Source organism: Neobacillus sp. plas4 (assembly GCF_057221695.1).
The window spans coordinates 755,001-811,882 of record NZ_CM170152.1 but is presented as its reverse complement, the minus strand read 5'-3'; the positions used below and the strand labels follow the sequence as shown (position 1 = coordinate 811,882).

The 56,882-nt window shown below is 37.0% G+C and carries 61 protein-coding genes, 7 tRNA genes, 3 rRNA genes, 1 pseudogene and 1 riboswitch (2 of these 73 cut by a window edge); of the genes and pseudogenes, 24 read left to right on the top strand and 48 right to left on the bottom strand.

The window, feature by feature from the left end:
• From AC2TFD_RS03960 to AC2TFD_RS03935, 6 genes are all read right to left on the bottom strand, one after another.
• Positions 1-173, bottom strand: the start of a protein-coding gene (locus AC2TFD_RS03960; protein WP_335568163.1) for a DEAD/DEAH box helicase. Its footprint begins 2,641 nt before the window's first position; the window shows 173 of its 2,814 coding nt (coding positions 1-173); it begins with the start codon at positions 171-173; the stop codon falls past the left edge of the window.
• 160 nt (positions 174-333) lie between these two features.
• Positions 334-1,008, bottom strand: coding sequence for a uracil-DNA glycosylase (locus AC2TFD_RS03955; RefSeq protein ID WP_335568162.1), 675 nt, complete (start codon positions 1,006-1,008; stop codon positions 334-336).
• Between the two features lie 337 nt (positions 1,009-1,345).
• Entirely contained in the window at positions 1,346-1,573 is a 228-nt protein-coding gene (locus AC2TFD_RS03950; protein ID WP_484675018.1) for a hypothetical protein, read from the bottom strand.
• 47 nt (positions 1,574-1,620) lie between these two features.
• Positions 1,621-2,757, bottom strand: coding sequence for a Ger(x)C family spore germination protein (locus tag AC2TFD_RS03945; RefSeq protein ID WP_484675017.1), 1,137 nt, complete (start codon positions 2,755-2,757; stop codon positions 1,621-1,623).
• Entirely contained in the window at positions 2,754-3,881 is a 1,128-nt protein-coding gene (locus AC2TFD_RS03940; protein WP_484675016.1) for a GerAB/ArcD/ProY family transporter, read from the bottom strand. The genes AC2TFD_RS03945 and AC2TFD_RS03940 overlap by 4 nt, the downstream gene beginning before the upstream one ends.
• A complete protein-coding gene (locus AC2TFD_RS03935; RefSeq protein ID WP_335568160.1) occupies positions 3,835-5,328 on the bottom strand; it encodes a spore germination protein in 1,494 nt (497 codons plus the stop codon). The genes AC2TFD_RS03940 and AC2TFD_RS03935 overlap by 47 nt, the downstream gene beginning before the upstream one ends.
• A 108-nt stretch (positions 5,329-5,436) precedes the next feature.
• On the opposite strand from AC2TFD_RS03935, the gene AC2TFD_RS03930 reads away from it, so the two are divergent.
• Genes AC2TFD_RS03930 through AC2TFD_RS03920 form a run of 3 tightly spaced genes read left to right on the top strand, consistent with a single transcriptional unit; the run spans position 5,437 to position 5,961 of the window.
• The gene (locus AC2TFD_RS03930) at positions 5,437-5,724 is read left to right on the top strand and encodes a recombinase family protein (RefSeq protein ID WP_484676264.1); all 288 of its coding nucleotides are present in this window, start codon (positions 5,437-5,439) and stop codon (positions 5,722-5,724) included.
• Entirely contained in the window at positions 5,696-5,812 is a 117-nt protein-coding gene (locus tag AC2TFD_RS03925) for a hypothetical protein (protein WP_484676263.1), read from the top strand. Before AC2TFD_RS03930 ends, AC2TFD_RS03925 begins: the two co-directional genes overlap by 29 nt.
• Entirely contained in the window at positions 5,809-5,961 is a 153-nt protein-coding gene (locus AC2TFD_RS03920; protein WP_484675015.1) for a hypothetical protein, read from the top strand. The genes AC2TFD_RS03925 and AC2TFD_RS03920 overlap by 4 nt, the downstream gene beginning before the upstream one ends.
• Positions 5,962-6,636: 675 nt before the next feature.
• On the opposite strand, the gene AC2TFD_RS03915 is transcribed toward AC2TFD_RS03920, so the two are convergent.
• The 6 genes and pseudogenes from AC2TFD_RS03915 to AC2TFD_RS03890 all read right to left on the bottom strand — a co-directional run bounded on the left by AC2TFD_RS03915 (position 6,637) and on the right by AC2TFD_RS03890 (position 12,170).
• Complete coding sequence (locus AC2TFD_RS03915; RefSeq protein WP_484675014.1) at positions 6,637-6,825, bottom strand: hypothetical protein; 189 nt, start codon at positions 6,823-6,825, stop codon at positions 6,637-6,639.
• 163 nt (positions 6,826-6,988) lie between these two features.
• On the bottom strand, positions 6,989-7,948 hold the full coding sequence (locus tag AC2TFD_RS03910) for a LacI family DNA-binding transcriptional regulator (RefSeq protein WP_335568159.1): 960 nt from the start codon (positions 7,946-7,948) through the stop codon (positions 6,989-6,991).
• 386 nt (positions 7,949-8,334) lie between these two features.
• Positions 8,335-9,203: pseudogene (locus AC2TFD_RS03905) on the bottom strand (AraC family transcriptional regulator).
• 495 nt (positions 9,204-9,698) lie between these two features.
• Positions 9,699-10,205 (bottom strand): hypothetical protein, encoded by a 507-nt coding sequence (locus AC2TFD_RS03900; RefSeq protein WP_484675013.1) that lies wholly within the window; start codon positions 10,203-10,205, stop codon positions 9,699-9,701.
• A complete protein-coding gene (locus tag AC2TFD_RS03895) occupies positions 10,206-10,670 on the bottom strand; it encodes a hypothetical protein (protein WP_335517082.1) in 465 nt (154 codons plus the stop codon).
• Between the two features lie 264 nt (positions 10,671-10,934).
• Positions 10,935-12,170 carry an IS110 family RNA-guided transposase gene (locus AC2TFD_RS03890; RefSeq protein WP_335517079.1) on the bottom strand — a complete coding sequence of 412 codons (1,236 nt, stop codon included), beginning with the start codon at positions 12,168-12,170 and terminating at the stop codon, positions 10,935-10,937.
• A gap of 367 nt (positions 12,171-12,537) precedes the next feature.
• Here AC2TFD_RS03890 and AC2TFD_RS03885 point away from each other — a divergent pair, with 367 nt between their 5' ends.
• Positions 12,538-13,047 (top strand): MepB family protein, encoded by a 510-nt coding sequence (locus AC2TFD_RS03885; protein ID WP_335517076.1) that lies wholly within the window; start codon positions 12,538-12,540, stop codon positions 13,045-13,047.
• A 227-nt stretch (positions 13,048-13,274) separates the two neighbouring features.
• Here AC2TFD_RS03885 and AC2TFD_RS03880 read toward each other — a convergent pair whose 3' ends face one another.
• Positions 13,275-13,424 (bottom strand): aspartyl-phosphate phosphatase Spo0E family protein, encoded by a 150-nt coding sequence (locus AC2TFD_RS03880; RefSeq protein WP_335517074.1) that lies wholly within the window; start codon positions 13,422-13,424, stop codon positions 13,275-13,277.
• A gap of 369 nt (positions 13,425-13,793) precedes the next feature.
• On the opposite strand from AC2TFD_RS03880, the gene AC2TFD_RS03875 reads away from it, so the two are divergent.
• The 3 genes from AC2TFD_RS03875 to AC2TFD_RS03865 all read left to right on the top strand — a co-directional run bounded on the left by AC2TFD_RS03875 (position 13,794) and on the right by AC2TFD_RS03865 (position 16,145).
• Positions 13,794-14,195: a CDI toxin immunity protein gene (locus tag AC2TFD_RS03875; protein WP_484675012.1), complete on the top strand. Its 402-nt coding sequence runs from the start codon at positions 13,794-13,796 to the stop codon at positions 14,193-14,195.
• 143 nt (positions 14,196-14,338) lie between these two features.
• A complete protein-coding gene (locus tag AC2TFD_RS03870) occupies positions 14,339-14,677 on the top strand; it encodes a DUF5655 domain-containing protein (RefSeq protein ID WP_335517071.1) in 339 nt (112 codons plus the stop codon).
• A gap of 370 nt (positions 14,678-15,047) precedes the next feature.
• On the top strand, positions 15,048-16,145 hold the full coding sequence (locus AC2TFD_RS03865) for an L-dopachrome tautomerase-related protein (protein ID WP_335517068.1): 1,098 nt from the start codon (positions 15,048-15,050) through the stop codon (positions 16,143-16,145).
• A gap of 148 nt (positions 16,146-16,293) precedes the next feature.
• Here the strand turns inward: AC2TFD_RS03865 and AC2TFD_RS03860 are convergent, their stop codons facing one another.
• The 5 genes from AC2TFD_RS03860 to AC2TFD_RS03840 are packed head-to-tail and all read right to left on the bottom strand — an operon-like array spanning position 16,294 to position 18,609.
• Entirely contained in the window at positions 16,294-16,593 is a 300-nt protein-coding gene (locus tag AC2TFD_RS03860; protein ID WP_484675011.1) for a spore coat protein, read from the bottom strand.
• Between the two features lie 18 nt (positions 16,594-16,611).
• Entirely contained in the window at positions 16,612-16,806 is a 195-nt protein-coding gene (locus AC2TFD_RS03855; RefSeq protein ID WP_328028978.1) for a hypothetical protein, read from the bottom strand.
• A 17-nt stretch (positions 16,807-16,823) separates the two neighbouring features.
• Positions 16,824-17,960 carry a zinc-dependent alcohol dehydrogenase gene (locus AC2TFD_RS03850; RefSeq protein WP_484675010.1) on the bottom strand — a complete coding sequence of 379 codons (1,137 nt, stop codon included), beginning with the start codon at positions 17,958-17,960 and terminating at the stop codon, positions 16,824-16,826.
• An 18-nt stretch (positions 17,961-17,978) separates the two neighbouring features.
• The gene (locus AC2TFD_RS03845; RefSeq protein WP_101648872.1) at positions 17,979-18,347 is read right to left on the bottom strand and encodes a spore coat protein; all 369 of its coding nucleotides are present in this window, start codon (positions 18,345-18,347) and stop codon (positions 17,979-17,981) included.
• Positions 18,348-18,363: 16 nt separating this feature from the next.
• Positions 18,364-18,609 (bottom strand): spore gernimation protein GerQ, encoded by a 246-nt coding sequence (locus tag AC2TFD_RS03840; protein WP_066255762.1) that lies wholly within the window; start codon positions 18,607-18,609, stop codon positions 18,364-18,366.
• Between the two features lie 588 nt (positions 18,610-19,197).
• Here AC2TFD_RS03840 and AC2TFD_RS03835 point away from each other — a divergent pair.
• Positions 19,198-19,695, top strand: a complete 498-nt coding sequence (locus tag AC2TFD_RS03835; RefSeq protein ID WP_027323047.1) for a P-loop nucleotide/nucleoside kinase family protein — start codon at positions 19,198-19,200, stop codon at positions 19,693-19,695.
• Positions 19,696-20,512: 817 nt separating this feature from the next.
• Complete coding sequence (locus AC2TFD_RS03830) at positions 20,513-22,090, top strand: ATP-binding protein (RefSeq protein WP_484675009.1); 1,578 nt, start codon at positions 20,513-20,515, stop codon at positions 22,088-22,090.
• A gap of 330 nt (positions 22,091-22,420) precedes the next feature.
• Here AC2TFD_RS03830 and AC2TFD_RS03825 read toward each other — a convergent pair whose 3' ends face one another.
• From AC2TFD_RS03825 to AC2TFD_RS03815, 3 genes are all read right to left on the bottom strand, one after another.
• Positions 22,421-23,608: a M20 family metallopeptidase gene (locus AC2TFD_RS03825; protein WP_335568155.1), complete on the bottom strand. Its 1,188-nt coding sequence runs from the start codon at positions 23,606-23,608 to the stop codon at positions 22,421-22,423.
• 372 nt (positions 23,609-23,980) lie between these two features.
• A complete protein-coding gene (locus tag AC2TFD_RS03820; protein ID WP_335568154.1) occupies positions 23,981-24,865 on the bottom strand; it encodes a DMT family transporter in 885 nt (294 codons plus the stop codon).
• Between the two features lie 537 nt (positions 24,866-25,402).
• Positions 25,403-25,996, bottom strand: coding sequence for a lysozyme inhibitor LprI family protein (locus AC2TFD_RS03815; protein WP_484675008.1), 594 nt, complete (start codon positions 25,994-25,996; stop codon positions 25,403-25,405).
• 279 nt (positions 25,997-26,275) lie between these two features.
• Here AC2TFD_RS03815 and AC2TFD_RS03810 point away from each other — a divergent pair, with 279 nt between their 5' ends.
• Positions 26,276-26,593: a TIGR04104 family putative zinc finger protein gene (locus tag AC2TFD_RS03810; protein ID WP_420489091.1), complete on the top strand. Its 318-nt coding sequence runs from the start codon at positions 26,276-26,278 to the stop codon at positions 26,591-26,593.
• A 5-nt stretch (positions 26,594-26,598) separates the two neighbouring features.
• Positions 26,599-26,937 (top strand): DsrE family protein, encoded by a 339-nt coding sequence (locus tag AC2TFD_RS03805; RefSeq protein WP_335517041.1) that lies wholly within the window; start codon positions 26,599-26,601, stop codon positions 26,935-26,937.
• A gap of 105 nt (positions 26,938-27,042) precedes the next feature.
• On the opposite strand, the gene AC2TFD_RS03800 is transcribed toward AC2TFD_RS03805, so the two are convergent.
• The 3 genes from AC2TFD_RS03800 to AC2TFD_RS03790 all read right to left on the bottom strand — a co-directional run bounded on the left by AC2TFD_RS03800 (position 27,043) and on the right by AC2TFD_RS03790 (position 30,020).
• Positions 27,043-28,329 (bottom strand): DUF4179 domain-containing protein, encoded by a 1,287-nt coding sequence (locus tag AC2TFD_RS03800; RefSeq protein ID WP_484675007.1) that lies wholly within the window; start codon positions 28,327-28,329, stop codon positions 27,043-27,045.
• Positions 28,322-28,861, bottom strand: coding sequence for a sigma-70 family RNA polymerase sigma factor (locus AC2TFD_RS03795; RefSeq protein ID WP_484675006.1), 540 nt, complete (start codon positions 28,859-28,861; stop codon positions 28,322-28,324). Before AC2TFD_RS03795 ends, AC2TFD_RS03800 begins: the two co-directional genes overlap by 8 nt.
• A gap of 268 nt (positions 28,862-29,129) precedes the next feature.
• Positions 29,130-30,020, bottom strand: a complete 891-nt coding sequence (locus tag AC2TFD_RS03790) for a LysR family transcriptional regulator (RefSeq protein WP_335568153.1) — start codon at positions 30,018-30,020, stop codon at positions 29,130-29,132.
• A gap of 118 nt (positions 30,021-30,138) precedes the next feature.
• Here AC2TFD_RS03790 and AC2TFD_RS03785 point away from each other — a divergent pair, with 118 nt between their 5' ends.
• The 3 genes from AC2TFD_RS03785 (at position 30,139) to AC2TFD_RS03775 (ending at position 32,675) form a co-directional block, all read left to right on the top strand.
• Complete coding sequence (locus tag AC2TFD_RS03785; protein WP_335568152.1) at positions 30,139-31,329, top strand: coenzyme F420-0:L-glutamate ligase; 1,191 nt, start codon at positions 30,139-30,141, stop codon at positions 31,327-31,329.
• A 145-nt stretch (positions 31,330-31,474) separates the two neighbouring features.
• Positions 31,475-32,476, top strand: coding sequence for a DUF4085 family protein (locus AC2TFD_RS03780; protein WP_335568151.1), 1,002 nt, complete (start codon positions 31,475-31,477; stop codon positions 32,474-32,476).
• Position 32,477: 1 nt separating this feature from the next.
• Positions 32,478-32,675 (top strand): hypothetical protein, encoded by a 198-nt coding sequence (locus tag AC2TFD_RS03775; protein WP_335568150.1) that lies wholly within the window; start codon positions 32,478-32,480, stop codon positions 32,673-32,675.
• 317 nt (positions 32,676-32,992) lie between these two features.
• Here the strand turns inward: AC2TFD_RS03775 and AC2TFD_RS03770 are convergent, their stop codons facing one another.
• A complete protein-coding gene (locus tag AC2TFD_RS03770) occupies positions 32,993-33,955 on the bottom strand; it encodes a helix-turn-helix transcriptional regulator (protein ID WP_335568149.1) in 963 nt (320 codons plus the stop codon).
• A gap of 116 nt (positions 33,956-34,071) precedes the next feature.
• Here AC2TFD_RS03770 and AC2TFD_RS03765 point away from each other — a divergent pair, with 116 nt between their 5' ends.
• Together AC2TFD_RS03765 and AC2TFD_RS03760 are read left to right on the top strand one after the other, a co-directional pair.
• Complete coding sequence (locus AC2TFD_RS03765) at positions 34,072-34,551, top strand: GyrI-like domain-containing protein (protein ID WP_335568148.1); 480 nt, start codon at positions 34,072-34,074, stop codon at positions 34,549-34,551.
• Positions 34,552-34,574: 23 nt separating this feature from the next.
• Complete coding sequence (locus tag AC2TFD_RS03760) at positions 34,575-35,042, top strand: phage tail protein (protein ID WP_335568147.1); 468 nt, start codon at positions 34,575-34,577, stop codon at positions 35,040-35,042.
• Positions 35,043-35,205: 163 nt separating this feature from the next.
• Here AC2TFD_RS03760 and AC2TFD_RS03755 read toward each other — a convergent pair whose 3' ends face one another.
• The 3 genes from AC2TFD_RS03755 to AC2TFD_RS03745 form a co-directional block, all read right to left on the bottom strand.
• Complete coding sequence (locus tag AC2TFD_RS03755; protein WP_484675005.1) at positions 35,206-36,321, bottom strand: M20 metallopeptidase family protein; 1,116 nt, start codon at positions 36,319-36,321, stop codon at positions 35,206-35,208.
• 402 nt (positions 36,322-36,723) lie between these two features.
• Complete coding sequence (locus tag AC2TFD_RS03750) at positions 36,724-36,948, bottom strand: hypothetical protein (protein WP_484675004.1); 225 nt, start codon at positions 36,946-36,948, stop codon at positions 36,724-36,726.
• A 154-nt stretch (positions 36,949-37,102) separates the two neighbouring features.
• A complete protein-coding gene (locus tag AC2TFD_RS03745) occupies positions 37,103-37,963 on the bottom strand; it encodes an EamA family transporter (protein WP_484675003.1) in 861 nt (286 codons plus the stop codon).
• Between the two features lie 219 nt (positions 37,964-38,182).
• Here AC2TFD_RS03745 and AC2TFD_RS03740 point away from each other — a divergent pair, with 219 nt between their 5' ends.
• Positions 38,183-38,668 carry a pyridoxamine 5'-phosphate oxidase family protein gene (locus AC2TFD_RS03740; protein WP_484675002.1) on the top strand — a complete coding sequence of 162 codons (486 nt, stop codon included), beginning with the start codon at positions 38,183-38,185 and terminating at the stop codon, positions 38,666-38,668.
• Between the two features lie 218 nt (positions 38,669-38,886).
• Here AC2TFD_RS03740 and AC2TFD_RS03735 read toward each other — a convergent pair whose 3' ends face one another.
• Positions 38,887-39,429 carry a YhcN/YlaJ family sporulation lipoprotein gene (locus AC2TFD_RS03735; protein WP_484675001.1) on the bottom strand — a complete coding sequence of 181 codons (543 nt, stop codon included), beginning with the start codon at positions 39,427-39,429 and terminating at the stop codon, positions 38,887-38,889.
• A 282-nt stretch (positions 39,430-39,711) separates the two neighbouring features.
• On the opposite strand from AC2TFD_RS03735, the gene AC2TFD_RS03730 reads away from it, so the two are divergent.
• The gene (locus AC2TFD_RS03730) at positions 39,712-40,794 is read left to right on the top strand and encodes a branched-chain amino acid aminotransferase (protein WP_484675000.1); all 1,083 of its coding nucleotides are present in this window, start codon (positions 39,712-39,714) and stop codon (positions 40,792-40,794) included.
• 252 nt (positions 40,795-41,046) lie between these two features.
• Here the strand turns inward: AC2TFD_RS03730 and AC2TFD_RS03725 are convergent, their stop codons facing one another.
• The 3 genes from AC2TFD_RS03725 to AC2TFD_RS03715 form a co-directional block, all read right to left on the bottom strand.
• Positions 41,047-41,247 (bottom strand): cold-shock protein, encoded by a 201-nt coding sequence (locus tag AC2TFD_RS03725; RefSeq protein WP_251572413.1) that lies wholly within the window; start codon positions 41,245-41,247, stop codon positions 41,047-41,049.
• 291 nt (positions 41,248-41,538) lie between these two features.
• Positions 41,539-41,790: a hypothetical protein gene (locus AC2TFD_RS03720; protein ID WP_484674999.1), complete on the bottom strand. Its 252-nt coding sequence runs from the start codon at positions 41,788-41,790 to the stop codon at positions 41,539-41,541.
• Positions 41,791-42,299: 509 nt separating this feature from the next.
• Positions 42,300-43,151, bottom strand: a complete 852-nt coding sequence (locus tag AC2TFD_RS03715; RefSeq protein ID WP_484674998.1) for a DegV family protein — start codon at positions 43,149-43,151, stop codon at positions 42,300-42,302.
• A 347-nt stretch (positions 43,152-43,498) separates the two neighbouring features.
• Between AC2TFD_RS03715 and AC2TFD_RS03710 the strand changes: the two genes are divergently transcribed.
• The 3 genes from AC2TFD_RS03710 (at position 43,499) to dapA (ending at position 46,868) form a co-directional block, all read left to right on the top strand.
• Complete coding sequence (locus AC2TFD_RS03710; protein ID WP_484676262.1) at positions 43,499-44,002, top strand: M15 family metallopeptidase; 504 nt, start codon at positions 43,499-43,501, stop codon at positions 44,000-44,002.
• Between the two features lie 280 nt (positions 44,003-44,282).
• Entirely contained in the window at positions 44,283-45,479 is a 1,197-nt protein-coding gene (locus AC2TFD_RS03705; protein WP_484674997.1) for a class I SAM-dependent rRNA methyltransferase, read from the top strand.
• 194 nt (positions 45,480-45,673) lie between these two features.
• Positions 45,674-45,853: riboswitch (Lysine riboswitch) on the top strand.
• Positions 45,854-45,980: 127 nt separating this feature from the next.
• Entirely contained in the window at positions 45,981-46,868 is an 888-nt protein-coding gene (dapA, locus tag AC2TFD_RS03700; protein WP_335512830.1) for a 4-hydroxy-tetrahydrodipicolinate synthase, read from the top strand.
• Between the two features lie 131 nt (positions 46,869-46,999).
• Here the strand turns inward: dapA and AC2TFD_RS03695 are convergent, their stop codons facing one another.
• Positions 47,000-47,281, bottom strand: coding sequence for a spermine/spermidine synthase domain-containing protein (locus tag AC2TFD_RS03695; protein WP_335512832.1), 282 nt, complete (start codon positions 47,279-47,281; stop codon positions 47,000-47,002).
• 20 nt (positions 47,282-47,301) lie between these two features.
• A complete protein-coding gene (locus AC2TFD_RS03690; RefSeq protein WP_335569701.1) occupies positions 47,302-47,871 on the bottom strand; it encodes a hypothetical protein in 570 nt (189 codons plus the stop codon).
• A gap of 161 nt (positions 47,872-48,032) precedes the next feature.
• Between AC2TFD_RS03690 and AC2TFD_RS03685 the strand changes: the two genes are divergently transcribed.
• Positions 48,033-48,500, top strand: a complete 468-nt coding sequence (locus tag AC2TFD_RS03685; RefSeq protein ID WP_335512835.1) for a DUF2243 domain-containing protein — start codon at positions 48,033-48,035, stop codon at positions 48,498-48,500.
• A complete protein-coding gene (locus tag AC2TFD_RS03680) occupies positions 48,497-49,285 on the top strand; it encodes a cytochrome c oxidase assembly protein (protein WP_335512837.1) in 789 nt (262 codons plus the stop codon). The genes AC2TFD_RS03685 and AC2TFD_RS03680 overlap by 4 nt, the downstream gene beginning before the upstream one ends.
• Before the next feature lie 37 nt (positions 49,286-49,322).
• On the opposite strand, the gene AC2TFD_RS03675 is transcribed toward AC2TFD_RS03680, so the two are convergent.
• Both AC2TFD_RS03675 and AC2TFD_RS03670 read right to left on the bottom strand, forming a co-directional pair.
• Positions 49,323-50,138, bottom strand: coding sequence for a sugar nucleotide-binding protein (locus AC2TFD_RS03675; RefSeq protein WP_484674996.1), 816 nt, complete (start codon positions 50,136-50,138; stop codon positions 49,323-49,325).
• Positions 50,139-50,187: 49 nt separating this feature from the next.
• Positions 50,188-50,574, bottom strand: a complete 387-nt coding sequence (locus AC2TFD_RS03670) for a glyoxalase superfamily protein (protein ID WP_484674995.1) — start codon at positions 50,572-50,574, stop codon at positions 50,188-50,190.
• Between the two features lie 174 nt (positions 50,575-50,748).
• On the opposite strand from AC2TFD_RS03670, the gene AC2TFD_RS03665 reads away from it, so the two are divergent.
• Positions 50,749-50,934, top strand: coding sequence for a hypothetical protein (locus AC2TFD_RS03665; protein ID WP_335512844.1), 186 nt, complete (start codon positions 50,749-50,751; stop codon positions 50,932-50,934).
• 92 nt (positions 50,935-51,026) lie between these two features.
• Here the strand turns inward: AC2TFD_RS03665 and AC2TFD_RS03660 are convergent, their stop codons facing one another.
• The 12 genes from AC2TFD_RS03660 to AC2TFD_RS03605 all read right to left on the bottom strand — a co-directional run.
• Entirely contained in the window at positions 51,027-51,485 is a 459-nt protein-coding gene (locus tag AC2TFD_RS03660) for an SRPBCC family protein (RefSeq protein WP_484674994.1), read from the bottom strand.
• Between the two features lie 27 nt (positions 51,486-51,512).
• Positions 51,513-52,364 (bottom strand): nitroreductase family protein, encoded by an 852-nt coding sequence (locus tag AC2TFD_RS03655; RefSeq protein WP_484674993.1) that lies wholly within the window; start codon positions 52,362-52,364, stop codon positions 51,513-51,515.
• 271 nt (positions 52,365-52,635) lie between these two features.
• Positions 52,636-52,709: transfer RNA gene (locus AC2TFD_RS03650), tRNA-Ile, on the bottom strand.
• A 7-nt stretch (positions 52,710-52,716) separates the two neighbouring features.
• A tRNA-Gly gene (locus tag AC2TFD_RS03645) sits at positions 52,717-52,790 on the bottom strand.
• 11 nt (positions 52,791-52,801) lie between these two features.
• Positions 52,802-52,876, bottom strand: a tRNA-Gln gene (locus AC2TFD_RS03640).
• A gap of 16 nt (positions 52,877-52,892) precedes the next feature.
• Positions 52,893-52,968 (bottom strand) — tRNA-His (locus AC2TFD_RS03635).
• 52 nt (positions 52,969-53,020) lie between these two features.
• Positions 53,021-53,094: transfer RNA gene (locus AC2TFD_RS03630), tRNA-Met, on the bottom strand.
• Positions 53,095-53,154: 60 nt separating this feature from the next.
• Positions 53,155-53,230 (bottom strand) — tRNA-Val (locus AC2TFD_RS03625).
• 80 nt (positions 53,231-53,310) lie between these two features.
• A tRNA-Glu gene (locus AC2TFD_RS03620) sits at positions 53,311-53,385 on the bottom strand.
• A 38-nt stretch (positions 53,386-53,423) separates the two neighbouring features.
• A 5S ribosomal RNA gene (gene rrf / locus AC2TFD_RS03615) occupies positions 53,424-53,539 on the bottom strand.
• Positions 53,540-53,617: 78 nt separating this feature from the next.
• Positions 53,618-56,553 (bottom strand): 23S ribosomal RNA (locus AC2TFD_RS03610).
• 192 nt (positions 56,554-56,745) lie between these two features.
• Positions 56,746-56,882 (bottom strand): 16S ribosomal RNA (locus tag AC2TFD_RS03605); it runs 1,413 nt beyond the window's last position.
• The 16S, 23S and 5S rRNA genes sit together here with 7 tRNA genes alongside, the layout of an rRNA operon.

Below are 56,882 nucleotides of genomic sequence, written 5' to 3'. Positions count from 1 at the left end.
ATCCCCTTTTCCTCTGCTTCCTTCAAAGGGTCTAGCAAAAGCTGGAGTCCGCTAAAGTTAATAAAAGCCACACTAAAATAAAACCTTTCACACTCGTTCATGGATCTCACTAATTCTCTTAATAAATTCCCTTTATCGGAATTCACAATTAACTTCTTTTCGATCGTATCCATCGAATTTCCCCTGACTATATAGTTATTTCTGTCTAACCAATGTTATATTTTGGATATACAAAAATTGTACAATATATAGTAAGAAATAAAAAGATCCCCTATTCGATGATGAATAAAGATCTAAATAATAACAACTATAAGTTTTTATAAATCTATATACCTAAAAATGATTAATTTGCCAATCAATCTCCATTCTCTCAATTTCCCTCAAAAATCCATTAGCTTTTGAAAACGGCCGGCTACCAAAAAAGCCATTATGGGCAGAAAGCGGACTCGGGTGAGGAGATTTAATAATAAAGTGATGGGGTGAAGTAATCAATTGTTGTTTCTGCTGTGCGAAATTACCCCAAAGGATGAATACGACTGGTGTCTCTCTTTGATTCAATATCTCTATAACTCTATTTGTGAACATCTCCCAACCAAGACCTTTATGTGAGTTTGCATTTCCAGCCTGTACAGTCAGCACTGCATTTAGCATTAATACTCCCTGTTTTGCCCACTCTACTAGATGCCCATGATTAGGAATCGAGCAGCCCACATCTTCTTGAAGTTCCTTATAGATATTGCGTAGAGATGGTGGAATTTTTATTCCCGGTTTGACGGAAAAACTTAAACCATGAGCTTGTCCATGGCCATGATAGGGATCCTGACCGATAATCACTACTTTCGTATCTTGATAGGATGTGTAGTGGAGCGCATTAAAAATATCATTTTGATCTGGATAAATGACCTTTGTTTGATATTCTGCCTGTAGTTTTTTCCTTAATTGTTGATAATACGGTTTCTCAAATTCCTCCTCCAATAAAGGTGCCCAATCATTTTTTAAAATTGCCATTCTTTTTCACTCACTTTTCTAGATTGTTAAATAATTTAATTATAGTTTAAAAAGGAGAGTTAAATAAATTTTTGCCCATAAAAAAACACGTACAATACCAAGCACTGTTCGCTTACTCTCTGCAAAACCACTATTTATGATACGGCTCACCGTAGTAATTTAAGTTGCAAAAAACGAGGCATTGGAACACGGATATCCAATGCCTTTTCATACAATAACGGTTATCTTCTTTCCACCTATATTTTTTAACAAATAACATAAATTACATCATGCCACTACTAAGGTGAAACGTTGATATCTAAAATACTTTTTGAATATTCTTTATCTGTTTCCTTAATTAACTAGGCATCTCTATAGTATTTATATCGATTTTCTTCAACCAGTTAATATTAAATTCACTTTCTTCTAATGATGTTGGTGAAAATTTTCCAGCTAACTTAATAGCAGGCTCTCTTGGGAGACCAAGTGCCATAAACTGTATATCCACTAGAGCCTTTTTTAAAAAAATTTGGGACATAGATTCTCCCATTGCCCATCTATACCCAGTTATCGCTATTTTTTTCACAAATGAATCTGTCTATTCCCCTTCAGTCATGAATACTTATTTAAGCGCTACAGTGCGAAGCTATTTGATGATGCCGGTTTCGATGATTGGGTTTGGATTTTGGGTGTTATTTTTATGGTTGGGTAGGTTTGGTTCCAGTCGAGTTTTGCCCAAGTTTTTGGGTAGTATGCTTGGACGTGTTTTCCGATTCCTAGGTAGTCACAGTTGGCTCTTTGGGTTTCACTGATGACGTGCTCTGCTTTTCTGGTAAATTCTTCGGTAATTTTTTTCGTCAATGTTTGAAGCTCTTTTTTGCTTGATAAATTGTCTTTCGGGTACGCGGCCACATGTACTTTAAGTTTAATCTTGACTTCTGCACTTATTTGTTGATTATTGGACAACTTGATTTTCAAATCATGCCTTTTGGTAAAGACATGGACAGTAACGTATTGCAGAATTTTTCTCTTTTCCTCTGGATTTACTTTTAAATTAAAACGTGCCATTTTGCTTTCTTCATTGTTCAAGATTAATAAGATACTGGCCTCATCTTCTCCGAGATCAATTCCGGTATATTTCTTGCCGTTGAACAACGCCAATCCAGTGATCTTAAGTGCGTCATTATCTGACCTTCCAATCTTTGGTAAGCCAAAATCTTGCCCCTCGTTAAAAATGATCGGACAAACGGACTGGATGGATATTCGCGGAATAAAAGTATCATCCTCAGCGCTTTCAATAATCTTTAATAATGCGTCACTAACTAGCTTTTCCTCGACGACTTTTAAGGATAGGATATCTTCAGCCCGTCCGTTTGCAACGACAATTTTTGAAGATAAAGAGTTTCTTGGGTAACGATATAGGACATCTAATATAGGGTAAATGTCCTTTTTAGCAAGCTCTTCACCGAGGATATACACCAAAACCTTATTAGGCGCATAGTTCCCCGCCACTTCTTTTTCTAAATTCATCCTCGCTTGTCGCGGCGTGGCACCAGTCGAATGCATAATCACCGATGTAACAGCTGGTCTACCCGTTCCGCTAGAATCAAGTTTCGGAACACGAATATCGGTCGTTTGAAATAACTCGCCATTGTCATAGTCGTCATATCCAACCCCAACTGCTAAACGAGTCTCCTTCAACTGATCCTGATCCCAACATCCTGTTAAAATCAGAAGGCACATTATTAGTAATATGTTTGTTTTTTTCATGCACGGATGCCCCTATTTTTGAAAATAATCGACAGTAGCAAAAGAAAAAGCGGAATCCCAAAGATAAAAATTAAACTAATTACCGCGGTATAATGATTAAACGTTTGAATCTGTATTTCGTCTGAGAAAAAGTAAGCTATTCCGAAAACTAGAATCGATAAATACCAGACTGGATATTTTCTTTTTCCTTTATGAAACATCTTACCCGCAGCAGAACTAGCAATGTATAAATAGACCACAAACGAGGTCGTCATTGGAATGATCCAATAAGATAAAAAAATCATATCAATGCGTTCCACAACACGAAAACTCAATCCCTTCAGCATATATAAAACAGGTTCCGGAATAATGGCAATTTCATTCTGACTGAAAGTTGCAAGTGTGAGGACGGTAAAATAGAGATAGATGATTACTACGGTCGCAATGGCCGATGTCATTTTTTTTAACATTTGCTTTTCTTGCCCTAAGACAAACGGAAAAATAAATAATAAGATTTCAAAGCCGAGAAGCGCAGAAGTTACTTGAGTGGAACCTTTAAAAATATCAGTGATACTTGATTGACTAATAGGCAAAAGATTAGTAAAGCTTAAATTGTTTGAAAAGGCAAAGAATGACAGTACGAACAATAGAAATACTACCACATTAACAATCGTAAAAAACCGAGCAATTACCCTTAAATTTTGTTTTCCCAGGTAAATTCCAGTGGCGATTATTAAAAAGATCATGACCATTTTTGGTGTCGTTTCTAAAATCCAACGTTCAATAATATCAGCGTATAAAATGACGACGTTACTCATCACCAAGACTCCATATAGTAAATAGGAGAAATTAACTAAATTGCCGATATATTTTCCTAACACTGTTTGCGATATCTCTAAAATCGTTTTTCCTTTATGCCGCTTCATTAACATCCAAATGATTAAAACGAAAATTTGAACAATCAATCCGGCAATGATTACCGAAATCCAAGCATTACCCTTCGCGTATTTATGTGCCTTAAATGGGATGCTTAGTAAGGAGATCCCGACTTGCGCCTGAAGAATGACAAAAAACATTTGATTAAGTGTGATGGATTTTTCATTCATGTTTTTTCCAGCCTCGTGGGTTGCCCATCTTTCTGACATCCTTCACTTCAGTGGTAGTTGGCCGATTTTTCATCATCCATATCGGAAATCGAAAAAACGTATCCTTGTTTTCTTCTAGTTTCAATGGAGCAATGGGTGAAAAATACGGTTGCCCAAATGACTCTAATTTACATAGATGAATCAGTAAGAGCGTGATGTAAAAGGCAATGCCAATAAAACCGAATAAGGAAGCAGCCATGCTAGCTGGAAAACCTAATAATCGAATCGTTGTGCTCATTTCGCTTACAGGTATCGTATAGGAAGCAATCGCTGTTAAGGCAATCACGATAACCATTGAATTGGAAACTAGATTGGCTTCAACGATGGCGGAACCAATGACTAACCCTCCGACCACCCCAATCGTCTGGGCAATCGGACTTGGAAGCCGAGTGGCCGCTTCAGACAGCAGTTCTAAAATAATCGCCATCCCGATTGCTTCGACAATCGGAGGAATCGGAACATATTCCAGCGTTCCTTTTAATGTCAGCATAAATTCATACGGTACGACCTCATAATGGAAGGATACTACAGCAATGTACAAGGCTGGCAATACCATCGCAATGTATAAACTCATCAAACGAACCAACGTCAGGAAAGAGCCAATATAAAAGCGGCTGTTATAATCATCAGGTGATTGAAAAAAAGCGAAGAAGTTAATTGGCGCCACTAAAGCAATCGGACTTCCTTCCGAGATCAACGCAAATCTCCCCTCCATTAAATTGGCCACCACCCGATCCGGCCTCTCCGTGCTCAGCATCTGCGGAAACGGTGAAAAAGACTCGTCTTCAATGAACTCAAGCAAGTAACCTGGGGATTGGATATACCCCACTTTGGAGTAGGACAATCGATACTCCAACTCCACAAGGATTTCATTATTTATCAAATCGTCGATATAAATGATAGCCACTTTGGAGTTTGATCTTTCTCCAAATTCCATATACTTAACGACAAGCTTTTCATTTTTTGCTAGTCTTCGAACTAATTGAATATTCGTGGATAAACTCTCAATAAACCCCTCATGTGAACCCCTAATAATATGTTCGCTTGAAGGCTCCTGAACGGCCCGGTTCTTGAATCCGCCCGTATTAAAAAAATAAGCCTTTTGATAATCATCCCTTAGAAGAATCGAAAAGCCATTTAGCAATTTCGTAATCACATCATCAAGATTATCAACCGTTTGCGAGTCAGAAAGGAAATGATCAGATAGAGTCAATCCTTTAATCACATTTTTTTCAATTTTATCTTGGTCGACTAGGGATTCTAAATACATCAGTGTCCCTACATGGTCAATTTTTCTTTGCCCTAGGTCACCCGTATTAACAAAACTTTGGATAATCGACTGAATATTCACCTGCACGTCTGACGAAAGCCGTTGACCCTCCACCTCAAAATGTTGCTGACTACTCTTCTCTTTATGCCCACTTCTAAAAAATGGCTTCTTAAACATTGCAGCCCAACCCTTTATTAGAAAATCCTACATATTTATCCTTTGACAAAAACACAATCCTATACCCAACACACAAAAAAACTTTAGTGCTTTAAATTATATGGAGCAATCCCACTAGGTTGCACGACTGTCTGTCGGGAAAGCACCGAGGAGCAGGCAAGTGAAGGTTACAGTATTTCTGCACAATTACATACCTTACGTCAATATGCATACCTCTACAGTTGGCAGATTTCAGAAGAATATGTTGATGAAGGTATAAGTGGCGGGATATTAAAGGTCGTCCTGCCATGCAAAGACTTATATCGGACGTTGAAAAGGGGAAATTTCAAGCTGTACTGGTGTGAAGAATTCACGCCTTTCACGCAATATGCTAGATACTTTTGTGCTACTAGATAAATTCGAGGAGTATGATGTAAAGTTTATTTCTTACTCTGAGAATTTTGATACATCCAGTCCAATCGGCAAACTTGTTGTCCAATCTTGATGGCTTCTATTGCCAAGATGGAACGTAATACATTATCAGAGAATGTTGAACTCGGAATGAAGCAAAGGGCATTAGAAGGCTCTTGGAATAGCGGTAAGGTCTTTAGCTACGATACTGTTGAAAAGGAGCTAGTTGTAAATCAAAATTAAGCACAGGTAGTACAACTTATCTATGAATGGTATTCCGAAGGTTCATCAAAAATGATTGCTTCATGTTGTCCTTCAACGAAAATGGGGTTAGGATTTTTTCCTCTTCTTATATCCTTACAATTAGGCTCTACTGACTCAAAAATTATTAACCTGAGCTTATTCAAATGCTCTTAGAACAATTCTCTGCCGCCTATAAGAAGGCACCGAGAGTCAGACAAAAGTACCTATTACAGCTACTTCTTCAAAGAATTACAATCACGAACAACAGTGACCAACCACGAATGGTCGATAAAGTTGAACTCGACTTTGACTTTACAGAGTTAAATGTTTCAAAGACCTTTACACTAATCCACATGTTGTATCGAGAACGGATAATGAAGATAGTTATTCACAGCCAATACCCGCTTCCAATAACAAAATGCCACCATATTTACAACTTTTTTTGCCTCTATTTATGGTACGGTTCTCCGTAAGGTATCCCAATGAGGTGTTATAACTTAGACTTATGACTTTTTTCCTTTATTGGCACCCAAATTTCGCTATATACATTTTCATAAGTACCATCATGCTTTGTAAAAGAAATTCCAGGTAGGTTGGCTATTTCATGACCTGAAGATGGCAGCCATTCGGAATAAACTTTTGAATCGCTTCTTGAAGGGGAGCAGGAAATGGCCCTTAATTAGGGAATATTTCCCATAAACTATCTTCGATCGAAAGTTGTTCTAAATCAGCGAATGGATTTTCTTTTGTCGTTGCAAATCCAATCAAATGAGTTAAGTAACCTTTTTCCTCCAAATATCCATCATCAAAAATATAAGATACATTCAAGACTTGATGAGGATATAAATCAGCTAATTGGTTCATTTCATTTCTTTGTTGTTCGGTAATGGACTGGGCTAGTCCTATACTTGCATTATTGACACCTTCGTTATCTTTTACGTTTATCTGCTTTTTTTAATAAATCTACGCAAAAACAGTAATTAAATTAGTTCAAATATATCACAACCAGAAATAGAGATGAATCCGCTTAAGCTGTTCCTCTTTCAATTAGCTTTACTGATATTTCCTTATTTAGGATATCGCTATTTACTGCTTGAATGAAAAGGCTTTTACCCATCTCTTCAAGAGGGATTTCTATTGTGGTAATATTCATCATTCTAGCTATTGGTTGATTATCAAATCCAATGATTGCAAGTTCATCTGGAATTGAAATTTTCTGGGATTGACAAAAGGTAACGATACCAGCTGCAACTTGATCGCTTGTCACTAACAATGCCGATGGTGGTGTATCCATTTCCTTTAATTGTTTTATGACTTTTTCACCGTCTTCGAAATAGAGACACTCATCTATAATATAATTGGGCCGGAAAAGCAAATCATATTTCTCAACAAAATCCCTATATGCTTTCTCCCGATAAGTGCTATTTGGACCTGTTTTTCTACCTATACAATACCCAATTCTCCTATGACCTTTATGATACAAATATTCTAATGCCCGAAAGAAGATTTTGTAGTGGTTAACATACGTGGATGACAACTTTTTCCCTTCAATACTTTCACATAATACAATTTGTCCAAATTGCAAATGCTCCTCAATAACAGACAAACCGCAGGATCTCGAACAAATAATTAGAGAATCAATCTGTTTTTGTTTCAACATTTGTAAAGCTTCCCTTTCCCTGCTTTCCATATAGTCGGTTTGAAATAAGACCAATTTATAGTTATTGTCCAATGCTTCCTTTGCTATTCCCTTTAATAACTGAGCAAAATATGGATGGTCAGAGAACGGCAGAACCACTCCCATCAATTGTGTTTTTCCCTTACTTAAATGAACAGCATTGATGTTTTTATGATAATTGGTCAATTTAATAGCCTCTAATACGGCATTCCTTTTTTCTTCACTAACATATGGGTGATTATTTAATACACGGGAAACAGTGGTTTTGGATACTCCAGCCATTTTGGCCAAGTCTTTTATATTTGCCATGTTCTCACCTATTTTCAAAATACGATAGTAATCATCATCAATTTATATATTTACAAGTTGACCTCCATTTCCTCTTAGTTTCACCTAATTATTCCGATGAGTTGTATGTTTTTTTATAGTTGAATCGATGAAATAATCATCAAAGGATCGGATTGGCTCCACTTGTATATTAAGTTCAGACGACTTTATGCAATAAAAAGCTGGGATATAGATTAAGAAGCAAAGTAAAATTATTTCAAACATTCATTGTCTCCTCGCTTTCTGTTATTAGCTTAGAGTGTAAATTATGAAACGCGTTCCATGTCAAATTCTATAATTAGCTGAAACTCAGTAAAAAAATGTTCCTGCTAAATATCTAGATGAGGTACTATACCTTAGACTTATGATTATCGTTTACTTTTTTCCTTTATTGGCAGCCATATTTCGCTGTATACATTTTCATAAGTACCATCATGCTTTGTAAAAGAAATACCAGGTAATTTGGCTATTTCATAACCTGAAGATGGCAGCCATTCAGAATAAATTTTTGCAGTCGTTTCTTGAAGGGTAGCAGGGAATGGGCCTTGATTAGGGAGATTGCCCATAAACTATCTTCAATAGAAAGTTGTTCTAAATCATCGAATGGATTTTCTTTTGTCGTTGCAAAACCAATCATATGAGTTAAGTAACCTTTTTCCTCCAAATATCCATCATCAAAATTATAAGATACATTCAAGACTTGATGAGGATATAAATCAGCTAATTGGTGCATTTCACTTCTTTGTTGTTCGGTAATGGACTGGGCCAGTTCTAAAATTGCATTATTGACACCTTCAAATTGTATCGGCACCCTTTTTGATACACCTATGATATTAAATTTCTCTTTCTTTTCAATTTTGAATTCCATGGAAGTTCCTCCCCGAATATCTATAAAGAATGAAAATTTGGGAAATGATTTTTGAATTTTATTTTTCGTTACTTCTGAAGGTAAGAAGCCGCACCATTCACGAAAGGCTCTAGAAAATCCTTCAACTGATTGATAGCCATATTTATAGGCAATATCTGTCACTTTTGCACCGTTTATTAATTCAACATTAGCCTTGGATAATCTTCTGTTTTTGATATACTCATTCAATGTCATTCCAGCCATATACGAAAACATTCTTTTAAAATGATAATCAGATAGCCCAACAATTTTTGATATTTCTTCTCCAGAAATCTCTTCCGCTAAATGTTCTTCGATGTAATCCATTAAAAGGTTAAACTCTTGTAACATTTCATTTCCCTCCTCTTCAAATCAATCATATCGCTATTATTAATTTTTCACTCGATATTTTATATACGGACTTTATCGGATTAGAAACAAAAACAGCTTAGAAAAACTCTTAAACCGTTCCGTTTTGAGGTGCATAACGATAAATTGACATAAGAAATGGCATACGAATTGACGTATGCCATTTCCCTTTGATATTAGGATTTTGAACACCTCTAATAGAAAAGTAGAACCAATAATGACATAATAAATTTATAGGACAAAGATTGTTGTACACCCAAAATCAAACGTCAAATGGTGTGTCACTTGGGATGTCAATTCTTACGACGTTTCCAAGGATAAAGCTAAAAAAATACATTTGCTTCTTTAACTAACGGGGCAGGAATGTGGAATAAGCAATAGTGAAACGATTGTATAAAAATAGAGCAATATTATTTTTGCTCTATTTTACCTTATTATTGGAAGACTCTGTAGTCTTCCTATTGTAAAAATTTTACTTCATACCTCTTTAACTTTTTTACTTTTTAATGAGTCCATAATAAATCTAAAAAAAAGTATGTATATGGATGTAGCAAGAAGGTAAAAAGCAAATGAATTAAGAAAAGTCCATCCACTAAACTTAAAAACATTAAAAAACACAGCTAACCATTCAAAGCCTAGAGCAAAAAGAGACCAAAGGATCACATATGCAGTAATATAAATACCCTTTGGATCAAACTTGTCAAGTAAGTACACACATAGTAATGCATAAGGGGAATACATCAAATACGTTATTATGTCTGTTACCTCGTATTTTTCAAGGTCATTAAGGTCATATAAATTCAAGGGTGGCGTTGCAATCAGGTGATCCATAATAATAGCAATAGTTACAGTGAACAAAATCAATAAGATAGAAATTACAAGAGGGTATCTTTTTGGGAGGAACAAAATCAATATGAAACCACAAACAATGGTAAGAATTGTAAACCATTCATTTTCGTTAAACTGTTCTGGCAATGGTAACAATTAGCTCATCCCTTTTCTAAGAATTTTTCTAAAGCTAGTAGAGAGGTAGCTTATAAGAAGTAAAATGACAACCCACTCTATTATGGAATAAAAAAGATTCCATTTTACAAAATCATATACATTAAGAAGATTGGCTAGATATTCAATCCCTATCAAAAGGGGTATTAAAATAAATAGCATAATCCAATTTTTCCTGTTTTTTGCCCCTTGGGTTTTATCTATATACCAAATAATAAGTACAGGAATAAGGAAGACCCTGATAAGTGCCATTGTCCAATAACTAGTTGAATGGCTATTAAAATTGATCATCTCCATATTCAATGCGAAGATGGTCATAAAGTTATGGTGAATAATGTTAGTTACCATCCAAATGAAGAATATTTCAAATAGATGAAGATTCTTTTTGGATACGGCATATGTAAGATTTATTATCACTGTTAATGCAAAAAAAATTGAAAATGCCATAGCTCCTCCCTAAATTGCTTTTTTAAATAGTTTTATCTCTCTATGTTTAAAATATTCCTTCTTCAACTAAAGGGTGCAATAGTGGAGGAACAAGGATTGCTGCGGCGATCCTTGTTTGATATTGAGCTAAACCAGCTAATAGTTTGTCAATATTTTTCAATAAAAAAATAAAAAATCTCATGCTATACTAAACATGTGCATGCCAAATAACCTTCCGTTATTCTGCTCTTGGAAGGTTTTGTGTTATTTGGTTTATTTTTGGTTCTAAGCTATATCTTGGAAAGTAGTTCCGTTCTTTAAAAGGGCGAATATCCAATGTAAGAGTTTATTTACACATGCAATTACAGCTACTTTAAAGGGTTTTCCTTCGCCACGTTTCTTGTCGTAAAACTCTCGCATTTTCTTGTTGCGAGGGAGAATTTCATCCGTTGTTTTCTTTTTACGGCAATCACGAATCGCACAACGAACAGCCATATATAAGGCGTGACGAAGCCTACTTGACCCTCGTTTCGTGATTCGATTCTTTGTGGCAGAAAACTTACCAGATTCAAAGACACTAGGATCAACACCAGCGAATGCTACAAGCTTTTTAGGGTCATTAAATCGATCTATCTCCCCAATCTCTGAAATAATCGTTGCAGCGATTTTTTCTCCAATACCAGGAATAGATTTGATAATATTATAATCTTCAATATCTTTAGCGAGGGCATCTATCTCGGTCTCTAACTTTGCTAGATGCTCTTTGTATTGAAGAATCATTTTAATGTACATACCAAGACTTAAAATATGACTCTGATAGACTGTCTTTTCAAAAGGATTACGTACAGCCGCTGCTTTAAGTTGAATTGCTTTTTCCTTTGCCCACCTGCTTGATCGACTCTTACAAAGACCATTTATTTTGTCTGTAATTACTTCTTCGCTTGCATTCAAAATATCCTCAGAAGAAGGGAACTCTGAAAGAGTTAAAAGTGACACCACTGAATATAAATCTCCAAAAACCCCTTTATATTCAGGAAATACTTGTTCAAGCACTGCCTGAAATTGAAGCTTTGTTTGAATCATTACTCCAGTTATATTTTCATGTTGTCTAGTAAGGTTGCGAAGGTTTAATAACTGGACTCCACGCTTTTTATAAGGCTCTAATTCCTCCTTATAAAACAACTCACAGAGAAGATAAGCATCAATGACATCTGTCTTTACTTTTCTTAAACTTGATGATCTAGCCTTATAGGAAATCAATGGATTGATGATAATTAATAAATAACCTCGTTCCTCCAAGTAATGGACTACTGGTGTTTGATAATGCCCCGTAGCTTCTAAAATTATTGAAGGCTTCTTGCCAGACTCTTTTTTCACATCCTCAAGAAACGACACAAGTGAACTAAGACTTTCAACAGTATGTGAAACTTTAAAACTCTTACGATAAGGTTTGCCTTTATCTAAAAATGCTTGAACTTGACTTTCCCCTTTTGAAATATCCAGACCAACGACTGGATTCATTCTAAATCTCCTCCTCCTGAACTATTAATTAGCCAGTAACCCCTAATTCCTCCATGCAGTGTCACAGCTTCGCTTGTTATACGAGATCTACGTCCCAACCAGCCTCAATCATGTTTCTACAAGTAGGGGGCGAACAGTTTAGCTGACGGGGTCGAAGCCCCACGAGCAGATACGTTCTACCCTGGCTACTGATATAATAAAACCAATTTAAAAAAGGTCAACCAGAAATATTTAGCATTCTGGCTAACCTTATAATACGAACGAAGCAGGATAGTTCAATTACTTTATTTGGGCATTGTATCAAAATTAGGGTAACCTTGATTTGAGAGGCATTATTTCTAGTAGTATAAAAAAGGGGGTAAAAGTAGTGAATGAATTTTATAAGGCGTTAAAATATGTAAATAAAAATTTTTATGAGCCAAATCATTTTATTATAAAAGCTATCCGAGAAGAAGCTCAAAATTCAGATTATGGGGCGGGTATATTTCAGCTAAACTCGAAATCGGTTAGATTTAGAGTAGCAAAGAAAACACCTACTAAGACAGGACAGTTTGTTGTTTTTTGGGAAAAAGATGGGAATTATAAAAACCAAGCCTTTTCATATGAAAAGGCTACTGATTTATTGGTTATCAATACCTTTACTAGTGAAAATAATTTTGGACAATTCGTTTTTCCAAAAGAAGTTCTTGTAAAACAAAATATCCTTAAAACAGCCACTACAAAAGGAAAAATGGCAATTAGAGTTTACCCTAGATGGGAAAAACCAACTAGCAAACAGGCTATTGAAACTCAAAAATGGCAATTAGAATATTTTGTTGAGGTGAATGAACAAAATCATTTACCATTACAAGAACTATTAATGCTATATTCTAACTAAAATTGGATAGAACTAAGCTGGCTAATAGTTTGTGAAAAATTACACTTAAATTATCGGGTGCAAGAGTTTAAGATCCAGCTGCCATTTCTGGCGGCTGTCTTAATTGAGCACGGGGCAGGTTAGCTGATCAAGTGGATAATCGTTTTTTTCACTTTTGAACTAAAAGACGACAAAATAAGAACTCCTTACTGAGTGAAAGAATTAGTTGCATTTGTTGACTTTTGGAATTAGTAAATTAACTTGTCCAACTTTTCGCTGCATCTTATTGTTTCAGGATGACATAATCCCTTATGTTCTCCAATATGAATCATTTCATTTCTAAGAATATCTATTTTTGATAGTAATCCATTAGTACTATTTGTATTTTTAATAATCATTACATTACTACTCCAATACTAAATATAGATAGTAAAAATAAACTGTGATTTTACCAAAAATAAAGTGGTCATAACCAGTCACTTTAGGATTTTACCAAAAATAAGGTGATCATAACCATTTACGTCAAAAGTTATCAAATAAAGACAAAGTTCGACAGTGGGATTAATGTCACAGTTCGAACGTATTGTGAAGCAATGTACTTAAGTTAACGGGCAGGTTGCTCAAGAAGGTAATTTTCACTTTTTAAAGAAATTATTAGGTGGAACAAGGGAAGTTGAGATGGTTAATAATATAGAAAAAACAATAAAAAGAAAAGATTAGAATTTTTATTAGACCGCCACAAACAAAAACAGTCCAGTTTAGAAAAAATGGACTTTGGACTTTTATTTGGTGAATGTATTGAAGCACTCGGTAACGAAGTAACTATTTTTTCTAATGAGAAGAGTAATGAACTTTATGATTCGTTTCAAAATCAAGTACCTTTTACACCATTTACTCGTGTAGATTGGAGCAAAATAAACCACCACCATCTGATTTCTGATTTATCAGAGGTAGCTAGCCTACTTAATCAGGAATTTGTAGAAGTATACTGGAGTTATGGAAATTATCCTGTAATAAAAACCAATTTTCAAAATGTCATAAATGCATTTGACGATTTGATCACAGTTTCTTCAGATACATATCTATATGTACCAATGAAATATGTAATTGAGGTTTATCACGATGGAGAAAAAACAATCGGTTATTTATTAACCTCATTTTTACACTAACTGGGTGCGTTGATTCAAGAAGGATTAACGTTTTTTTTGTTGAACTTTATTGAACGGAGGTTAGTGAATAAGGAAATGGTAAAAAGAGGAAAAATAAAGGTAATAAAGTTTAATATGTTAAAGTGAAAGTAGGAGATGGTGATATGTCAGAAGATGAATTATTCTCAAATAAGGCATCTAATGTTTATGAAATATATTCAAAAATACTCTATTTATTGAAAGAAATTGGACCTTTTGAAATTGAGTTTAAAAAGACTTCTATACATCTTTTGAATAAATCTTCCTTCGGAGGAGTTCATCCAAAAAAGAAATGGTTAGATTTTAATTTAGTAACAAACCGACAGATTGAACACGAGAAGATTACTAAAATTGAACAAGTTTCAAAAAACCGATTTCACAATAACTTTAGATTTTATAGTGAAGACGAACTAAATCAAGAGTTTTTAGTTCTTTTAAAAGAATCATATCAATTAATGAGTTAGTTAGAGAAAGGATATTTATTACCAATGAGCAGGATTTTCTTTGGAATTATATCTGGTATAATATTTGGTTTAATCTCTGTACTACTAATGTTCCCGATGAAATTTGAAGATAAACGTATTACTATTATTGGTTCATTTATTAATTGTTCTACGATTGGTTTCTTAATAACAGTGACTGTTCTTCCTATGTATCGTTGGACAGGAGACCTATAAAATAAAATGTTTCCTTTCTTCTGACAGACTTATTAAATTTCAAAAATAATCCATTCATTCATCTTTTCGTATAGAAAAACTTATTAAGAAACATGCACTAGAAAAAATATAAATCATATATAGGTGATATCCCGTTTGAATGCTTGAGGAGGAAATTATGAAACCTATGTTACCTAGTGAAAAATATTTCGGTAATTTAGAACTAGTTTATGCATTTTATGGGGCTATGCCTACAGGTGTTACTGTTTCAGAAACCGGTCGTACTTTCATTTGCTTTCCGAAATGGGGAGACGATGTTAAATTTACGGTGGGGGAAATTGTTGAGGATAAATTGCAGCCTTATCCTAATTTACAAACAAATTTGGTTAATCCCGAGAATATCACAATGACTTTCATCAGTGTCCAAAGTGTAGTTGCTGATGGAAGGGGAACGCTCTGGATATTAGATACAGCGGCACCCAATTTTTCTGAACCTATTAAAGGGGGAGCAAAATTAGTCGCTGTTCATTTAGAAACCAATACAATAAGAAAAGTATATACCTTTACAGAAGATGTTGTCCTGCCTACAACTTATCTGAATGATGTCCGTTTTGATTTTCGTGTAGGAAAAGCAGGTTATGCCTATATAACGGATTCTTCTTCAAGAGGACCAGGAGCTATTATCGTAGTAGATTTATCAAATGGAAACGCGTTTAGACGGTTAAATGGGGCAAATTCAACTTCACCCGATCCCTATTTTTTACCAAAAGTAGAAGGTCAAATTTTAATGAATCGAAACAAAGACGGTTCAACTTCTCCATTTAGATTGGCATCTGATAGTCTTGCGATTTCTCCCGATGGAAAGATATTATTTTTTGCTCCACTAACCAGTCGTCATTTGTTCTCAATCTCAACAGAAGCCCTGAGAGACAGAACGATACCGGACATGGATTTTCCTTATCATGTGGAGTATTGGGGAGAAAAAGGTGCGTCTGATGGAATGATCACCGATGCAAAGGGAACTGTTTATGCTGGAGATTATGAAAACAACAGTATCCGTAAGATATTGCCAAATGGCATAATGGAAACTATCGCACATGATCCGAGAATTTTGTGGCCGGATACTTTTTCAATTGGTCCGGATCAATATTTGTATGTCATTGTGAACCAATTACATCGACAGCCTAGATTTCATTATGGAAAAGACTTACGACAGAAACCTTATAGTTTACTTCGTATCAAAATTGATGAATTTCCTGCTCCGACCTTTTCATAATAAAAATAGTCAATTAATTGTTTTCATTATATAGTGTAAATCAATCACTAGTAAGCAAGAAGTATTAACTTTATTTACTTCTGCGAAATAAACTCATAATGGCTTAATAGGAACAGTTTATATGGTGTTAAACTGTTCCTGGAAATTTTTATAATGTCGGTAAGTTCAATGCTGTATTGATATTAATTAAATCCAAACTGATCTGTTCGTTTGTATCCCAAGCATGGTACCATCCTTTTTCTACCATATATGCGGTTATTTGTTCATGCATATCAAGAGATTCCACTAAATGGCGAGTGAGCATTTCTTTAATTTCCGGTGTTCCTGATTCTGTTACTGCCATGGCATAATTTCTAACTCCACTTTTAGCTGAAATGAGTAGATCCATTGCAACGACTTGATCCGATAGTCCGTCCATGCCCGTTAAAGTTTCAATGATTGGATTCATGTTCATTCATCTCCTAATTTACTGCTTAGCGTTGGAAAGGATAGAAGCATATTCTTGTAATTGTCTCGTAGATACATCAATATCTTGCTGCATAATATCTTTTAATAGCTGATCTGTAACTAACGCTCTCATCGTTTTGGATTTAGTTAAACAAGTGGTCTTAAATGCAGCCATCTCATGGACCTCAAGAACTTCATGTAAGGCGTAGTTCATTTTTTATACCTCCTTCCTCAAGGTTTCAACACGACTTTTATACAATCATCCATTTTTGTGTCAAAAATCTCATAGCCACGCTTTGCTTCACTAAGTGGAAGTACATGACTTACGACATCTCCTGGATCAATTTTTCCGGTCGTAACTAATTCAAACATATATGGCATATAGTGGATGACAGGTGCTTGACCGGAGCGGATATTGATATTTCGCTGCATAATATCTCCAAGAGGGAAACCATTATATCTGCCGCCGTAAACGCCAGTAACTTGAATTGTCCCGCCTTTACGCACTGCTTGTGAAGCCATGATAAACGCACTTAATGCTCCGCCTTGAAGCTTCATTCCGCTTGCAAGGAACTCCATATCAGTCATTTTACCATCCATACCAACTGCATCAATGACAACATCAGCGCCGCCTTTGGTGATTTCCTTCAGGTAACTTCCTACATTCTGATGGTCCTCAAAGTTAACAATCTCTACTTTGTTGATGCGCTTGGCGTGCTGCAGGCGATAATTGACATAATCAACGGCAATGACTCGCTTTGCCCCTTTTAACCAACAGAATTTTTGAGCAAAAAGACCAACCGGACCACAGCCAAGAACAATAACTGTATCTCCATCCTTTACACCTGCATTGTCAACACTCCAAAAACCAGTAGTCATCGCATCGGCAATAACTGCTAACTTTTCATCTGGTTCTTCACAAGTCTCTGGAATTTTGAAATGAGTAAAGTTGGCAAATGGCACTCTTAAATATTCAGCTTGCCCACCTGGATAGCCACCCGTCGTACCAGAATATCCGAAATAGGCACCCATATCACCATTATCATTTGAATTATCACATTGGCTTTCCAAATGGTTTTTACAGTAATGGCATTCACCGCATGCTATATTAAAGGGGATAATTACTCGATCGCCTTTTTTTAGTTTAGTCACACCTGGACCAACTTCTTCGACAATTCCCATTGGTTCATGGCCAATAACATAGTTTTCTTGCAGGTTAGGAATCATGCCATGAATTAAATGTAAATCAGAACCACATATAGCTGTACTCGTTACTTTAATAATCATGTCATCTGGTTTTTCAATCTTTGGATCTGGAACTTCTTTGACTACAACATTTTTAATACCTTGATACGTTACAGCCTTCATTGGTTACATCCTCCAGTGTTAGTGTTCATCAGGTGTCCGGTCAAACATACCTTTTCTATTGGTCTCAACAGGAAATAGATTCATTTTGCCAATCATCAAAGTATTGTTCGCAGAGAGTTGGTCTAATTGATATTGTTCACTTAATTCGTATGGATGGAACCATTTTTTACTTATCATTAATTCTGTAATTTCTTGGTGCATGGCAATCCCTTGCATTAACTGGTTTCGTAAGAGGGTTCTAACATCAGGTGACGCGGACTCCGTTAATGCAACCGCAATATTGCGCACACCTTCTTTGGCACGAAGAAGTAAATCCATCGCAAATGTGGTATCTGCTAACTCTGGTACGTGTAGCGAGTTTATAGGGTCTAAATAGTCATTGTTCAATGAATTTGCCTTCCTTTCAATTTATTATTGGTGTTGGCCGATTTTGAGGAACAGGCGCTTCAAAAGGTGCACGTTGATAAATTGCTTGTAATTCTCCAAGTGCTTGCATGGATTGTTCAACATCTTTTTGCATTAATGCTCTTAAATCATGATCAAATACAAGTCCTTGCATTAGTTTTGATTTCGCTAAGCATAGGGTTTTAAAATTAATAACTTCATGTAAATCCAATGATTCATGATCGGCTAATTTTTGATTATCCATTTCTAATTAACCTCCTTATTCGTTAATGGAATCAATTGTATTGTTCCAAAAATAGAAGGGAAACATTCTTTAAGGTTTTTTTTATAATTGGTAAATTATCTTTAATGGTTTGAATATTCATAAAGTGGGGGGAATTCATTTATTGTGATGGCTGAGGATGATTGCTGCGGCGGTCTTGTTTTTCTTGTAGCTAAAAAAATGTTCAACCAGAAATATCTGGTTGAACTTATAATACGAAAGGAAGAAGAAATGCCTCATCCTTTTTACTCTTATTGTTGATTAAGAACCTCCACTCCATCTAAGAAAAATCGTATTGTTATTTAGTTCATCTTTTACTAACCAGGTGCAAGAGTTACTTTTTATTGCATACCTCGTTCAATTAACCGATGCTAGAGTTAAGAAGGATCGTAACGGCAGCGGTCCTTTTTTTATTGAATTAACGGGGCAGGTTTGTTTAAGAAGGAATATAAATTAAATTGGTAGAATAAGTAATTGGATATAAATCTTAACATCTAAATATTAATAAGCGGAGAATGTCTATGGGAACTAAAGAAGTAAAAAGTTTAAACTAAAAGGGGGTTAAAAAATATGAAACAATTGGGAACGCTATACTTTTTCTGTGGAAAAATGGGTGCAGGGAAATCAACTAAATCAAAACAATTGGCGATAGATAAAAATGCGGTACTGTTGTCTGAGGATGAATGGCTTTCATCTCTTTACCCCAATCAGTTCGCATCATTTGATGATTATATAAAATTCTCAGCACAGCTCAAACCGTTGGTGAAAAAGCATGTCCAAAACATATTGAGCGTCGGTACAGATGTTGTAATGGATTTTCCAGCTAACACTAAAAAACTACGAAAGTGGTTTTTGGATATGGCATCAGAGGTCAATGCAAGCCATCAACTAATTTTCCTTAATCTAAATAACGACCAATGCTTACGTCAAATTGCACAAAGGCGTAACGAACAACCTGAAAGAGCGGCTTTTGACACGGAAGCGGTGTTTATTCATGTAACTAGTTTTTTTGAAGCACCAGAAGAATCCGAGGGTTTAAATATTTTAGAGTTTAGCGGAAAAGAATAACAAGAAGTTCAATGAATCGTATGTATAGAGTACCTTTTGTTCTGGGAGGTGCTCTATATGATATAAAATGAAATGTGAGTAAGAAAAGTTTCAATGTATATATGTTAAAATCGGTGTAACTTTGTGAAGTGGTGCACTTAAGCTAACGGGTGCTTTAGTTGAAGAAGACGTTTTACATTTATGGGTGACAGAGAATCAATAATAAATGAAAAAAGGCGTGTCAAATCTGTTGTCAGATTGCACGCCTTTTTCATTGTCATTTACAGGATATGCACCTGAAAACGGAACGATTTAAAAAACTCTAAGCTGCTGAACCAGTATCGAAAGGTTTTACTATAAGAACCTCATATACTTTTGGTAAGGCTCGCCGTAACTTATCTAAATGAGAAAGGAGAATGGTATATGGTCATGCTGAATCGGCTACCCTTAAAAAAAGGGACAACCAGTACAACATCAATAAGTGTTTAGAACCTTCAAATTAAATCAAAAATTAATGAGCAGTTTTTTATTTTTTAGGTTTGGTAAATAAAAGGTTGTCTTTTTCAAACTTAGTTTATTTAATATTTTCAACTATGTTAATATTAATATAACTTTTAATCGTAGAATTCCCCAGTTGAAATATTTTCTTAAAAGACTCGTTTATATGATTTCCATTGTAATTACTTTCTTAATTTGCCGTAATAATCATGTTTTAAAGTTTTTTTGATGTTTCTACATGATCTTTAATAGCCTCTACAGGTGAAATATTTATTATTGGAGTCATAATATCTTGTTAACTAAAAAGCAGTTCATTCATTTCTTAGAGGTGAAATAAAAAGTGAGTATTCAAAAAATACACAATAAAAACATTTTGTTAACCCGTATTTTATGGGTTTGTTTTATCATATGTATGCTAGTACAAATATTAAAACATAAAGATCCTGCTTTTATCAGTATCCTTTTTGGTAGTGGGATTTTAGTATGTGGAACAATATCAATTTTCGTTTTCAGGAAAATTTTTATTAAGCAAACAATGTATTTATGTGTACTGGGGATGTCATTTGTTACATTCGTACTTATAAATAATGAACCTGTAATATCTAATTTCTACCTCATTTTTTTAGTAATTTTTATTTTATCTTTATATCAGGATTACCGCCCAGTAATATTAATGAGCATAATTAGTATTTTTATAGGCGCCCATTTTTATCATTACGAGGAACGTCTTAATTATACTTATCACAAAGGTGACTTTTCTTACTTTTTATTTACACTTTCTGTTACCTTTCTAGTAGCCTTCCTGCAAATTCGCTATAGCAGAGCAGTAGAAAGAGATGATAATGCTAAAAAGGAAGAAGTAAGAAAGGACAATGAACAACAAATTTTAGCGCTAATAAATTCAATGCCAGATTTAATTTATATTCAGGATAGCACGGGAAGATTTATTGAAATGAATCAGTATGCTAAAGATTTATTTAAACTGAAAAATAATGAATATAGGAATAAACATCTAGACGAACTTTTTTCCCAAAATGAATGGTTTAGAAACTTTCAAAATTGCTTTTCTAACGATGAAATTTCTTGGGAGAAGGGTATACCCCATAGATTCGAATTGGATCTTCTTATAGGCAATCAATTCTCCGCTACATTTGATATTATCAAGGTACCTACTTTTTTTGCAGACGGTAGCAGGAAACATTTATTGGTTATAGGACGTAATATTACAGAACAAAAGAAGGCGAATGACCTAATTTTAAGATCAGAAAAACTTGCTGTGGTAGGTGAGCTTGCTGCTGGTGTTGCACATGAAATACGAAACCCTCTAACTTCAATAAAAGGGTTTATACAGTTAGCTGATCAAATCGGAGAATTTGATCGCCATTACGTGCAAATAATGTTAAGTGAAATATCTAGAATCGAGTCTATTGTTTCTGAATACTTATCATTAGCGAAACCAAACCAAAACTCACCAAAATCTCTTCAAAATATTGATACTCTTATAAGAAATGTGATTACTCTTTTTGAGAGTCAAACAAACTTAAGAAATATTACTATTCACTCAGAATTAGATCACTCTTACCAAATAATGTGTAACCCAAATGAAATTAAACAAGTGCTTATAAATATATTTCAAAATGCTATTGAAGCCATCGGAAGTAATGGGGACATTTATATATATTTGAAGAATGTCCCAGATAGTGGAGTGGAAATTATCTTTATTGACAACGGAAGTGGTATTGAGAAAGAACGGTTAAAGAAGATAGGCGAACCATTTTTCTCAACAAAGGAAAAGGGAACAGGGCTGGGATTATTAACTTCTAACCGTATTATTGAAAAACATAATGGTTCTATAAAGATTAATAGTGAAGTAAATAAAGGGACCGAAGTGAGAGTTTTTTTGCCCACTAGCAGCTAATTTAAAATGCAACAAACTTTCATGCAGAAAATGTTATCTAATCATCCAAACATCAAACAGCACCTTTCCTACTCTTTAGAAAAGGTGCTGTTACTATTTTAGGAAAAAACCTCATCTACTTAAAATAAAGCTCGCCCTATCATAAATAATTAATTCAAAAAGACAATTTCTATTTTTTTCTTCAAATCCTTCATCAAGGCTGTTTGATAAAAAACTAGAAACTCCTTTACTGGATACTTTAAAGTAAATAGCGAACAGTGCCTAGTCACTGTTCGCTGTAATGTTGGTGAATTCAAGAAAATGCGGGTGATGAAGGGACTTATTCCAGTCCTACTCCAACCCATAATAGCTGCATACAACTTGTCCAACTGATTTGGCCGCAACAAGAAGACACTCTTCATCAATATCGAATTTCGGATGATGATTGAAATAGGCGTTCTCAATCCCTTTTGGTTTACAGCCAATGTAAAAGAAACAACCAGGGATTTTTTCAAGATAGTAAGCAAAATCTTCCGATCCAGAGAGCATCGGATATTCTCCAACCTCTTTAATGTCTGGATCACTCATGTTTTTTAGACTTGTGACAACATTTGCTGTTACTTCCGGATCATTATAGAGCGGCGGATAATCAGCCTTATATTCAAGCGTGCATTGTACACCAAATTCCGACTCAATCCCCTTCACGATTCGATCTACTTCTCTTTCGATGATCTGCTGTGTTTCAACTGTCATATAGCGGACGTCTCCTTCAAGCTCTACACTATCTTTAATCACATTGAACGTTCCTTTACCATCGAATGAGCCGATTGTAATTACACCCATCTCAAAAGGATTAATTCGGCGGCTGATCACTGTTTGTACCGCTGTTACAAAGTGGGCAGCAGCAACTATTGCATCATTTGCCAAATGCGGAGAAGAACCATGTCCTCCAGTACCTTGGACGATTAATTTGAAAAATGACCTGCCCGCCAACGAATATCCGCTGCGGTAGCCGACAAAACCTGCTGGATGTGTAGGGAAAATATGAATACCAAATATATTGTCTACATCCTCTAGCACGCCAGATTCAACAATACTTTTCGCTCCTCCAGGAGGTGCTTCCTCTGCATGCTGATGAATAATTTTAATACTTCCTGCAATTGAATCCTTCAACTGGATTAGACAATCGGCTAGAACAAGTAAATAAGCAGTATGGGCATCATGGCCGCAGGCATGCATCACACCTTCATTTTTCGACTTAAATGGTACATCTGTTTCTTCCAAAATGGGCAGTGCATCGAAATCAGCACGAAGAGCAATCGTTTTTCCAGGCTTCCCACCTTTTATCGATACGATGATCCCGTTTCCGTTACCTGCATTTCTATGTATTTCAACATCTTTTCCATTGTAAAAATCAGCAATATATTGAGCGGTTTTTTCCTCTTTAAATGAAAGCTCCGGGTTCTCATGTAAATAACGGCGAATTTGAATCATTTCATCCTTGCGGGCTTCTAACATCTCCATTAATTCTTTCTTCATTAAAATCCCTCACATAAATTTTATTCTAAGTCCATAGTCACTGCTGTGTTGCAACGTTGGTTGTTAGGATAGATGTTGGATTGCAACACTTTTCTCTCTCTTTCCTCAATCATCCCCACATTATAGAAAAATAAGCTGATAAACAAAATTAATAGTTGTTTAGTATGCGGTTATGTTGATGATTCTTTAAACTCAGTAATATCGCAGCCAATACTAGAGGGGGATTTTATTAATATAAAACCTCATCTACATTAATGTTAAAATCTGTTATGGTCTGCTCGTAACATGGTTCACTTTCTTTTCCTACCCGAGTAGATATTTTCCATACTGCTTCTTATATTTTGGCTAAACTTTTTTATGATTTAGGTTTTGTTAATTCGAAAGGCTATGTAGCCTTTTTCGTTGATATGTAGATAGTACTACCCCTCCCACTATAAATAGTGATCCTAAAATTTCTTCTCCAGTTATTGGTTTGTATAGCAATATCAATCCCATGATCATTGCTACAAAAGGTTCTAAATTAGATAATATGGAAGCCTTTGAAGCATCAACATGTCTAATGTTGTTATTCCAAATCAACGTTGCTATACCGTGTACAACAACGGCAGTTCCAATCAGAAAATACCAATCCGAAATCTTAGAGCTTATTTGTAAGGGCTTGTCTAGTAAAAAAGCAAAAGGAATTGACACAATCAAGCCTACAACATTTGAATATAACGTAATGGTAAGTGGATCTATTCTATCAGAAAGAATCCTCGTCATGATAATCATAATGGCGAATGTAATCATCGTTATAACAATCCATAATAGACCTTTATCGATATGCAAAGAAGATAAGTTACCTTTTGCTACCACAAAAAATATACCAATGATTGCCACAATAGACCCCATTAACATACGGGTGGTTAATTTTTCCTTTAAAAAAATGGCAGCTAGTACGCTAGTTAAAATAGGGGTAGTTGCCAAAATTAATGCAGATGTTGTTGGATCAGCTGTTTGTAATCCTACAAAAAAAGACCATTGGTTAATAAAAACACCAATAACCCCTAGAAAAAAGACCGCGAGTAAATCCGATATATTAACTCGTTTAAATTGTTTTTTGTAAGAGGATAATCCAATTAAAAATAGTACAATAAACAAAAGTCTAAGCATGGTCAACAGAGCTGGGGAAAAATCTTGGACTAACATCTTTCCAAATACAAAATTGCTTCCCCACACCATGACACAAAACGTTAGCCAAGCATATGCCTTTAACATATTTATCACCCTTCCTACAACAAAATGCTAACTGTCCTATTTTAAACTTACTAAAATTTTTCGTATACATTTTTGATTGGATATTAACTCACTAAAATGTAGGTTGGGCCATCGTAAATAATTAATTCAAGATAATTTCTATTCTCTTATTCAAATTCCTTTTCAAGTTTTCACTCTAGTTTAGCCGCAATGCTATCGGCTTATTATAGAGCAGACTGAAGCATGAGCCTTCTTCTTAGTTGATTTTATTAATTTTAAGAATCTAAATAGTCGGAGTAATTCCGCTTAATTCATAGTTTTCATTAAAAAGGCTCAAAATAGACGTAGATATTCCGCCTATTTGCATGAAAATGTCAAAAATGTGAGGTTTTTCTCTGCATAGCCGGAAAACCTCCTCTTATATCCCCCCGAAATAGGCTCCATTCTGCATTTAACCGGAAAGTCTCCGCTTATTATTCTTTTGCTGGTTTTTGGAGCACAAGAAATATTTTGAAAGATTAAAAAAGCGAACAATGCCCAGCACACTGTTCGCTAAAATTATTTCATATGATTTTCGACTAACCGATAGCATCTTTCTTCTGTAAGATTTGCTAACACAGCCTCATATTCTAAATGCTCCTGCGTACCGCCTTTATATTTTAGGGATGTCTCTAGTGCAGTATCATCTCTATGTTTTATCCAATTCCGTTGTTCTGTTCTCAATTGGTCCATCTCTTCAGTAGAAAGCTGCTCCTTAAGGACTCCATAGACCTCATTCAACAATGCATCCCACATTTCCCATCTATCGTTTTCCACCTTTTTTAATGCGAATGTTGACGAATCTGTTGCTTTCAATTCTTCCGTTGCTTGTTTCGTAGTATTTAATTTTTGGAGATACTCTTCCTTCTTACTTACTGTTATTTCATTTTCACTAGTATCGAAATTGGATGACTCTTTATCACTTGAATTTGTAGACGTATCCACTTGTCCATTTACCGGACTCTTGTCATCACTCTCTCGAGCATTGTTTTCTACTGAATCTTCCTTTGTTGTATTAGCTGCTATGTCTTTATTTGTTGGGTTTCCACAAGCAGCCAAACTAACAAATACTATGGTGAACAACACCATTAAAAATATTTGTTTATTTTTCATAGTAATCCCCACCTTTAAAACAACTTTAGCATAAATTTTCCATTTACCTTCAAAAAAAGATAATTCGCTTAATTATTAAGCGAATTATCTTTGCGCTAAGGAAAATAACGATTTTCACAAAAACAAGTGGCAATCCTTCTTTTTAAAAAAATCGCAAACATCTTTTCAACTGGATATTTATGTTAAAATGTAGATAAAAACTCTGAAAATTCACACTCACTCTAACAGGGGAAGTTAAGTTAGCAGAAATTGATTTTTTGTTAAAGGAGAAATGGGAGTATGAGATTACAAAAATGTGGTCAATGTAATAAGAGATTTAAGTGGGCTCAAATTTCAAAATCCCTTTTATTTAGCTATAAACCTATTACCTGTAGTCATTGTGGTGCTGATTATAAGATAACTTTTTCTTCCAGGACTATATCAGCTATATTATTTACTCTAATAGTTTTAATCGTTCCATTTGCAAGAGAACAAGAATTATCTATTCCATTTGTTATTTTAGTAATATTTATATATTATGTACTGCTGCTTAGTATGATTTTGCCGTACATAGTGAAATACGAAATTCAGCATAGCATGATTAAATCAAAGAGGTGAAGAAAATGAAAAACAAAGTAATCTTACTTGCTTCCGATCAACTTGGCAAAGGTGAAGCAGAACTAGGAGAAGGAATTTTAGAAACCTTTTTTACGATTCTTAAACAAAGGGAAGAACTGCCTGCGGCTGTTTTTTGCATGAACCGCGGTGTGTTTACATTAACGGAAAGGTCGCTTGTTTCACTCCAATTAAAAGAACTTGAAGAAAATGGTGTTGACGTCATTGCTTGTAAAACATGTGTTGACTATTATGAGCTGAGTGATAAGCTTACAGCTGGAAAAATCAGCGGAATGGCTCAATTCATTGAGTTAGCCTCAAAATATGAAGTCATTACATTATCTTGATTTTCTACGATATTTTCATTTGCCGGCAAACTAAAAAGACTGCAGAGGAATCTCTTCTGCAGTCTTTTTTTACACTATAAGTCCGTATTTCAACTGGCTTTTGTTCTAATCAACCGAAATCTTCATTTTCTGATTGTATACCTTCATATAATGCATGCCCTCTATTAGAAGATATTCTGGCTTTGTCGTTGAATCAAATTGCAAGGTGCGTTCCTTTACTACCCTGCCGTCTTCCTGTTTTGGATAGGTTTGATTTACGGTAGTTTTTAAAGGGATGATTTCCTCTTGTAATTGAATGGATACACCTTCAAGCATTACATCATCATCTGTAGAAATCGTTATTTCCACTCCTTGTGACGTGGTTGACACATTTTTGATCCACAGTTCTTTCCCATCAATCGTAATCGGCCCATTACTACTGGATGAAAGGGAGATTTTTTCTTCTAGCTTCTTATAGCCGACAAACTCTTTTATGACTAGTTCAAGTGAATCCAGCTGCTTCGGTAATGCATTGTAACGAATATCAAACTTTCTTCCTCTTAGTGAAGATGTATTGCTGCTGCCCATTAATTCAATCGGCTTTCCGTTCGCCATTAATTCAATTGCACCGAACGAGGAATCCACTCGATCAAAGTTTTCAACATTTAACGTGCCTTTGATCATTGTCATCGTTGGAGAGGCTGTAATCGAATGAAATGTGATGGTACCTTTATCGACTTTAAATGTCTTTTTTAGCGATTGCTTAAATTCGGCAACCATTGCTTTGTTTGGATTATATGGAATTTCAATACTGCCTTCGGTCATCTGGCCGTTCTGATGACCCTGCCAAAAGTATAAATTTAACTTTTTTGAAAATGGACTAACGGGTTCAAAAGAAATGGTTCCTTTGATTTCCGTATGTTCATCATTAAGTAAGGACGTACCTCCCTCCGCATTTGAGTTTGTAAGAAAACCAGAAATTCTTGAAAGTCTGAAATTGTCACTAGTACTAGTCTTTATCCCCTTTGGATTCGATAATGTGTAGTACACTACTAACTGATTAGAATCTGAAATCAATCCATTAATCATAAGCTCAGTTCCATCTTCAAGCCTTGTCTTTTTTTCCACGATTTGTCCCATGCCTTTTTCATTGAGCTCTTTTAAAGTACCATTTATTACTTCATCGAAACCAAGCAGTTTCTTTCCATAAAATGCAACAGCATTGTATTGAGATCCCATTAGGATAATAAAAAATAAAGCGACAACAGCTGCCTTCCAGCTAAACGAATATCGTTTTGTTTTTTTCGAAGTATTATGAAGTGCGCTCCTTAATCTCATCTCTAATTCATCTGGTGCTTGTATAGAGTCGATAAGCTTCTTCTCTTCCGCTAACCGTTTCTCAAGATTATCCATGAACATCACCCCTATAATGATCTCTTAGCTTTTTCAATCCTTGGGAGATCCTTGATTTAACCGTTCCAATCGGAACAGATGTCATTTCCGCTATGGTTTGATAATCGAGATCATGAAAATATTTTAATTGAATCGCTTCTTTTTGCTGCGCATTTAAATGAATCAATAACTCTTTGATATCTATTTGTTGCTCAGTACTTAAATATGGATTACTAGTCTGCTCATGACTAAGATTACACGTATGCCAATCATCATCTATTAACACTAGCTGCTTTTGCTTCCGAAGCATGGATTTACAAGCATTCACTAAAATGGTCTTACTCCAACTGTAAAAAGCTTCTTCTTTCTTTAGTTGATCGATATTTTCATATACCTTAACAATCATTTCTTCCATTGCATCCATGGCATCATGCGAATTTTCCAAATAGGTGAGAGCGAGTCTATAATAATCATCTTTTTCTGCCATAATTAATTGGAGCAATGCCTCTTTACTACCCTTTTTTGCCTTTTTCACTAACCGAACGACATTCATGCTTTCACCTCTCTCCATTATAAGAGTCATGGCAGGGATAAAAAGTTCATTTTTCTAGATATATTTTTTTAGCTATTAAAAATGGCGCTATTCCTTTGAATAGCACCTTATACTTTTAAAAAATGGGAAGGTTATTGTGAATTCATTACGACATCCCTTTATGGTTTACAGCCAATGAAAAAGAAACAACCAGGGATTTTTTCAAGATAGTAAGCAAAATCTTCCGAATCATATATCGGGGAAAGCTATTACGAGAAGGTGCTGTTTTTCATTCCAACCTTTTTTCTATGATCTCTACAAATTTTGTTGAAGATGGTGACAGAGGAACACTTTTTAAATAACATACACCTATATTTCTCTTTGGAATTTCTTCTATTAGTTGTACTTCATACAATAATCCTTTATTTAAATACTCTTGTGAAAATTCTTTCGTCACACATGCTATCCCCAAATTTATTTTAGCAAATTCTAATAATAAATCATGTGAGCCCAATTCAAATTCCGGCGACATCTTTATACCTCTAGATAATATATAATCCTCTACATACTGTCTTGAATTTGATTTTGGTTCAAGAAAGATGAGTGGCAGTTTTACTAATTCATGAAGACTTAAGGGTTTAGATACTATCTTCTTAAATTTCTCCCCGCAAACAAAGGTATCATGAATATCAATACATGGTCTTTGTTCTAATGTAGGATCATCAATCGGAAAATTACAAATTGTAATATCAACCTCCCCGGATTTTAATAAAGCACAGATTTCTAATGTTGTACCATTTTTAATCTTAAATTTAATATTAGGATATTTATTATGAAAATCTTCTAAATAAGGAAGCAAAAAATATCTAGAAATCGTATCACCGACACCTATCTTTAATTCCCCCGCCGTTAAATTTTTAAATTCTAATATCTTTTCTTCCCCGGCGTCAATTAAATTAATTGCCGAATTTACATGTTCAAATAGAAGACTACCCTCATTTGTTAAAGATACCCCTTTAGGTGTTCTATTAAAAAGACGTGTATCTAATTCTCTTTCTAATTGCATAATTGCTTGACTAACTGCTGGTTGTGTCATATAAAGATCTTTTGCTGTCTTAGAAAAACTTCCACTTTTCCCCACCATACAAAATACTTTATATAAATCTAATTTACTAATCACATAATCACCTCTTATACCCATCATTAGAGATATTAATTTTACTTATATCATTAAACAAATGTATATTACAAGTAGATATAATTTAGATTAACGTAAGTAGTTATAAGGAGCGATTATATTGGAAAGAGTAGTTGGAACTGTTGTAAGAGGTCTTCGTTGCCCAATCATAAATCAAGGGGACAAAATAGAAGAAATCGTTGTAGATAGTGTGTTAAAGGCTTCAGAAGTTGAAAGCTTCACGATTAATGATAAAGATATTGTTACGATAACAGAATCAATCGTTGCTCGTGCACAAGGTAATTATGCGACAATCGATCATATTGCGAAAGATATTCATACAAAATTCGGAGAAGATACGATTGGAGTTATTTTCCCTATTTTAAGTCGTAATCGTTTCGCAAACTGTCTCCGTGGTATTGCAAAAGGAGCTAAAAAAATTGTTTTAATGCTTAGCTATCCAGCTGATGAAGTTGGTAATCACTTAGTGGATATTGACATGCTTGATGAAAAGGGAGTTAATCCTTGGACAGATGTATTAACAGAAAAACAATTCCGTGATTATTTTGGATATAATAAACATACTTTTACTGGTGTTGATTATATTGATTATTATAAATCGTTAGTTGAAGAATACGGTGTTGAATGTGAGGTTATCTTCTCAAACAATCCAAAAACCATTTTGGATTACACAAAAAATGTTCTAACTTGCGATATACATACACGATTTAGAACAAAGAGAATATTAAAAGCAAATGGTGGAGAAAAGATTTACAGCCTTGATAACATCTTATCAGAGTCTGTTGATGGCAGCGGATGTAATGAAGCTTATGGTCTGCTAGGATCAAATAAAGCTACAGAGGATAGTGTTAAACTTTTCCCGCGTAATTGCCAGCCTATAGTTGATAACATACAGCATATGCTTAAAGAAAAGACTGGAAAAAATGTTGAGGTGATGATTTACGGAGATGGAGCGTTCAAGGATCCTGTAGGTAAAATATGGGAACTAGCGGATCCAGTAGTATCACCGGCTTACACATCAGGTCTTGATGGCACACCTAATGAAGTAAAATTAAAATATCTCGCTGATAATAACTTTGCTAATTTAAAGGGTGAGGAACTTAAACAAGCGATTTCTCAATTTATTAATAATAAAGAATCTGACCTTGTAGGATCGATGGAATCACAAGGGACTACACCTAGAAAACTTACCGACCTAATCGGTTCTCTATCAGATTTAACTTCAGGAAGTGGAGATAAGGGTACACCTATTATCTTTATCCAAGGTTATTTTGATAATTATACAAAATAGGATATTCAAAAAAACTAGATGCCTCCATATAGGGCATCTAATTTTTTTGTTAAACTTTTTCCTTTTCATACAGAATGGAGTTCGTTTCGGGGTAAAGGTAAAAAGTATAGTATACTATTTTTACCAATTACTTTGAGGTGAGTTTATGTGGAATTTAACAAAAGAAGTGAAAGTAAAATTTTCAAAATGTCATCTTCTTCCCATTCATGAATCTGATGATGACTGGAAAATGGCTATAGCAGAAGCAAAAGCGGAAGGGGAAGACCTCATTACACGTTTGAAGGAAGAACTTGAGGAAGTCAAAGAGGAATTGTTACACGTCTTACCTGAACGTTTCATTCCGTATTTGGAGAATGGTACATTAAATCAATCGACATTACCAAAAAAAGTGAGAGAAGATTACTTGCAATGGGTCCAGGAATCAGCCAAAGAATTTGAACAAATTTTAGATGCTGCCTATGGACAAACACAACAAGCCGCTGCCTATTTACCAATTGCGGTTCAGGATGTCTTTGAGGAAAGTTTACATGATGCCATCATTGAGAGAATAGAACGTGAAGGGAATACGCTTCATCTTTACATCAATACAGACAGCGGATTTTCAACGAAATCCCATATTCAACTAATTTTTCATGATGTCATAACGGAAAAATCGGATGAACCTTTACAAGTTGGGCAATGGTTAATTTACTATGAGCTGCAGAAAACGGATGAAGGTTTTGCATTCCGTGTGTTGTTTGATTGTCCTGATGCAGAGTGGACAATTACCATGAATGGGATGGATGCCCAATATTATTATCGTCCGAAGGTTTATACAAGGTTGAGAGATGAAGAAAAGCTGGAAGAAACCGTACTTGCAGAATATGTTTCCCTGTTAAATCCCGATAATCGCTATTGGTTGATTACACCTCATTTGAAATGCAGTATTAAAGCATTTACAGATAATCTTATTTTAGATAACGGAAAATTCGAATTGCGACAAAATGAGATGGTGGTTTCTGTTGACAATCAACGTTTTATTTATGATTTAAAAGAGTACAATCCAATTCAGCTCATCTACACCGACGTCTATGAAGATCCGTATGCACATTTTAACGAACCTGTTCCAACCGAACAAATCGAAGCAGCTGCCTGCCTTAGGGAATGATTTGGAATTACAAGTACATGCATGGAATACAATGTATGCAAATCCGAAAGAACTGGCAGCGTTTATAAACAGGGTCTTATTAAAAATGAAGATGACAGAAGAAAATGAAATGATGGTGAGCATTTATGTCAGCCGTTTTAATAAAAGTGAGATTTTGGGAGAAGCGGTCATAGAAAAGTATCGTAATTTATTTTATTAAATGATGCTCAGTCTGAAGATTTTGGTGATACTTCAGTTGAAATCGAGAGGATTTATATAAAGATTATATTTCTGATCCTTTCCATTTGGTGGAATTATTATCGTTAGATACACCGAGGTATTTCCTTCAATTTATTTCCTTCTTTTACAAAACTTGCACCCGTGGATTGTTTAATTAAATTTACGAGGCTTTTGGTTAAAAACACTCTTTGCTTCGTAGAGTGAAAAATTAAACAAAAAACAAAAAGCGAAAGGTGAACAGTGCCTATCACTGTTCACCTTTACTTTCATTAACAAATATAGTGTAACTGTGATTGCTTATGGGCAGAATAAGCCTAATCTCTTATGTAAACCTTCGTAAACTTCTACTGGCATTTCCTTAACTTTGATATCTTCACCTAGGAAAAGCAGCCAATTTGTTATTTCAGCCAATTCTTCGGGAATATTTACATTGATAAAAGTCTTTAGAATGGCTGTGGCTTGGTAAGGATTCGTATAGGAAATTGATAATTTTAAAGGGTGGTATTTTTTAAACTGGGCAATCGCTTTAGGACCAAGCTCAAGGTAAAGATTGATTACTTCTTCCTGCTTACTGAGTTTTTCTATAATTTTTTTCCTACTCCATCTTTTGTTCGTTGGGCAGTTTTTGACGTCGGTGAGATTGTCGACATGAAAGATCTTTTTCTTTTCTTCCTTAAAGTCAAAGCCCTCAATCAGCCACAGGCTTTTTTCTCGATAAAGATGCAAAAGATAAATTGGATAAGACTTTATGAGCTTCTCTTCCTTTACGGTAACCAGTAAATACCGATTCAAAAGAAGGATTTGGATGAGTTTTTCTAACATCGGATGGGGGAGGTCTGACAGATCAAGCAGGTCAGGATTATTCGGGTTAGTCCCTTCAAACAGCAAGATTTGATTTAAAAGAACAAGGTCATCTTGTTGGTTTTCTGATATAAGACCTAGTAACTTTTCAGCTAAAGACTGGCGGCTCTTTAGATAAGGGAGCTGTTGGTTTCTTGTGGCCATAAAGGCAATAAAAAGAGCTTTGACCTCATTATCGGTAAATCTAACATTGGGCAGGACAGAGTTGTGCATGACAAAATACCCCCCATCCCTTCCAACTTCAGCAACAAGAGGCATACCCATAGCTTCAATTTCTCTGATATCTCTAATAGCTGTCGAACGAGAGATGTTAAATTCCTGCATGATTTCAGAAATGGTAAAGTGGGAACGGTTGTTGATATACCGCATGATGATGTTAATCCGTTCAACCTTTTTCATTCAGCTGCGCACCTCCTAAACAGTATCATTTTTTGACACGATTTAAGGTTATTATAAACTCATCAAGTGAAAAGACAAATCATTTGATTCAATTTAAAAAAAGGAAGGTATTGAATATGGCAGATTATACTTTAGAAGAAAAAGATAGCTTTAACGTTTTAGGTTTTGGAACCGAGCTTAAGAGTGATTACACCGACTATACTGGCATAACGAAGGAAAAGGCAGACTTTTGGCAGGCCGTCAAACAAGATGGAACGCTTGACACTTTGAAATCTGTTGCCAAAAACGACTATATTTTTGTCGTGAACGAAGCAGTGAATAACAAGATGATGCATTATGCTGGCGTCATGACAGAGAAATCGTTACCAGAAGCAACAAGAGTGATCCAATTTCCAAAAGGGGAATACATCGTTGTGAAAGGGGAAGCAAAAACGTCTGAAGAGTTAAGTAATATGCTTACTGGCATTGCCTTCGGTCAAGTCTTGCCAGAAGTAAAGGAAGTTGCCTATGTTGGCGGGCCAAATGCGTCGGTTGAGATGGGGCAGCGAGATGGCTTAGTTTTTGGTGAAATGTGGATTCCAGTTGTTAGGAAATAAAGAGAAAAAAGGATTGATGGAAAATGTCCTATATTGTCGATTTTAAAAATGTGTCTGCGGTTGGTCTAGAGTCTTCACCTGTAGCTGAGGCACTTGCTGGTTTACGTGCCAATGAAGCCCGTTATTTTATGAACAAATACAAACATGAATTTACGGTTGTGCCAGCTAGCGAGTCCAGCGAGACCCTTGATTATGTGAATCGAATTTTGAAGAATGAACGGAATATTGAGTTTGCGGCCAAACCTTTAGAAACAGCTCGCTTTCAAGTGGAAAATATCAAATGGACCTACGTTTTTTATGAGGATGGTCTTTCGGTCAACGTCCTGTATACGGTTGATGGCCCTAAGCCGAAGCGGGCTGTTGGTTTTAAGCTTTCTGAGGGAATGGAGGTACCAAAGGAGTTAGAAGGGAAGTTTAAGTTTGCTAGGCAGAAGTCTAAACTTGCTGGTACCATTCGGGGCTCGTTTTTTGTCATAAAAGGCGAATATTAAAGTAAGCAAAGGCTCATGTTCATCTAAGGATTCAAATAACAAACCATCACTTCTCTATCAAATTGAGGAAGTGCTGGTTTGTATTTATGTAAAACCTTATTTACATTTGGTCTGGCTAAACGCCTAATGCGAACAGTGCCTGGCACAGTTCGCTACGGAGATCTTATATTTCCGCAAGTCCCTTGAATAGTTCCACTGCGGTTTCAATGATTTCATCTCGGAAGTCATACTCATAGGTATGAATATGAGGATAATTTTCGCCGTTTCCGATGTAGAACATCGCACCCTTTGTTAACTTCGTATAGTGGCCGAAATCTTCTGAGGCACGATAGGCTTCCTTCATTTCAACCAGCTGAAATCCTTTTTCTTTACTAACCTTACGGATCTTGTCAGAACTTTCTTTGTGGTTGACTGTTTCCGGAAATTCATCATTGAAAGAGAAGTTCACCTTCAGTCCGTACTTTTCCGCTTGTTCACATGCAAGTTCCTCAAGGTTTTTCTGAAGCGTATCCAATTCTGCTTCGTAGAGAGCACGGATGGTTATGAGCAGCTCACCTTTGCTCGCTGCTAAACCAAACGCTTTTTCACCTATGTTTACGTGAACAACCGTACAAAGTACCAAACCTTCATTGCTTTCAGGGGAGGTAAGCTCAGGGATGGCATCAATAATCTTTGCAATCGCAAAGGAAGGATTGACTCCATTCTCAGGCTGGCTGGCATGAGCCGGAGAACCTTCCATGTGGATAGTCATGCCCTTCGATGCACAATGAGCGGTTCCGTCGATGACATTGATAGAATTAAAAGCCATTCCACTCATATTATGAAAGGCGAAAATTTCTTCAATGTTATGTTCTTTTATAAATGTTGCACATTGGATCGCGCCATGTCCCGTTTCCTCCGCGTGCTGGAAAAGGAAAAAGATATTTTTTTCTGCACCCTTCTGGTCAACTTCGAGTGCAAAGCCAGCTAAGCTTGCCGCATGACCATCATGTCCACATTTGTGGGATACCCCTGTATTCTTAGAGGCATATGGAAGATCGATCACCTCCGGCATGGGAAGTGCATCAAAATCTGCACGAAAAGCAATGTTCTTTTTATCCCCTCCCGCCCGGTAAATCGCATAAAACCAACGGCCTCTATCTATGATTTCCAAACGTGTATGCTTTTTAAGGAAATCTATTAAATGCTGTTTTGTCCAAACCTCTTCATTCGAAAGTTCAGGATGCTGGTGCAATTCATGGCGCAGTTGTTTAGCTAACTCTAAATTCTTTACATCCACTGTATCTTTAACCCCTTCCTGGTGTTCATCTAAATGTATCTACAAACCTAAACTTAAAATTAGGATTTCCCTATCGTTTCTATAATAATAGTAAACTAACTATGGACTTTTTTAACCTCTTATTTTTCAAATTCAAAAACTTATTGATTATATAATATAGGATTAATTTTGAAAATACTCATTCTCATCGATAAGGATAACGATATATACATAGCCCAAAGAACAAGGTCTTATAAAAAATAAATAGTCTCTCTCTAAAGATAATGAAAGTAAATAAGAGTTCTTAATTTCCCACTGATTTTGAACAACGATTATAAACTAATCACATTTGTAACTGCAGTAAAAATGCGAACGGTGCCAGGCACTGTCCGCATTTTTTTGCATTTATTAATTTAATGTTTACTAATCATCAGCAAACATTTCTCCCAGATATTCAGAATGGTCGAGATACTGCAGCACCAATTCTTCTAAAGTCATGGGGAAATTTGTATCTTCTACCCAATAGTCATAACTAGTTGCAATCGTTTTTTTTATGAAGTCATTGCCCAGCCACTTTTGTGCTAAGTGATGAGGTAGACTAGCGAGAACATCATTTACTTCCCGGATACTGGTTATGATGAACACCACCTAAAAATGCTTTTATCTACTTATATGCCAGAGCTTTCCATTAAGGCAGCTAACGCTGAAAAAAATTACTTTCTGTTGAATTCAACTATCTGGTCTATGCCGGTGGTTTTTTTAGGAGTGTATCCTTCTATTGAAGTAGTGGTAGCCTTTTTGATTATATTATTAGCAATATCGTTCCTGCCGTTATAACAATTCCGCCGATAATGGTATGTTTGGACGCTTTTTCCTTTAAAATAGTAAAACTCAATACCATCGTGAGGACGACACTAAATTTATCAATTGGAGCGACAACGGAAACTTTCCCCATTGCCAGTGCTGCAAAATAACATAACCAGGATAAACCAGTAGCCACACCTGATAGGACTAAAAAGAGATATCCTTTTTTTGAAATCTCTCTCAATTTCTTGTGTGTTCCTTGAAAAAACACTATGGCCCAAGCAAATAGAAGGATCACAATCGTTCGTAGAAAGGTAGCCACATTGGAATCGACATTTTCCATTCCGATTTTTGCTAATATCGATGTTAAGGCGGCAAAAACCGCCGCTAGTATTGCATAGACAATATATTGATGGGATCCTGAAAATCGTTTCTTTTCTTCATTTTTTCCAATCAATATAAACGTACCAATGGCTATGATCGCTCCGCCAGCCATCACAAGAGGTTCTGCTGGCTCTTTTAAAAAAAGTATAGATATAATTATGGTAAGGACCACACTTGATTTATCGATCGGTACCACTTTGGAGACATCACCAATCGCAAGGGCTTTAAAGAAAAATAACCATGAAAAGCCTGTTGCAAACCCAGATAACAGAATAAACCATAAAGCGGTAGTTGAAATCTGAGAAATCGTCTCCAGCTTGCCAGTGATCATGACCATGATAAAAGCCATGATTAATACTACAATGGTCCGAACGGCGGTTGCCAGGTTGGAATTTACATTTTCAATCCCGACTTTTACCAAAATCGCTGTGAAGGAAGCAAATAAAGCTGCCAATAATGCCAAAATAATACTCATCCTGCACCTGCTTTGATCTATAAATATTTGAGTTTTATACGCACCATTTATTGTATCAAAAACTCCTCTTATTTTATTTAAAATTCACTTCGTTTACCTTCTCTATTCGTTCCGGTTGTTTGGTTTCATTTTTAGGGTTAGTTTAGTAATCCGCTATATCTGAATAAAAGTTGATGTAAAGGGTACTATACCTCTGTATACATGAATGAGGTGATAGAAATGTCTAAGATGAAACAAGAAGAACTAGAAACAATAAGAGAGTTAATCAAAGACGTAGACACGGCCATGCTGACTACGGTAACGGAAGAAGGGCTTGTATCTCGTCCTATGAAAACACAAGAAGTAGAGTTTGATGGTGACTTATGGTTTTTCACAAAAAAAGAGACGAATAAATATGAAGAAATTTTACATGATCAAGAAATTAATGTGGCTTATGCAGGTAAATCCTATGTTTCCGTCCGTGGAAGAGCGGAAATCGTTGAGGATTTAGACAAGAAAAAGGAATTGTGGAGCAAAGCATATGAAAAGATTATGCAAACTTCTTATGATGACCCTAACGTGGTCTTGATAAAGGTTAGAGCGGAAGCAGCTGAATATTGGGAAACCGGTAATTTTACGAAGAAAATCGCCTTTCTTTATCAACGCATGACAGGGCAAAGTTCTAAAAGCTCAGATATTAATGAAACGGTTGAATTAAATAAATAACACAAAAAAATGGGTTGTCTGGTTATTGGACAATCCATTTTGCTATTTGGTAGAACCAGTTTGTATATCAAAATGTGAGATAAGACAGCCATTGTCCCCTTACACATCGGGGCTTTACGTCAATAAAAAACGAGTGACAAATCAGCATACAATTTGGCACTCATTTCAAGTTGCTTTTTATTATTTGGGATGGGTAATGAAACTCTTGAGTTTCCTTTTTACCTCTGATGATTTAAAAAGAATTTGCCTACCATTGAATGAAACCCATCGTTTATTCCATCCGTTGATCTGCCATTTTGGATTTCGTCCCTATAGTGGTTCATCTTTCTAATAAAGTCACGATTGCTTGAAATATATACATTCTGAACGTTTGGGTCTGCTTCTCTTACTTGTTGGGCAATTTGATCTTCAACAAATGAGCTCATTTCACCATGAAAATCATCATCCATCTCCACCGCTGCATACGCATTTCTGTTCGAAACAATAATAGTGGCTTGTTTTACTTCAGGCAGGTTCTGGACTTTTTCCTGGGCTCCATTCTCTACGTGTACCCCCGCATGAGTTTGATTGTTTGTATTTGTGGAAGTATTCGTAAGTGTAAGGTTGGGATTTCCTAAACTATTTCCTATATTTAAACCGCCCGAATTTCGATTGTTTATCTCTCCATGCTGATCCGTTTCTCTGCCTTCGTCTTTCATATTGCACCCGGTCACTAAAGTACCAATCAATAAGCAGAACAATATTTGTTTAATAGCTTTCATCTATTTTCCTCCTAAAATGAGTTCACACTTACAATTGCCTTTATCCCACTTTTTTATGTAGAGATTGGAAGAATTTTAATTGATTTTAGGACTAGGAAAAACGTGGTCACAACTTGGGCATAACTAAAACAAAAATATCCTGTTTTAATAAAAAAAGTGGTATAGTATAGGAAAGTATTTTTACTATTTCAAAAATATAATTTTTATATGTTTTGATATGTGTCAGTTTGGAACGATTCATTGTTTTAAAACTGAACCTATTAATAAGAATGAGGTGCTATTATGAATCAGGAAATTTCGTTTATTCAAAGAGAGGTTTTAAAAGAAAAGCCTGCAGCAGATTCATTAGGCTTTGGTAAGTATTTTACGGATTACATGTTTGTGATGGATTATAACAGAGAAAACGGCTGGAATAATCCAAGAATTACCCCATACGAGCCCTTAACACTCGAACCTTCATCGATGGTTTTTCATTATGGACAGGCTATTTTTGAAGGAATGAAGGCTTATAGGACCGCAGATGGAACGGCTCAGCTCTTCCGTCCAGAGAAAAACATGCAGCGTTTAAATGATACCTGTGACAGAATGTGTATTCCTCAAATTGATGAGGACTTTGTATTACATGCGATCAAACAATTAATTTTTACAGAAAAGGATTGGATTCCTCAAGGTGAAGGAACATCACTTTATATTCGCCCGTTTATTATTGCAACGGAAGCCTATCTCGGTGTACGTCCTGCTGCAGAATATAAATTGCTCATCATCCTCTCCCCTTCAGGAGCTTATTATGGCAGCCAATTAAATCCTGTTAAAATCTATGTAGAAGAGCAGTATGTCCGGGCAGTCATTGGCGGAGTGGGCCATGTGAAGAACGCAGGCAATTATGCTGCTAGTCTGAAAGCACAAGAAAAGGCTGATAGACTTGGTTATGCACAAATTCTATGGCTGGATGCGAAAGAGAATAAATACGTTGAAGAAGTTGGCAGTATGAATATCTTCTTCAAGATTAAGGGCGAAGTCGTTACACCAAAATTAACTGGAAGTATTCTGCCAGGTGTTACCCGTGACTCAGTTATTCAATTATTAAAGCATTGGAATATCACTGTTCGTGAAGAAAGAATCTCAATTGAAGAGGTATTTGCGGCACATGAACGCGGCGAACTAGAGGAAGTCTTCGGAGCAGGAACCGCTGCTGTTATTTCACCTGTTGGCGAATTAACATGGAAAGACAAAACAATCGTCATTAACGATAATCAAATTGGACACCTCTCTCAAGACATTTATGATGAGATGACTGGAATCCAGCTTGGTAAAAAAGAAGATCCATTTAACTGGACAGTGAAGGTTGCACAGGTTGAGGTTTAATAACCATAAGGCTGCTGCTGCTGCCAATCCTCTTAAATTCAAGCTGTCTATAAATTGAATCACACAAAAAAATATCAATTTAAGTCACTCTCTAAAATGTTATTTAGGAGAATTCGTGATTTTGTGATACACTTTGTTTACCATTTGATTTACTGTTTACATTTGCCCTACTCATTCGTGAGTAGGGTTCCTTGCCTTTAAGTTAAATAAAAAACAGACTCTATAAAGAGCCTGCTCGAGTTTGACTTATAATTAAGCTTTACGCACGTTAGCTGCTTGAGCTCCACGTTGACCTTGCTCAACGTCAAAAGTAACTGCTTGACCTTCGTCTAAAGATTTGAAACCTTCGCCTTGGATAGCTGAGAAATGAACGAATACGTCTTCTCCACCGTCACGCTCGATAAATCCGAAACCTTTTTCTGCATTAAACCATTTTACTTTACCTTGTTCCATTTTGTTTCCTCCTGCTGTGTGCTTTGCACACAATGTGTTACTATCCTTGCACTCAGTGATCATCAAGACGAAAAGTTAATCTTAGACTATCTTTTACACCGAACAAAAATAATTCTTCTAAAGCATAACATCTTTCAAATGTATTTGCAAGTAGACTTAACATAACCATTTTTGCCGCCTGAATTTTCTTATCTGGTTTTGTTGTTCTTTTTCAAGTAAAGCACCTATTAATTACAGCAAGCAGCTTCTCTTCTTTTTTCTATTTGTCGACTTACGAAGTAAAGGATTAGTTTAGTGTCTTTTATTTTTACCGGTTTTCTCATTACCCCGTTTAAAGTTACCCGTAATTTTAGCTAACAATAACTGAACTTCTGTTATATTATTTTCAACTTCTTTAATTCTTGCTAGAAGACGTTCAGCCTCACTATCCTTTATAATTTTTATTTGTTTACCTTGGTAATAGATAACTACCGTTCCTTTTTTTGTTGTTTGATAAGCAAATGGTTCTTCACTTAATCTGTTTCGTTTATCTATTTCGCTCACTACATCATCTCCTTAATTATTTTTTATTCAAAAAAACATTTGTTTCACTTGGTTTCTTTATATTCAAATTTTAATAATTTTACAATCAGGACATAATGTAGCCATTTTTTTACATTAACTACCCTGTGTCGTTGTCTTATGTACATTATTATCACAAAGTTTTACTTCTTAACATATATCCAATTATATTTTTGATTACCACATTTTTTGTCGAGTATTATTTGCACTACTATTTGCCCTTCATGAATATATATATCATGAACCTAAATTTCACTGGAAAGGGGAATCTGTCGTTATGGATGTCTGCATTTCTTGTGGAACGGAATTGTCAATCATGGAGAGAAATCGATGTGAATGCTGGGATTGCCGTGATACGACAACCGAAGCTTATACAGAAGATGAGTAATCAGAGTTTTTAGGGTAGCCTAAGACCACGAAATTTTATATTACTAACTTCATAACCCAAGAGACACCCTTTCCCTATGGATTTGGTGTCTCTTCTTTTTGTTCTATTCATTAACCCATGAAAGTCCAAGTGTGCCCACACCTGTATGCACACCTGCAACGGTAATGAGCATGAATAATTCTGTCTCGATAGCAGGAAAATTGTCGTTAATTAATTGTTGAAGAACGTTTGCCTTTGTTCGATCGTTCGCATGGACAATGGCCACTTTCTGTACCTTTTTGGTATCTACGTCAGCCTTCAGATGATCCACCAGCCAAGCGAATGCCTTTTTTTCTGTACGAACTTTATCTTTAATCTTCGCTGCCCCTCCATCCTCAATGGATAGAATTGGCTTGATACTAAATAACGATGCTAGTATTTTTTGACCTCCCGATACCCTGCCGCTTTTATGTAGCTGATCCAGGTTGGATGGAACCAAAAATAATCTAGTTTGATCACGCATGTTGTTTAATTGAGCAACCACATCACTGACATCGTTCCCTTGCTCTGCTAGTTCCATTCCCTTTTTCACTAAATAGGATAAAGGATACGAACCCGTTTGTGAATCAATAGCAAATATTTTAAAGCCAGCCATTTCCGCTGCCATAACAGAAGTTTGGTAAGTGCCGGTTAAGGTACTTGAGGCGTGAATCGCAATGCCAAAGTCATATTCTTCTTTTAACCTTTCATAAAGCTCAACGATTTCACCAAGATTTGGCTGGGACGACTGGAACTTTCCTTCTTCATTTTTCATTCGATCATAGAAATCTTCTGCGGTTATATCGATGGTTTCTCTATAAAATGTGTCATTAATTACTACGTGTAATGGTATTACATGTATATGATGCTGCTGAATGAATTCTTTGCTGAGAGAAGCAGTTGTGTCTGTAATCCATGCAATTTTTGGTTTGATCATTTTATCCACGTCCTTCAAAGAAATTCTTCCAATGTGTATAAGTAATATCTTAATATAGTAGTTTTGTAACCACGTTAAATTTACAAAATTGAATACGTTGTCACAAGTTACACTTGTCATGTTTGAAAGAATTTTGGTACATTGGAGGGGCTTAAACGTCACAATTTTGACATAATAATATTGGCCCAAAAAATGGCAGAGAAATATCTGAAACAATGATTCTATTTATGACGTCATAGTACATGTGTAGATTTTTGATAGGAAGGGTTTTTGCGTTGAAATTTAAATTTAAAGCGTTCATTCCATTATTTCTGATTCTTATTGTATTATTCATTTTCATTAATCATATGGAAACTAACCCTTTCACAGGTTCAAATAGGAATCAAAATGTTTCCTTGCCAACAGAACTCCATCCGATTGTCAGGGAACGGGCGGACCAATTAATCCAACAGTCTGCCGCAAAGGGAATTGTCATTATGATAACGGATGACTTTCGCAGTGCCGAAGACCAGAATCGACTTTATGAAAAAGGCCGTACTGCCGAAGGAAATATTGTCACGCATGCAAAAGGTGGAGAATCTTATCACAATTATGGATTAGCCATTGATTTTGCGATCAAGACTCCCTCCGAAGAGGTCATTTGGGATAGGCAATACGATGGGAATAAAAACGGAAAAGGTGATTGGAACGAAGTGGTCGAACTGGCCAAAGCATTAGGCTTTGAATGGGGCGGTGACTGGAGCCAATTCAAAGATTACCCCCATCTGCAAATGGACTTTGGTTTGACCCTTGCAGAATTGCAGAACGGGAAAAGACCAGATGAATCAAGCTTAACTGCGGATACCCATTAAGTCGAACGTTTAGCAGCCTTAAAACTTGCTAAAAAAAAAATACTTTTTAGATAAAAAAATTGAGATCCAGATAGTTTGGATCTTTTTTTCATGTAGTTTGAAAAGATGGTTCTTTTGCTGTTATTTTGTTGTGAAGGCGCGCTACTATAGGAAAGAGTGTTATGATTATACTTTATTGCAGCAATTAGAGGTTGTAGCAATTTGCTAAGCGAAAGTGATTGATTTGCCAGAAGTTTGTTTACAATGTTACTAACCTAAATACATTTGTAAGGATGAAAAGATGAAAACGGAAATCAGCTTAAAAGTGAAATCAAAATTCGTTAATAAATTTAAGAACGGCTACCCGCTTATAACAAAGGACACCATTAGTAATCCTGATGTTTTAGTTGACGAAGGTATAACCATAAAACTTGTGGATGAACAGAATAACTTTATTGCCAAAGGCTATTATGGAAAGCAAAATAAGGGAATTGGCTGGGTGCTTAGCCGAAAAGAAAATGAGAAGTTCAATCAAAGTTTTTTTGAAAAGACCTTAAAGTCTGCTTTCAATCAGAGAGAATCGCTTTATAGGAGTTCTGAAACAACGGCATTCCGAGTGTTTAATGGTGAAGGTGATGGAATCGGTGGTTTAACGATTGATTACTTTGTTGGTTATTACTTGATTACCTGGTACAGTAAAGGCATTTACCATTTCAGGGAGTTTATTATAGACTCATTGAAGGAACTCGTGGAATATAAAGGCATTTATCAGAAAAAGCGATTTGATGAAAGTGGTAAATATATTGAAGAGGATGACTTCGTCGCAGGTGAACGAGGAGATTTCCCAATCCTTGTGAAAGAAAATGGTGTCAACATCGCAGTTTATTTAAATGACAGTGCCATGGTCGGTGTATTTTTAGATCAAAGGGATGTTAGAAAAACTTTACGAGATGTATATTCAAAAGGGAAACGGGTATTAAATACCTTCTCTTATACCGGTGTGTTTTCCGTATTTGCTGCCTTAGGAGGAGCGACGAAAACAACCAGTGTTGACCTTGCAAATCGAAGTAAAAGTAAAACAATCGAGCAATTTCGTTTGAATGAAATCGATGAGACAGCTCAAGATATCATTGTTGAAGATGTATTCAACTACTTCAAATATGCGGTGAAAAAGGGTCTATTGTTTGATGTGGTGATTCTTGATCCCCCAAGCTTTGCAAGATCAAAGAAGTTTGTCTTCAGCGCTGAAAAGGATTATAAAAACCTGTTAAAGGAAGCTATTTCGATAACAGAGGATAATGGAATCATCCTGGCCTCAACCAATTCCAGCTCCTTTGGTATAGAAAAATTCAAAGGATTCATTGATATAGCCTTTAAGGAATCAAACAAGCACTATAAAATATTGGAAGAATTCTCACTCCCTGAAGACTTCAGAACCAACAAACATTACCCAGAATCCAACTACCTAAAAGTAGTCTTTATCAAAAAGATGAAATAAAAGATCAGTTCTTGGACAAGTGTCCGCCTGAGGTGGACACTGTCCACGGGCGGTGCCTGTCACCGAAAAGTGTCACCGCAAAAGCAGCGGTGACAGGCACCGTTTTTTGCTCACCGTCTTTTGCTTGTTTTAGAATGAATTTTCTGTTATTATTAGTAATAATTAAATATTTTTCTTACTTCATTACGTTTTGAAGTGAGGATAGAGGCGCAATGACCATTAGTACGCAGTTTGAGGATAATGAGGTCCTGGGATGATTGCGGAAAGGGGAATTTGCCGAAGCGGATAGAATCTCATTTGTCTTGAAGCTGGTTCTGCTATTGAATAAATACAGAATTGTCATATAGGTATCTATATGGAGGGCTATCTTACGCAAGGGAACGGTTTATTATTATGTTTCTACTGCAGTAGCGAACCCTCGCTGCTGCTTTTTTGCGTTATCTTTCGTTGGCCTGATCCACCTCTAATTTTTCAAAAAAAATTATCCAAAGGGTGAGTATATTGAATTTTGGCCAAGTATTAACAGCGATGGTAACACCATTTGATCAGCATGGAGAAATTGATTACGGCGCAACTAGAGAACTAGTAAATTATTTAATTGCAAATGGAACTGATGGATTAGTTGTTGCAGGAACCACCGGCGAGTCTCCTACATTATCGACTGAGGAGAAAGTTTCCTTATTTAAATTCGTAGTCGACGTTGCAGCACGCAGAGTCCCAGTTATTGCTGGTACTGGCTCAAATAACACGAGAGCTTCTATTAACTTAACAAAACAGGCTGAAGAAGCGGGTGTTGATGGGATTATGCTCGTCACTCCATACTATAATAAGCCATCTCAAGAGGGAATGTATCAACACTTTAAAGCTATTGCCGAAGCTACTTCCCTTCCGGTTATGCTTTATAATATCCCTGGGCGCAGTGCAGTAAACTTGTCAGTAGAGACTATAGTCCGCCTGTCAGAAATTCAAAATATCGTGGCTATAAAAGAAGCTAGCGGTAATTTAGATGACATGGCTGAAATCATTAACCAAACACCTGCTGATTTCACTTTGTTTAGCGGTGATGATGGATTAACAATTCCTGTTTTAGCTATAGGCGGTGCTGGAGTTGTCTCCGTAGCCTCTCATATCATCGGCAATGAAATGCAGGAAATGGTTACACTATTTAAAAATGGACGTGTACAAGAAGCAGCGGATTTACATCGCCATCTTCTTCCAATCATGAAAGTATTATTTGCTGCACCAAACCCTTCACCGGTTAAAGCTGCATTGAATTTACAAGGTATTCAAGTTGGCGGCGTCCGCTTACCATTGATTCCTTTAAACGAAGATGAAATGACCACTCTAAATAGTGTTCTAGAAGCTGGTAAAGTTAATCTATTTGTATAAGATTGCTGCATAGTACCTGTCTTAATTAGGCAGGTGCTTTTTTATTTTAAGCATGAAAATAGACCATCCTGGTGATGGTCCCTCATTATCATCAAAACCTTTTACACATAGCACAATATAGACTTTTCTATTCAATAAGAAAATACTGTGTTGGGATGCTGCTGTTCAATCTTTTTCATTTTCACATACATGTCAATCCCATCCGAAACATCATGCCATAGATCGGTAAACACAAAGTCATATTTACCATTCGCGGTATGTTTTTGTGCATATTCAAACGCATCTGCCTTGATAATCCTAATCTTATGAGCATGTTTAAATTGCGGTAATACATATTTTTTATATAATTGAATGACATCTTCATTCATATCTACAACTGTGACACTTTCCACATTTTCTTTTTCAGAAACCATATAGGCATAATACCCAAGGCCTAGCCAAATGTAAGCACATTACCAAATGCACCATCAACCGCTTCTTTCATTGTTTCGATCTCATTTGGTGTAATGGTCATCCAAATTCGATCATTTTCTAAAACAGCCGGAAACCTAAATTCTTTATCAAAAAATCCGATTTGAGGTATCTGTCTTCCCTCTTTTGTTTGGATAATATCATTACAAACAAAGCCTTCAAAAGACTTGTAGTTTTCATACTTTAGCTCACTATTACCAATTTTCACCGTTGGAATTTTGATGTTTTTATAATATGGATTATCATAAAATTCATTTTCATCAAGTTTATGAATCATCTTTTTAAAATATTGGTTGAACAAGTCCTTATCTTGATTATTATCAACGATATCAAGCCAGAATGCGGCAGCTAATATAACACCAAATGCATATTCATATGAAACACCGCTTGTAACAATCTCATCGATTTCTTTTTTGGTAATAAAGTCAGGTGCATGATTTACTTTGTAATTATCTTCTTTGACTTTTTCTGTTAGTACGTTGGAATGTTTCATTCTCTCGCCTGACTTTTTTAATTTTATCCATTTTTCCATTCTACCATAGAATTTACTCCCTATTCTTCTTTAACTGTTTTCTAAAAATCAATCTCAACAATTCATTCATTGAATTTCCACAACGAAATAAAGGCGGTTTGGAACCTATTCAGACAGGCTAAACTAATTGGTAGGTAAATGCTGGATAGGAGGAGAAACCTTTGAATAAAGGTCGTAATGAACGGTTGAATTATTTAGGTCGTAATCTATTATCTGGCTGCTTGCTAGGGTTAGGTTTTGTCGGTTTTATAGACGAGGCGGTTTTCCACCAGGTGCTGCACTGGCATCACTTCTATGATAAATCTACTCCAGATATCGGGCTCGTATCTGATGGACTATTTCATGCATTTAGTTGGTTTTCCACTGTTGCAGGTGCCTTTCTTGTCTCTGACCTCCGCCGCCGAAATGCCTGGTGGCCAAAAAGATGGATTGGAGGATTTCTGCTGGGAGGCGGCGGGTTCCAATTATACGATGGAACCATTCAGCATAAATTAATGAAGATCCATCAGATTCGCTATAATGTGGAAATTGCTCCCTACGATTGGACTTGGAACATAATTGCCGCGCTAATGCTTGTCATTGGGATCAATCTGATTTATCGAACAGGACGGAAGGAACTGTCTTCATGAAACACAATCATGTTCTGCAGCCAGGTGAGTTGGCATTCGAATCACTTATGGCTCTTCCATTTCTGCTTGCCATTATTTTTTATATCATTACTGCATTGATTTCAAACAAGGGTCATAAACGATGGCCATTTCATCGATACTTTTGCTGGGCCATTGGAATTCTTTGTGCAGGAACTGCACTTTTTGGTCCTATCGCTGATTCCGCTCATGTAGATTTTACAGCACATATGATGGGACACCTGTTACTTGGGATGCTGGCACCGCTTCTCCTTGCTCTCGGTGCACCGATGACTCTCCTCCTAAGGACATTGAGTGTGGTCCATGCAAGACGTCTTTCACAAGTGTTGAAGAGCTGGCCAGTAAGCTTCTATAGTAATCCTGCCTTCGCTGCACTAATTAATATAGGCGGGCTTTGGGTTCTGTATGCAACAGACCTGTACATGCTGATGCTGCATAATACCCTTATTCATGTAGTCGTGCATTTTCACGTATTCCTAGCAGGCTATCTTTTTACTATATCCATTATCTATATTGATCCCATTCCCCACAAGTACAGCTTTCCCTTCCGAGCGGCCGTGTTAATCCTCTCATTAGCTGCCCACGGAATTTTATCCAAGTACATCTATGCTCATCCGCCAGCCTATGTACCGATTAAACAGGCGGAATGGGGAGGCATGATCATGTATTATGGCGGAGATTTAGTGGATATTGTATTGATTTTCTTATTCTGCCGTCAATGGTATCAAGCCGCACGTCCACGGGACGCCGTGTCCATAAGTCAATAAAAAATAGCCTGTATGGTTAATATAGGCTTTGTCTTGATTATCCCAGCAGGTATGAAATAATCTCATTATTTGTAATGTGCAGGAAATCTGGAATATCATTCCGATTCGTCTCAAGTGCAAAATAATATGTCTGACCATGGTCTTGGAATGGGTTATATCGAAGGTTAAAACTGCCCCCTAATTTACTTAGAATCTGTTCAAAAAACTGGCTTTGTGTAAGCATATCCACTGAACCTAAGTGAAAGACTCCTTTGAGCCCATTTTCAATAATGAACACCAGCTGTCTTGCTAATTGTATATCTAAGAGATTATTGCATACAAGATTACTGTATACTTCAATCATTTTTTGCTCTTTTATACTTTCTATAATCATGTTCCATCTTTGAGAATTTTTACCCCATATCGCTGGAATACGAATAATCATTGTTCGCTTACCTAAAATTTCTTTTAGCACATTTTCGCATTCAATTTTATATTTGCCATAATCAGATTCAGCAATAGGAGGGTCTGTTTCTAAATGTGGTTTTGAAAAGTCCCCATCAAAAACATTGGTGGTAGACAGGTAATACACACGACTTCTTGTCTGAACTAAATTCAAGGCCAACTCTTTATGAAACTTAAGCTGCCGCTCAAAATCTCCTCTTAGGCATGAAATGACAATATCAGGTTGAGTTGAATTTAGTATTTCTTTGAGTTTATCAAGTTGATTAACTTCCAATTTGAACTGCTTCTCAACAGGGAGACTGGTTAACGTAGAATAATAGGTTGCGTACACTTCATATATGTCTTTAAGCTCGTTGATTAACGCTCTCCCAACAAGACCGCTTCCACCTAGAATAAGTATCTTTTCCATTACTATCTCCCCCATTTACTATCCTTATTTGCACCAAATGAACGATTTATCATTCATTTTTAACACTTTCAAAAAATACAATTCTATTTCCAAATGGATCTACGAGATTGACCTCTTGCGTATTCCAAGGCGTCTTTTCGATACCAGGTCGTAAATATTTGTAGTTCTTTGATAGCAAATTTGAATGAAATTTTCCGATGTTATCTACTTCAATCCTAATCGCAGCTCCAGGACAGCAATCTCCATGATGCTCTGAAAGATGAATGATGCAACTGCCATTTGATATTTGCATGTAGAGGGGCATATCCATTTCAAATCGATGTTCCCAGTCTAATGTAAACCCCAAATAGGTTAAGTAGAACTCTTTTGCTTTTTCCACATCAAATATACGGAGGATTGGCGTGGAACTTTTCATTGTAATAGCAGGTTTTGTCATAATATTTATCACCCTTGCTTAATTTTTTTCTATCAATCTAAAATGATAAAGATCGTGATGATCTAGGCTTGCAGCATAAAACCGATAATCATCACCAAAAGTATCATGGCCTGCATAAGTTCAGCCTTCGATAAATATGATAAAAATAAGTATCCTAATAAAGGAGTTGTTTGTATGAATATTTTCAATAAAATTGCTCTATTTTTTGTGGTTCTATACTCCGTTATCATTATTTTAAATACCTATTTAGGAGAAACTGAACGAGTCCAATCTAACGTTATTTACTTTTTAATGAATGGATTTGCCTATATTGTTTCGGCTATGGATATGGAAAAGCGAAAAGTGGAACTCTCGAAGTAAGGTAATTGAACGTTTGATTCTTTTTTTCAAATTGAATATAGCCCATTTATATCAGGCTATAACTCATGTAATCAAACGTTTGATTCGTTCCATTATATAGCTGTTTCTTCAGCTAATTTCTTTAAATCACTTGCACGTTTGGATATAAATTTCCTCATATACTTCTCTAAAAACAACTTATCAATTAGAACACCAATTGGACCAAACCGGGATTTAAATTGAAAATGATCAATCATTGTTGTACCCTCTTCTTCTTCAATAAACTGGTGGATGTGTATGAAGGACTTGAATGCACCTTTCACCATTACGTCTACAAAACTATGTGGTTTTTCCATAAATATCACTTTTGCTGTTAACCTTTGTTTTATACCAAAGTGTACAGCTTCCCGGATTACACTGTCGCCTTCCTGCAAGAGCCCTCTAGTAATCCCTCCAACAGCCCTTTCCTTTGTTTTTAATGTAGTTTGAGTATGAACTTCGACATCTCTGGCTAAATCAAAACAAATTTCAATGGGCGCCTTTATGAATTGTTTATACTCAATAACAGGCATATCTAACTTCTCCATTTCTACCTTACATTAAAATGTATTCCAGCTGACTATATACTCAGTTTGCTGATTAGGGAGTTGCAAATTGGGGTTTTCTATAATCCAACGACCTTCAATATTTAATTCTCTACAGGCTGATTCAAATTGACACATGGCAATTCCTATATCTAAGAGCTGCATATCATATCCTAACTTGGAACTGTAATTCGGATTGTGTTCTATATAGAAATGGCAGACTTTACGCTCTGAAGATAACACCAATCTCCAGGGCTGTTTATTGGAGGCAGATGGTCCAAGCCTCACCATTTCAATAGGGATTTCAAAAGGACCCGCTTCTTTCTTAGATAAGACGTCTTCGAATGTGTCAGCAAAAAATAGCTTATCCCAGGGCTTCTTATTATCTGCCTTTACAACGTATCGAAGAGCTTTGTCGAAGGCCCTCTGTTTTTGATTCGGGTAGCCGATTGGTGTTATACAGGGGATGAATTCTCCTTCGCCAAGCTGAATCTCCTGTTCAAATGAACTTCGGTTAAAGGTACCACCCATCCAGCATGTACCTATTCCTAACTTTGTTAAAAATAAAACCAGCTTTTGAAAGACATAGGCAAACTCCACTAGTGTGCTTTTACTATTTTCCGTGATACCTACTAAATATCCTTGGGGATTTTTAATAAATCCATATGTACCCAGCTTTATTCCTTTGTCGCTTACATTATTGGTTACTTGAATATGCTCAATCTTCCCCTTATTTCCAAGAGGTCCGACTAGGTTTTCTTGATTGTTTATGTATTCTCTTATTTTTCTATAATCATTTTCTGATATGGATTGGGTATCAAACGTTCTAACGGACTGGCGTTTTTCCATGGTTTCAATGAGGCTCATGTCGATCCTCCTTTCTTTTGTACTGTCACTTAATCTTATTGTAACCACACATGCAGTAAAAGCCTAGAATAAGCTATTCGTTCCCTTTATTTAAGAAAATTGATAACCGTGGTAACGATTAGTGCGTTTTCGTTACCTTTTGCTTGCAAAAATGATTACAACGGTAATAGAAGAACTTTATTAGGAATTCCATTGCGGAAAATCTCATGCTTTAAAAAAACACAAAAAGAGTGATTACTATTGTTAGCAATCACTCTATTTATACTATTTATGGGCCTAAATGGACTCGAACCATCGACCTCACGCTTATCAGGCGTGCGCTCTAACCAGCTGAGCTATAGGCCCTAATATTTGGAGCGGGTGATGAGAATCGAACTCACAACATCAGCTTGGAAGGCTGAGGTTTTACCACTAAACTACACCCGCATAAAAAAATATGGCTGGGCTAGCTGGATTTGAACCAACGCATGTCGCAGTCAAAGTGCGATGCCTTACCGCTTGGCTATAGCCCAATATGTTAAGTTAAAATGGGGCGGCTGATGGGAATCGAACCCACGAATGCCTGAACCACAATCAGGTGCGTTAACCACTTCGCCACAACCGCCAAAATAATATAGTTGAGGTTTAACACCAGGTAAACCTAGAAATTTAATTAATTGCGGGGACAGGATTTGAACCTGCGACCTTCGGGTTATGAGCCCGACGAGCTACCAGACTGCTCCACCCCGCGACAATAGAAAAAATCTTTTTAAATGAAAAAACTATGGTTATTTTGCTTCGCAAAAAACTTTGGTGGAGGATGACGGGATCGAACCGCCGACCCTCTGCTTGTAAGGCAGATGCTCTCCCAGCTGAGCTAATCCTCCATATTATTGAAAAAGTTGTGAAAGGAAAGTTATTTTCGGTATCGCGAATAAAATTTGATTATTTTCTAACGAAAATAACTTGGTGACCCCTACGGGATTCGAACCCGTGTTACCTCCGTGAAAGGGAGGTGTCTTAACCACTTGACCAAGGGGCCATCACAAAAATCAGTAAAATAAAAGCCCCATAGGCTTCGCCTGGCAACGTCCTACTCTCACAGGGACAAAGTCCCAACTACCATCGGCGCTGAGAAGCTTAACTTCCGTGTTCGGTATGGGAACGGGTGTGACCTTCTCGCTATTGCTGCCAGACTATTTAATTGAGGTTCATTCCCTCAAAACTAGATAATGTTAGAAGAAGTTAGTAAAAACGAGTTCATCTTTTAAAAATTGGTTAAGTCCTCGAACGATTAGTATCAGTCAGCTCCACACGTCACCGCGCTTCCACCTCTGACCTATCAACCTGATCATCTTTCAGGGTTCTTACTAGCTTGACGCTATGGGAAATCTCATCTTGAGGGGGGCTTCATGCTTAGATGCTTTCAGCACTTATCCCGTCCGCACATAGCTACCCAGCGATGCCTTTGGCAAGACAACTGGTACACCAGCGGTGCGTCCATCCCGGTCCTCTCGTACTAAGGACAGCTCCTCTCAAATTTCCTGCGCCCACGACGGATAGGGACCGAACTGTCTCACGACGTTCTGAACCCAGCTCGCGTACCGCTTTAATGGGCGAACAGCCCAACCCTTGGGACCGACTACAGCCCCAGGATGCGATGAGCCGACATCGAGGTGCCAAACCTCCCCGTCGATGTGGACTCTTGGGGGAGATAAGCCTGTTATCCCCGGGGTAGCTTTTATCCGTTGAGCGATGGCCCTTCCATGCGGAACCACCGGATCACTAAGCCCGACTTTCGTCCCTGCTCGACTTGTAGGTCTCGCAGTCAAGCTCCCTTGTGCCTTTACACTCTGCGAATGATTTCCAACCATTCTGAGGGAACCTTTGGGCGCCTCCGTTACTCTTTAGGAGGCGACCGCCCCAGTCAAACTGCCCACCTGACACTGTCTCCCACCCCGATCAGGGGTGAGGGTTAGAATTTCAATACAGCCAGGGTAGTATCCCACCGACGCCTCCACCGAAGCTGGCGCTCCGGCTTCTCAGGCTCCTACCTATCCTGTACAAGCTGTACCAAAATTCAATATCAGGCTACAGTAAAGCTCCACGGGGTCTTTCCGTCCTGTCGCGGGTAACCTGCATCTTCACAGGTAGTATAATTTCACCGAGTCTCTCGTTGAGACAGTGCCCAGATCGTTACGCCTTTCGTGCGGGTCGGAACTTACCCGACAAGGAATTTCGCTACCTTAGGACCGTTATAGTTACGGCCGCCGTTTACTGGGGCTTCGATTCAGAGCTTCGCTTAGAGCTAACCCCTCCTCTTAACCTTCCAGCACCGGGCAGGCGTCAGCCCCTATACTTCGCCTTGCGGCTTCGCAGAGACCTGTGTTTTTGCTAAACAGTCGCCTGGGCCTATTCACTGCGGCTCTTCGAGGCTATTCACCTCAAAAAGCACCCCTTCTCCCGAAGTTACGGGGTCATTTTGCCGAGTTCCTTAACGAGAGTTCTCTCGCTCACCTTAGGATTCTCTCCTCGCCTACCTGTGTCGGTTTGCGGTACGGGCACCTTTTATCTCGCTAGAGGCTTTTCTTGGCAGTGTGGAATCAGGAACTTCGGTACTATATTTCCCTCGGCATCACAGCTCAGCCTTACGGTGAACGGATTTTCCTATTCACCAGCCTACCTGCTTACACGCACATATCCAACAGTGCGCTTACCCTATCCTCCTGCGTCCCCCCATCACTCAAACGATAAAGAGGTGGTACAGGAATATCAACCTGTTGTCCATCGCCTACGCCTTTCGGCCTCGGCTTAGGTCCCGACTAACCCTGAGAGGACGAGCCTTCCTCAGGAAACCTTAGGCATACGGTGGATGGGATTCTCACCCATCTTTCGCTACTCATACCGGCATTCTCACTTCTAAGCGCTCCACCAGTCCTTACGGTCTAGCTTCAACGCCCTTAGAACGCTCTCCTACCACTGACATCGTAGATGTCAATCCACAGCTTCGGTGTTACGTTTAGCCCCGGTACATTTTCGGCGCAGAGTCACTCGACCAGTGAGCTATTACGCACTCTTTAAATGGTGGCTGCTTCTAAGCCAACATCCTGGTTGTCTAAGCAACTCCACATCCTTTTCCACTTAACGTAAACTTTGGGACCTTAGCTGGTGGTCTGGGCTGTTTCCCTTTTGACTACGGATCTTATCACTCGCAGTCTGACTCCCACGGATAAGTCTTTGGCATTCGGAGTTTGTCTGAATTCGGTAACCCGATGAGGGCCCCTAGTCCAAACAGTGCTCTACCTCCAAGACTCTTACAACGTGAGGCTAGCCCTAAAGCTATTTCGGAGAGAACCAGCTATCTCCAAGTTCGATTGGAATTTCTCCGCTACCCACACCTCATCCCCGCACTTTTCAACGTGCGTGGGTTCGGGCCTCCATCCAGTGTTACCTGGACTTCACCCTGGACATGGGTAGATCACCTGGTTTCGGGTCTACGACCACATACTTATTCGCCCTATTCAGACTCGCTTTCGCTGCGGCTCCGTCTCTTCAACTTAACCTTGCATGGGATCGTAACTCGCCGGTTCATTCTACAAAAGGCACGCCATCACCCATGAACGGGCTCTGACTACTTGTAGGCACACGGTTTCAGGATCTATTTCACTCCCCTTCCGGGGTGCTTTTCACCTTTCCCTCACGGTACTGGTTCACTATCGGTCACTAGGGAGTATTTAGCCTTGGGAGATGGTCCTCCCAGCTTCCGACCGGATTTCTCGTGTCCGGCCGTACTCAGGATCCACTCAGGAGGGAACGAAGTTTCAACTACAGGGTTTTTACCTTCTATGACGGGCCTTTCCAGACCGCTTCATCTACCCCGTTCCTTTGTAACTCCATGTTGAGTGTCCTACAACCCCAAGAGGCAAGCCTCTTGGTTTGGGCTATGTCCCGTTTCGCTCGCCGCTACTCAGGGAATCGCGTTTGCTTTCTCTTCCTCCGGGTACTTAGATGTTTCAGTTCCCCGGGTCTGCCTTCAATACCCTATGTATTCAGGTAAAGATACTGCTCCATTACGAGCAGTGGGTTCCCCCATTCGGAAATCTCCGGATCAAAGCTTACTTACAGCTCCCCGAAGCATATCGGTGTTAGTCCCGTCCTTCATCGGCTCCTAGTGCCAAGGCATCCACCGTGCGCCCTTTCTAACTTAACCTAAATGGTTATTCTCTTATTTAATAAGAGAGAAAAACTAAAATGGCAATTCACTCGGTTTTTACTTGGTTTCTTCTTCTTACGATTATCTAGTTTTCAAAGAACGAATATATCAGAGAGATTACTCTCTCAAAACTAAACAAACAAGTAACAGTCAACGTTTATCAGTCCACAAGGACTGTATATTCCTTAGAAAGGAGGTGATCCAGCCGCACCTTCCGATACGGCTACCTTGTTACGACTTCACCCCAATCATCTGTCCCACCTTAGGCGGCTGGCTCCTTACGGTTACCCCACCGACTTCGGGTGTTACAAACTCTCGTGGTGTGA

Excerpts from the sequence above, each read along its gene's own strand:
- AC2TFD_RS03955 (WP_335568162.1), bottom strand. The coding sequence starts at position 1,008 with ATGGCAATTTTAAAAAATGATTGGGCACCTTTATTGGAGGAGGAATTT.
- AC2TFD_RS03945 (WP_484675017.1), bottom strand. The coding sequence starts at position 2,757 with ATGAAAAAAACAAACATATTACTAATAATGTGCCTTCTGATTTTAACA.
- AC2TFD_RS03940 (WP_484675016.1), bottom strand. The coding sequence starts at position 3,881 with ATGTCAGAAAGATGGGCAACCCACGAGGCTGGAAAAAACATGAATGAA.
- AC2TFD_RS03935 (WP_335568160.1), bottom strand. The coding sequence starts at position 5,328 with ATGTTTAAGAAGCCATTTTTTAGAAGTGGGCATAAAGAGAAGAGTAGT.
- AC2TFD_RS03925 (WP_484676263.1), top strand. The coding sequence starts at position 5,696 with ATGCTAGATACTTTTGTGCTACTAGATAAATTCGAGGAGTATGATGTA.
- AC2TFD_RS03915 (WP_484675014.1), bottom strand. The coding sequence starts at position 6,825 with ATGAACCAATTAGCTGATTTATATCCTCATCAAGTCTTGAATGTATCT.
- AC2TFD_RS03910 (WP_335568159.1), bottom strand. The coding sequence starts at position 7,948 with ATGGCAAATATAAAAGACTTGGCCAAAATGGCTGGAGTATCCAAAACC.
- AC2TFD_RS03895 (WP_335517082.1), bottom strand. The coding sequence starts at position 10,670 with ATGGCATTTTCAATTTTTTTTGCATTAACAGTGATAATAAATCTTACA.
- AC2TFD_RS03890 (WP_335517079.1), bottom strand. The coding sequence starts at position 12,170 with ATGAATCCAGTCGTTGGTCTGGATATTTCAAAAGGGGAAAGTCAAGTT.
- AC2TFD_RS03880 (WP_335517074.1), bottom strand. The coding sequence starts at position 13,424 with ATGATTATTAAAAATACAAATAGTACTAATGGATTACTATCAAAAATA.
- AC2TFD_RS03875 (WP_484675012.1), top strand. The coding sequence starts at position 13,794 with ATGGACTTTGGACTTTTATTTGGTGAATGTATTGAAGCACTCGGTAAC.
- AC2TFD_RS03870 (WP_335517071.1), top strand. The coding sequence starts at position 14,339 with ATGTCAGAAGATGAATTATTCTCAAATAAGGCATCTAATGTTTATGAA.
- AC2TFD_RS03865 (WP_335517068.1), top strand. The coding sequence starts at position 15,048 with ATGAAACCTATGTTACCTAGTGAAAAATATTTCGGTAATTTAGAACTA.
- AC2TFD_RS03860 (WP_484675011.1), bottom strand. The coding sequence starts at position 16,593 with ATGAATCCAATCATTGAAACTTTAACGGGCATGGACGGACTATCGGAT.
- AC2TFD_RS03855 (WP_328028978.1), bottom strand. The coding sequence starts at position 16,806 with ATGAACTACGCCTTACATGAAGTTCTTGAGGTCCATGAGATGGCTGCA.
- AC2TFD_RS03850 (WP_484675010.1), bottom strand. The coding sequence starts at position 17,960 with ATGAAGGCTGTAACGTATCAAGGTATTAAAAATGTTGTAGTCAAAGAA.
- AC2TFD_RS03840 (WP_066255762.1), bottom strand. The coding sequence starts at position 18,609 with ATGGATAATCAAAAATTAGCCGATCATGAATCATTGGATTTACATGAA.
- AC2TFD_RS03835 (WP_027323047.1), top strand. The coding sequence starts at position 19,198 with ATGAAACAATTGGGAACGCTATACTTTTTCTGTGGAAAAATGGGTGCA.
- AC2TFD_RS03825 (WP_335568155.1), bottom strand. The coding sequence starts at position 23,608 with ATGAAGAAAGAATTAATGGAGATGTTAGAAGCCCGCAAGGATGAAATG.
- AC2TFD_RS03820 (WP_335568154.1), bottom strand. The coding sequence starts at position 24,865 with ATGTTAAAGGCATATGCTTGGCTAACGTTTTGTGTCATGGTGTGGGGA.
- AC2TFD_RS03815 (WP_484675008.1), bottom strand. The coding sequence starts at position 25,996 with ATGAAAAATAAACAAATATTTTTAATGGTGTTGTTCACCATAGTATTT.
- AC2TFD_RS03810 (WP_420489091.1), top strand. The coding sequence starts at position 26,276 with ATGAGATTACAAAAATGTGGTCAATGTAATAAGAGATTTAAGTGGGCT.
- AC2TFD_RS03805 (WP_335517041.1), top strand. The coding sequence starts at position 26,599 with ATGAAAAACAAAGTAATCTTACTTGCTTCCGATCAACTTGGCAAAGGT.
- AC2TFD_RS03800 (WP_484675007.1), bottom strand. The coding sequence starts at position 28,329 with ATGGATAATCTTGAGAAACGGTTAGCGGAAGAGAAGAAGCTTATCGAC.
- AC2TFD_RS03795 (WP_484675006.1), bottom strand. The coding sequence starts at position 28,861 with ATGAATGTCGTTCGGTTAGTGAAAAAGGCAAAAAAGGGTAGTAAAGAG.
- AC2TFD_RS03780 (WP_335568151.1), top strand. The coding sequence starts at position 31,475 with ATGTGGAATTTAACAAAAGAAGTGAAAGTAAAATTTTCAAAATGTCAT.
- AC2TFD_RS03770 (WP_335568149.1), bottom strand. The coding sequence starts at position 33,955 with ATGAAAAAGGTTGAACGGATTAACATCATCATGCGGTATATCAACAAC.
- AC2TFD_RS03765 (WP_335568148.1), top strand. The coding sequence starts at position 34,072 with ATGGCAGATTATACTTTAGAAGAAAAAGATAGCTTTAACGTTTTAGGT.
- AC2TFD_RS03760 (WP_335568147.1), top strand. The coding sequence starts at position 34,575 with ATGTCCTATATTGTCGATTTTAAAAATGTGTCTGCGGTTGGTCTAGAG.
- AC2TFD_RS03745 (WP_484675003.1), bottom strand. The coding sequence starts at position 37,963 with ATGAGTATTATTTTGGCATTATTGGCAGCTTTATTTGCTTCCTTCACA.
- AC2TFD_RS03740 (WP_484675002.1), top strand. The coding sequence starts at position 38,183 with ATGTCTAAGATGAAACAAGAAGAACTAGAAACAATAAGAGAGTTAATC.
- AC2TFD_RS03735 (WP_484675001.1), bottom strand. The coding sequence starts at position 39,429 with ATGAAAGCTATTAAACAAATATTGTTCTGCTTATTGATTGGTACTTTA.
- AC2TFD_RS03730 (WP_484675000.1), top strand. The coding sequence starts at position 39,712 with ATGAATCAGGAAATTTCGTTTATTCAAAGAGAGGTTTTAAAAGAAAAG.
- AC2TFD_RS03725 (WP_251572413.1), bottom strand. The coding sequence starts at position 41,247 with ATGGAACAAGGTAAAGTAAAATGGTTTAATGCAGAAAAAGGTTTCGGA.
- AC2TFD_RS03715 (WP_484674998.1), bottom strand. The coding sequence starts at position 43,151 with ATGATCAAACCAAAAATTGCATGGATTACAGACACAACTGCTTCTCTC.
- AC2TFD_RS03710 (WP_484676262.1), top strand. The coding sequence starts at position 43,499 with ATGGAAACTAACCCTTTCACAGGTTCAAATAGGAATCAAAATGTTTCC.
- AC2TFD_RS03705 (WP_484674997.1), top strand. The coding sequence starts at position 44,283 with ATGAAAACGGAAATCAGCTTAAAAGTGAAATCAAAATTCGTTAATAAA.
- AC2TFD_RS03695 (WP_335512832.1), bottom strand. The coding sequence starts at position 47,281 with ATGGTTTCTGAAAAAGAAAATGTGGAAAGTGTCACAGTTGTAGATATG.
- AC2TFD_RS03690 (WP_335569701.1), bottom strand. The coding sequence starts at position 47,871 with ATGGAAAAATGGATAAAATTAAAAAAGTCAGGCGAGAGAATGAAACAT.
- AC2TFD_RS03680 (WP_335512837.1), top strand. The coding sequence starts at position 48,497 with ATGAAACACAATCATGTTCTGCAGCCAGGTGAGTTGGCATTCGAATCA.
- AC2TFD_RS03675 (WP_484674996.1), bottom strand. The coding sequence starts at position 50,138 with ATGGAAAAGATACTTATTCTAGGTGGAAGCGGTCTTGTTGGGAGAGCG.
- AC2TFD_RS03670 (WP_484674995.1), bottom strand. The coding sequence starts at position 50,574 with ATGACAAAACCTGCTATTACAATGAAAAGTTCCACGCCAATCCTCCGT.
- AC2TFD_RS03665 (WP_335512844.1), top strand. The coding sequence starts at position 50,749 with ATGAATATTTTCAATAAAATTGCTCTATTTTTTGTGGTTCTATACTCC.
- AC2TFD_RS03660 (WP_484674994.1), bottom strand. The coding sequence starts at position 51,485 with ATGCCTGTTATTGAGTATAAACAATTCATAAAGGCGCCCATTGAAATT.
- AC2TFD_RS03655 (WP_484674993.1), bottom strand. The coding sequence starts at position 52,364 with ATGAGCCTCATTGAAACCATGGAAAAACGCCAGTCCGTTAGAACGTTT.